Annotated in this window: 45 protein-coding genes and 4 tRNA genes; 23 read left to right on the top strand and 26 right to left on the bottom strand. The window is 50.3% G+C overall.

The features are described 5' to 3' along the window. Nucleotides 1-33 precede the first annotated feature (33 nt). From BZG77_RS10235 to BZG77_RS10215, 5 genes are all read right to left on the bottom strand, one after another. Nucleotides 34-867, bottom strand: a complete 834-nt coding sequence (locus tag BZG77_RS10235; RefSeq protein ID WP_077647160.1) for an AIPR family protein — start codon at nucleotides 865-867, stop codon at nucleotides 34-36. A 289-nt stretch (nucleotides 868-1,156) separates the two neighbouring features. Beyond that, nucleotides 1,157-1,579 (bottom strand): CBS domain-containing protein, encoded by a 423-nt coding sequence (locus tag BZG77_RS10230; RefSeq protein ID WP_077647159.1) that lies wholly within the window; start codon nucleotides 1,577-1,579, stop codon nucleotides 1,157-1,159. Next, nucleotides 1,576-1,926 (bottom strand): P-II family nitrogen regulator, encoded by a 351-nt coding sequence (locus tag BZG77_RS10225; RefSeq protein ID WP_077460082.1) that lies wholly within the window; start codon nucleotides 1,924-1,926, stop codon nucleotides 1,576-1,578. The genes BZG77_RS10230 and BZG77_RS10225 overlap by 4 nt, the downstream gene beginning before the upstream one ends. 9 nt (nucleotides 1,927-1,935) lie before the next feature. After that, the gene (locus BZG77_RS10220; RefSeq protein ID WP_077647158.1) at nucleotides 1,936-2,718 is read right to left on the bottom strand and encodes a DUF1538 domain-containing protein; all 783 of its coding nucleotides are present in this window, start codon (nucleotides 2,716-2,718) and stop codon (nucleotides 1,936-1,938) included. Next, a complete protein-coding gene (locus tag BZG77_RS10215) occupies nucleotides 2,715-3,440 on the bottom strand; it encodes a DUF1538 domain-containing protein (RefSeq protein WP_077647157.1) in 726 nt (241 codons plus the stop codon). The genes BZG77_RS10220 and BZG77_RS10215 overlap by 4 nt, the downstream gene beginning before the upstream one ends. A 225-nt stretch (nucleotides 3,441-3,665) precedes the next feature. Here BZG77_RS10215 and BZG77_RS10210 point away from each other — a divergent pair, with 225 nt between their 5' ends. Further along, a complete protein-coding gene (locus BZG77_RS10210) occupies nucleotides 3,666-4,562 on the top strand; it encodes a TIGR01777 family oxidoreductase (protein ID WP_077647156.1) in 897 nt (298 codons plus the stop codon). A 133-nt stretch (nucleotides 4,563-4,695) separates the two neighbouring features. Here the strand turns inward: BZG77_RS10210 and BZG77_RS10205 are convergent, their stop codons facing one another. Together BZG77_RS10205 and BZG77_RS10200 are read right to left on the bottom strand one after the other, a co-directional pair. Next, nucleotides 4,696-7,137 (bottom strand): ABC transporter permease, encoded by a 2,442-nt coding sequence (locus BZG77_RS10205; protein WP_077647155.1) that lies wholly within the window; start codon nucleotides 7,135-7,137, stop codon nucleotides 4,696-4,698. Next, nucleotides 7,127-7,813 carry an ABC transporter ATP-binding protein gene (locus tag BZG77_RS10200; RefSeq protein ID WP_077647154.1) on the bottom strand — a complete coding sequence of 229 codons (687 nt, stop codon included), beginning with the start codon at nucleotides 7,811-7,813 and terminating at the stop codon, nucleotides 7,127-7,129. The genes BZG77_RS10205 and BZG77_RS10200 overlap by 11 nt, the downstream gene beginning before the upstream one ends. Between BZG77_RS10200 and tesA the strand changes: the two genes are divergently transcribed. From tesA to BZG77_RS10185, 3 genes are all read left to right on the top strand, one after another. Next, complete coding sequence (gene tesA, locus BZG77_RS10195; protein WP_077647153.1) at nucleotides 7,812-8,423, top strand: multifunctional acyl-CoA thioesterase I/protease I/lysophospholipase L1; 612 nt, start codon at nucleotides 7,812-7,814, stop codon at nucleotides 8,421-8,423. The two genes, BZG77_RS10200 and tesA, sit on opposite strands and share 2 nt — an antisense overlap. A gap of 29 nt (nucleotides 8,424-8,452) precedes the next feature. Then, nucleotides 8,453-9,298, top strand: coding sequence for an SDR family oxidoreductase (locus tag BZG77_RS10190; RefSeq protein ID WP_077647152.1), 846 nt, complete (start codon nucleotides 8,453-8,455; stop codon nucleotides 9,296-9,298). A 436-nt stretch (nucleotides 9,299-9,734) separates the two neighbouring features. Further along, nucleotides 9,735-10,589 carry a co-chaperone YbbN gene (locus tag BZG77_RS10185; RefSeq protein WP_077460075.1) on the top strand — a complete coding sequence of 285 codons (855 nt, stop codon included), beginning with the start codon at nucleotides 9,735-9,737 and terminating at the stop codon, nucleotides 10,587-10,589. A 22-nt stretch (nucleotides 10,590-10,611) separates the two neighbouring features. On the opposite strand, the gene cueR is transcribed toward BZG77_RS10185, so the two are convergent. Then, the gene (gene cueR / locus BZG77_RS10180; RefSeq protein WP_077647151.1) at nucleotides 10,612-11,055 is read right to left on the bottom strand and encodes a Cu(I)-responsive transcriptional regulator; all 444 of its coding nucleotides are present in this window, start codon (nucleotides 11,053-11,055) and stop codon (nucleotides 10,612-10,614) included. A gap of 104 nt (nucleotides 11,056-11,159) precedes the next feature. Here cueR and BZG77_RS10175 point away from each other — a divergent pair, with 104 nt between their 5' ends. Together BZG77_RS10175 and BZG77_RS10170 are read left to right on the top strand one after the other, a co-directional pair. Further along, on the top strand, nucleotides 11,160-13,958 hold the full coding sequence (locus BZG77_RS10175) for a cation transporter (RefSeq protein ID WP_198532408.1): 2,799 nt from the start codon (nucleotides 11,160-11,162) through the stop codon (nucleotides 13,956-13,958). A gap of 12 nt (nucleotides 13,959-13,970) precedes the next feature. Continuing rightward, on the top strand, nucleotides 13,971-14,408 hold the full coding sequence (locus BZG77_RS10170; protein WP_077460072.1) for a DUF411 domain-containing protein: 438 nt from the start codon (nucleotides 13,971-13,973) through the stop codon (nucleotides 14,406-14,408). Nucleotides 14,409-14,594: 186 nt separating this feature from the next. On the opposite strand, the gene BZG77_RS10165 is transcribed toward BZG77_RS10170, so the two are convergent. Then, a tRNA-Pro gene (locus BZG77_RS10165) sits at nucleotides 14,595-14,671 on the bottom strand. A gap of 200 nt (nucleotides 14,672-14,871) precedes the next feature. Further along, nucleotides 14,872-14,948 (bottom strand) — tRNA-Pro (locus BZG77_RS10160). A 305-nt stretch (nucleotides 14,949-15,253) separates the two neighbouring features. On the opposite strand from BZG77_RS10160, the gene BZG77_RS10155 reads away from it, so the two are divergent. Together BZG77_RS10155 and smrA are read left to right on the top strand one after the other, a co-directional pair. Continuing rightward, a complete protein-coding gene (locus tag BZG77_RS10155) occupies nucleotides 15,254-15,391 on the top strand; it encodes a DUF3149 domain-containing protein (protein ID WP_025675231.1) in 138 nt (45 codons plus the stop codon). 144 nt (nucleotides 15,392-15,535) lie between these two features. After that, nucleotides 15,536-16,120, top strand: coding sequence for a DNA endonuclease SmrA (smrA, locus tag BZG77_RS10150; protein ID WP_025744495.1), 585 nt, complete (start codon nucleotides 15,536-15,538; stop codon nucleotides 16,118-16,120). Nucleotides 16,121-16,173: 53 nt separating this feature from the next. Here the strand turns inward: smrA and BZG77_RS10145 are convergent, their stop codons facing one another. The 11 genes from BZG77_RS10145 to hemA form a co-directional block, all read right to left on the bottom strand. Next, nucleotides 16,174-16,791, bottom strand: coding sequence for a LysE family translocator (locus tag BZG77_RS10145; protein WP_077460070.1), 618 nt, complete (start codon nucleotides 16,789-16,791; stop codon nucleotides 16,174-16,176). An 18-nt stretch (nucleotides 16,792-16,809) separates the two neighbouring features. Then, nucleotides 16,810-17,283 (bottom strand): Cys-tRNA(Pro) deacylase, encoded by a 474-nt coding sequence (gene ybaK, locus BZG77_RS10140; RefSeq protein ID WP_025744494.1) that lies wholly within the window; start codon nucleotides 17,281-17,283, stop codon nucleotides 16,810-16,812. A 96-nt stretch (nucleotides 17,284-17,379) separates the two neighbouring features. Next, nucleotides 17,380-19,053 (bottom strand): bifunctional UDP-sugar hydrolase/5'-nucleotidase UshA, encoded by a 1,674-nt coding sequence (gene ushA / locus BZG77_RS10135; protein ID WP_077647162.1) that lies wholly within the window; start codon nucleotides 19,051-19,053, stop codon nucleotides 17,380-17,382. A 271-nt stretch (nucleotides 19,054-19,324) separates the two neighbouring features. Beyond that, a complete protein-coding gene (locus BZG77_RS10130; protein WP_077647149.1) occupies nucleotides 19,325-20,671 on the bottom strand; it encodes a Na+/H+ antiporter NhaC family protein in 1,347 nt (448 codons plus the stop codon). A gap of 158 nt (nucleotides 20,672-20,829) precedes the next feature. Then, nucleotides 20,830-23,235, bottom strand: coding sequence for a patatin-like phospholipase family protein (locus BZG77_RS10125; RefSeq protein ID WP_077647148.1), 2,406 nt, complete (start codon nucleotides 23,233-23,235; stop codon nucleotides 20,830-20,832). Further along, nucleotides 23,195-24,046 carry a 3-deoxy-8-phosphooctulonate synthase gene (gene kdsA / locus BZG77_RS10120; protein ID WP_077647147.1) on the bottom strand — a complete coding sequence of 284 codons (852 nt, stop codon included), beginning with the start codon at nucleotides 24,044-24,046 and terminating at the stop codon, nucleotides 23,195-23,197. The genes BZG77_RS10125 and kdsA overlap by 41 nt, the downstream gene beginning before the upstream one ends. Nucleotides 24,047-24,077: 31 nt before the next feature. After that, nucleotides 24,078-24,887, bottom strand: a complete 810-nt coding sequence (locus BZG77_RS10115) for a SirB1 family protein (RefSeq protein WP_077647146.1) — start codon at nucleotides 24,885-24,887, stop codon at nucleotides 24,078-24,080. A gap of 2 nt (nucleotides 24,888-24,889) precedes the next feature. Further along, nucleotides 24,890-25,273, bottom strand: a complete 384-nt coding sequence (locus BZG77_RS10110; RefSeq protein WP_077647161.1) for a SirB2 family protein — start codon at nucleotides 25,271-25,273, stop codon at nucleotides 24,890-24,892. 31 nt (nucleotides 25,274-25,304) lie between these two features. Beyond that, on the bottom strand, nucleotides 25,305-26,150 hold the full coding sequence (gene prmC / locus BZG77_RS10105; protein WP_077575926.1) for a peptide chain release factor N(5)-glutamine methyltransferase: 846 nt from the start codon (nucleotides 26,148-26,150) through the stop codon (nucleotides 25,305-25,307). After that, the gene (gene prfA / locus BZG77_RS10100) at nucleotides 26,150-27,238 is read right to left on the bottom strand and encodes a peptide chain release factor 1 (RefSeq protein WP_077575927.1); all 1,089 of its coding nucleotides are present in this window, start codon (nucleotides 27,236-27,238) and stop codon (nucleotides 26,150-26,152) included. Before prfA ends, prmC begins: the two co-directional genes overlap by 1 nt. An 11-nt stretch (nucleotides 27,239-27,249) precedes the next feature. Continuing rightward, a complete protein-coding gene (gene hemA, locus BZG77_RS10095; RefSeq protein WP_077647145.1) occupies nucleotides 27,250-28,509 on the bottom strand; it encodes a glutamyl-tRNA reductase in 1,260 nt (419 codons plus the stop codon). 385 nt (nucleotides 28,510-28,894) lie between these two features. Between hemA and lolB the strand changes: the two genes are divergently transcribed. The 7 genes from lolB (at nucleotide 28,895) to BZG77_RS10060 (ending at nucleotide 33,642) form a co-directional block, all read left to right on the top strand. After that, on the top strand, nucleotides 28,895-29,461 hold the full coding sequence (lolB, locus tag BZG77_RS10090; protein ID WP_158011435.1) for a lipoprotein insertase outer membrane protein LolB: 567 nt from the start codon (nucleotides 28,895-28,897) through the stop codon (nucleotides 29,459-29,461). Next, nucleotides 29,454-30,311: a 4-(cytidine 5'-diphospho)-2-C-methyl-D-erythritol kinase gene (gene ispE / locus BZG77_RS10085; RefSeq protein WP_077647143.1), complete on the top strand. Its 858-nt coding sequence runs from the start codon at nucleotides 29,454-29,456 to the stop codon at nucleotides 30,309-30,311. The genes lolB and ispE overlap by 8 nt, the downstream gene beginning before the upstream one ends. A gap of 32 nt (nucleotides 30,312-30,343) precedes the next feature. Beyond that, complete coding sequence (locus tag BZG77_RS10080; protein WP_025673291.1) at nucleotides 30,344-31,291, top strand: ribose-phosphate pyrophosphokinase; 948 nt, start codon at nucleotides 30,344-30,346, stop codon at nucleotides 31,289-31,291. A 174-nt stretch (nucleotides 31,292-31,465) separates the two neighbouring features. After that, nucleotides 31,466-32,056, top strand: coding sequence for an aminoacyl-tRNA hydrolase (pth, locus tag BZG77_RS10075; protein WP_077460058.1), 591 nt, complete (start codon nucleotides 31,466-31,468; stop codon nucleotides 32,054-32,056). Between the two features lie 24 nt (nucleotides 32,057-32,080). Next, nucleotides 32,081-33,172: a redox-regulated ATPase YchF gene (ychF, locus tag BZG77_RS10070; protein WP_077647142.1), complete on the top strand. Its 1,092-nt coding sequence runs from the start codon at nucleotides 32,081-32,083 to the stop codon at nucleotides 33,170-33,172. Nucleotides 33,173-33,436: 264 nt separating this feature from the next. Beyond that, nucleotides 33,437-33,513, top strand: a tRNA-Met gene (locus BZG77_RS10065). Between the two features lie 54 nt (nucleotides 33,514-33,567). Further along, nucleotides 33,568-33,642 (top strand) — tRNA-Gln (locus BZG77_RS10060). Between the two features lie 40 nt (nucleotides 33,643-33,682). Here BZG77_RS10060 and BZG77_RS10055 read toward each other — a convergent pair. Then, nucleotides 33,683-34,843 (bottom strand): 2-octaprenyl-3-methyl-6-methoxy-1,4-benzoquinol hydroxylase, encoded by a 1,161-nt coding sequence (locus BZG77_RS10055; protein ID WP_077647141.1) that lies wholly within the window; start codon nucleotides 34,841-34,843, stop codon nucleotides 33,683-33,685. A 282-nt stretch (nucleotides 34,844-35,125) separates the two neighbouring features. Between BZG77_RS10055 and miaB the strand changes: the two genes are divergently transcribed. From miaB to lnt, 5 genes are read left to right on the top strand one after another with little or no spacing between them, the layout of a single operon-like run. Next, nucleotides 35,126-36,550 (top strand): tRNA (N6-isopentenyl adenosine(37)-C2)-methylthiotransferase MiaB, encoded by a 1,425-nt coding sequence (miaB, locus tag BZG77_RS10050; RefSeq protein ID WP_077647140.1) that lies wholly within the window; start codon nucleotides 35,126-35,128, stop codon nucleotides 36,548-36,550. A gap of 54 nt (nucleotides 36,551-36,604) precedes the next feature. Beyond that, complete coding sequence (locus BZG77_RS10045) at nucleotides 36,605-37,690, top strand: PhoH family protein (protein ID WP_077647139.1); 1,086 nt, start codon at nucleotides 36,605-36,607, stop codon at nucleotides 37,688-37,690. Further along, on the top strand, nucleotides 37,687-38,157 hold the full coding sequence (ybeY, locus tag BZG77_RS10040; RefSeq protein WP_077647138.1) for an rRNA maturation RNase YbeY: 471 nt from the start codon (nucleotides 37,687-37,689) through the stop codon (nucleotides 38,155-38,157). Before BZG77_RS10045 ends, ybeY begins: the two co-directional genes overlap by 4 nt. A gap of 18 nt (nucleotides 38,158-38,175) precedes the next feature. Continuing rightward, nucleotides 38,176-39,048 (top strand): CNNM family magnesium/cobalt transport protein CorC, encoded by an 873-nt coding sequence (corC, locus tag BZG77_RS10035; protein WP_025744481.1) that lies wholly within the window; start codon nucleotides 38,176-38,178, stop codon nucleotides 39,046-39,048. Beyond that, nucleotides 39,035-40,588 carry an apolipoprotein N-acyltransferase gene (lnt, locus tag BZG77_RS10030; RefSeq protein WP_077647137.1) on the top strand — a complete coding sequence of 518 codons (1,554 nt, stop codon included), beginning with the start codon at nucleotides 39,035-39,037 and terminating at the stop codon, nucleotides 40,586-40,588. The genes corC and lnt overlap by 14 nt, the downstream gene beginning before the upstream one ends. Nucleotides 40,589-40,634: 46 nt before the next feature. Here lnt and BZG77_RS10025 read toward each other — a convergent pair whose 3' ends face one another. After that, a complete protein-coding gene (locus BZG77_RS10025) occupies nucleotides 40,635-41,747 on the bottom strand; it encodes a DUF2066 domain-containing protein (protein ID WP_077647136.1) in 1,113 nt (370 codons plus the stop codon). Nucleotides 41,748-42,040: 293 nt separating this feature from the next. Between BZG77_RS10025 and BZG77_RS10020 the strand changes: the two genes are divergently transcribed. Continuing rightward, nucleotides 42,041-43,291, top strand: coding sequence for a uracil-xanthine permease family protein (locus BZG77_RS10020; protein WP_077647135.1), 1,251 nt, complete (start codon nucleotides 42,041-42,043; stop codon nucleotides 43,289-43,291). Nucleotides 43,292-43,386: 95 nt separating this feature from the next. On the opposite strand, the gene gltX is transcribed toward BZG77_RS10020, so the two are convergent. From gltX to zipA, 3 genes are all read right to left on the bottom strand, one after another. Beyond that, the gene (gene gltX, locus BZG77_RS10015; protein ID WP_077575935.1) at nucleotides 43,387-44,811 is read right to left on the bottom strand and encodes a glutamate--tRNA ligase; all 1,425 of its coding nucleotides are present in this window, start codon (nucleotides 44,809-44,811) and stop codon (nucleotides 43,387-43,389) included. A 106-nt stretch (nucleotides 44,812-44,917) separates the two neighbouring features. Further along, the gene (gene ligA, locus BZG77_RS10010) at nucleotides 44,918-46,927 is read right to left on the bottom strand and encodes an NAD-dependent DNA ligase LigA (protein ID WP_077647134.1); all 2,010 of its coding nucleotides are present in this window, start codon (nucleotides 46,925-46,927) and stop codon (nucleotides 44,918-44,920) included. Between the two features lie 112 nt (nucleotides 46,928-47,039). Further along, nucleotides 47,040-47,999 (bottom strand): cell division protein ZipA, encoded by a 960-nt coding sequence (zipA, locus tag BZG77_RS10005; RefSeq protein ID WP_077647133.1) that lies wholly within the window; start codon nucleotides 47,997-47,999, stop codon nucleotides 47,040-47,042. Between the two features lie 279 nt (nucleotides 48,000-48,278). Here zipA and cysZ point away from each other — a divergent pair, with 279 nt between their 5' ends. After that, complete coding sequence (cysZ, locus tag BZG77_RS10000) at nucleotides 48,279-49,037, top strand: sulfate transporter CysZ (protein ID WP_077647132.1); 759 nt, start codon at nucleotides 48,279-48,281, stop codon at nucleotides 49,035-49,037. 116 nt (nucleotides 49,038-49,153) lie between these two features. Continuing rightward, a complete protein-coding gene (gene cysK / locus BZG77_RS09995) occupies nucleotides 49,154-50,122 on the top strand; it encodes a cysteine synthase A (RefSeq protein ID WP_077461598.1) in 969 nt (322 codons plus the stop codon). Nucleotides 50,123-50,476 lie beyond the last annotated feature (354 nt).

Here is a 50,476-nt window from a genome sequence, read left to right as displayed (position 1 = left end):
GTCATGCTATGAGGCGTATCTTAACACCTCTAATCAGGTGGCCAAATTCACTATGCCACTACAGTTGTTATAAGCCCAAAAGTTCCCCACATCGTGTTCAACTGCTTTTTTAATACCATTATTTATGTTTGAATCAGCCTTTCTTGATCCCAAATAATCTCTAATATTAGCTGAAAATATCTTAGTTTTATGTTTTTTATAAAGACGAGCTAAATCTCGAGCTTGGATTGCGGTAGAGTAAGACGACCACCCTTCGCTTGAGATTTCATAACCACCAATTGTATTTAGCACAATAGTTTCATTGATCAAGATTGGAGTTTTGCAGTCTTCATACCACTCTTGAATTGTATTAGAACCTACTTCTTTGTGTGAAACGGTAATTTTTCCCCCGAACTCCTGCTCTAGGATGGTGTTAGCTGTATGTTGGACCGTAACTAGTTCGTTCTCAACGTGACCAGATTCTGGGAGGTTATGTACATACCAAATATGAATTGTATTGATCTTGCCATCCGATATCGCTTGTCTTAGATTTATCGCCGCAGACCTAATACGTTCTGGAACATCATTGATATCTCTTTGAAGTAACCAAGCTAAGCCTGTGTTTAGATCACTAGCTTTATTTGCGGGTGCCGTTTCTTTATCCTTACTACAGCAATAGCACTGACCAATTACTGCATAGCCTTCTTCTGAATTGATATAAACGATATCGAGTTTTTTGTCATCTGAACCATCGGTAATAGCGTCAACACCAATGCTAGCGAGGTCATCCAAACCGAACTTCAACCCTAGAGCAAACAAACCAAGAGCATTATCCTTATACTCTGAAAGATCATCCAAGGCTTCATAAGCCGATTTCCAAGTAGACATAAAATACCTTTATTTTTATATAGTTGTGTGAATACTATCACAGGCCCATATGAACACGTAGCATATTTAATAAGCTACATTGGTAAAAATTATTTTCGTAACAAACCGTTGAGGGATGATGAAATTTTCCCCGTAATACAACACAGGGATTCACAACGAAAAGCATTAGAAGAATGGATAACTTTTAGTAAGGTAAAACCCCATGAACAGGATATGAATGAGTAAAAGGTCTATCCAGCAATGGGGCACAAATCAGCTAGCCCCACTCCCCCCAAAACCACCTAGCCCCCTAATCCTTCCGATTCTGGCTCTCTACTTCTTCCGCGAGCATGCCGTAGATCACGATCAGGTTATAACTGACCATACCGAGGACTTGGCCGTTTTCGATCACGGGGGCGCGGCTGATGCCGAAGCGTTCGAATAAACGGGCGCAGTATTTCACATTCATATCGGGGGAGACGCTAAGCGCGGGTTTGGTCATAATTTCATAAACATTCACCCGTGATGGCGCGCGGTTTTTGGCGAGCACTTTTTTGGCAATGTCGTTCATTAACACCAAGCCGAACTCGTCGCTATCATCGCGTTTATTAATAATCAGTGCTTTGACATCTTCTTGGCGTGCAATGCGGATCGCTTCTTCGACCGTGGTGAGCCCATCAATACACACGGCATTGGCATGCATCACATCTCTGACCGTTTTATGTTGTTTCATAACTCGTCCTTCACCACTTCGGTTAATTCTTGCATTTGGTGGGCCACGCCCACGGCATCTTCCACATCAATTTGCACCGCGATGCCACTGCCAGGCGTGGCATCGAACTCGCCCACGTCATTAATGGTTTCGAGTATGGCGCGCGCCAGGTGCTCTTCCACCAGGAAGATAGCCACGTCTCGCTGTACATCCAGCGTGAGGCCTAAAAAGGTTTTTTTCTGAACCAAGCCTTCGCCACGTGCGTTGTTAATAATGGTCGCGCCGGTGGCGCCGGCTTTTCTTGCGGCATCGAGCACCGCATCGGTTTTGGCATCTTCAATAAACGCCATAATTAATTTGAACCGCATAGGCTCTCCTTACGATGAACGCTGTGCGTGCTTTTTTTGTAAATAGGCTGTGATTTGGGCATAGCCCATCACGGTAATCATCGGAAACAAACTGGCAAACGCAATTAAGCCAAACCCATCGAGCATCGGGTTTCTTCCCGGTACGGTAGAGGCTAGCCCCAGCCCCAGCGCCGTCACCAAGGGCACGGTCACGGTTGAGGTGGTGACCCCGCCAGAATCATAGGCCAAAGGCACGATAAACGGCGGGGCAAAATAGGTTTGGATCACCACCACCACATAACCGGTGATGATGTAATAATGGAGCGGATCGCCCACCACAATGCGATAGCACCCTAGGGCAATCCCCATCGACACGCCAAGCGCCACCGAGGCGCGTAAACCGTTTACCCGGATCGCCCCGCCCGAGACTTTGGCGGCTTTGATCGCCACCGCGATTAATGAGGGCTCGGCCACTGTGGTGCTAAAACCTATCGCCGCCGCAAACAGATACACCCAGTAATAAGCTTGCCAGTCGATCTCGCCGCCTGCTTTGAGCACTGCGCCGACAAAATCGGGAGCGGTCAGCTGCTCGGCCATCGACGATCCCAGCGGGAATAGCGCCAGCTCCAGCCCCATTAAAAACAGGCTCAAGCCCAAAATCACATAGAAAAAACCGAGAAAGATCCGTTTGGGGTTGTTGAGCGCTTTGCGTAATACAAACAGCTGAAAGCCAAAGATGATCACGATAATCGGGATCACATCGCGCACGGTGGAGAAAAAGGTGTCGAGAAACAAAGTGAGTGGATTGTTCATGCCACCACCATGCCGTAGGCCATCACGAAGATCATCGGTGACAGAGAAGCAAAAGCAATTAAGCCAAAACCATCCACCATGGGGTTACGCCCTTTGATCACGGTCGCCAGCCCCACGCCAAGCGCGGTGACCAATGGCACCGTGATGGTCGAGGTGGTCACCCCACCCGAGTCGTAGGCAATGCCGATAATGCTCGGCGGAGCGACCATGGTCATTGCCACCACCAGCAAGTAGCCGCCAATGATTAAACGGTGGATCGGCCAGCCTTTCATAATTCGCACCACGCCCAGCACAATCGCAAACCCAACCGAAAGCGCCACTGTGATCCTAAGGCCATTGGCGTAGTTGTCTTTGGCTGCCTCGCTGGTTTTTATCATGCCGCCATTGGCGGCGACATCTGCCGCTTCCGCCGCCACCGCAGTGAGCGCGGGTTCGGCAATGGTGGTGCCAAAGCCAAGTAGGAAGGCAAACGCAATTAACCATCCTAAACTGCCTTTGTGGGCCAGCGAATGTGCCATGGATTCGCCAATTGGAAATAGCCCCATGTCTAAGCCGTATACAAATAAGGTCAGCCCCACCACCACGAGCACCAAGCCAAAGGTAATTGAGATCCAGTTGGGCAGCGGTTGTTGCAGCACAATGACCTGAAAAAAGCCAATCACCAAGATAATGGGTAATAGGTCACGAAAGCTTCCCAGCAATGATTTGAATAACGCTTGCATGTAGGCGACATGACTCCTTGCGTATTAACGGTAAACACGGTGTTTATGTGCCTATTTATGTTAACACTCCCAAACCAGGGTGCGAGAAGCAGAGTAAAAAACTGCGCGATCCAACCGATTTTGGTTGCGGTACGTATCAGGATGCAAAGCAATCACTTGCGCTAAGTCTAAAACCCTCTTAGCGTTACAGTTAGGGATTACAACAACACGTTTAGGACATCAGGCATGAAGATTCTTATTACCGGCGGCACTGGCCTGATAGGTCAGGCGCTGATTCCGCGATTACTCTCTGAGCATCAAGTCACCGTGCTGTCTCGGTCGGTGCAAAAAGTGACGCAATGTTTTGCCAATAGTGTGACACCGCTGGAGCGGCTCGATGATTTGTCGCATCTGAATGATTTTGATGCCGTGATTAATTTGGCCGGTGAACCTATCGCCGATAAACGTTGGAGTGAGCAACAAAAAGGGATTATTTGTACCAGCCGCTGGGGGCTAACCGAAAAGCTGGTTGAAAAAATTYATGCCAGCAGCACGCCACCTCACACCTTTATTAGTGGCTCGGCGGTGGGCTATTACGGCGATCAGCAAGATCGCGCCTTTGATGAAACTTTGATGGTTCATGCCGATGACTTTGCCCAGCACGTGTGTCATCAGTGGGAGAAAATTGCACTGAAAGGCGCCTCAACCAACACCCGAGTGTGTTTGCTGCGCACCGGCGTGGTGTTAAGCGCCGAGGGGGGCGCGTTGAAGCGGATGATGCTGCCGTACAAGCTTGGGCTCGGTGGCCCGATCGGCAAAGGGCAGCAATATATGCCGTGGATTCATATTGATGACATGGTCGGTGCCATTATCTATCTATTGGCCAAGCCTGAGCTCAAAGGGCCGTTTAACTGCACCGCCCCGGAGCCGGCGACCAATAAACGGTTTAGCCAGGCGCTCGCCAGTGCCTTAAAACGCCCGCATGTGTTCTTTGTTCCCACACTCGCGATCAAAACCATGATGGGCGAAGCCTCGCACTTGTTGCTCGATAGCCAGCGCGCCTTGCCGCATGCGTTAGAAGATTCAGGCTTTGAGTTCCAGCACCCCAAGGTGGAAGAGGCGATGCAGTCACTGTTTAAATAGCACTTTTTGCCTTTCGCACAAGCGTGTTACTGGCCAGGTTTTGCTGGACGTTTGATACAAAAAAGCGGGTATCAATTTTCTTGATACCCGCTTTGTTATGTGTAAAACGAGGATGCTTTACACCCGCACCGTGTTAACGCCGTTGCGGGTCAATCAGTTTACCCAGCATTGAGGCGACGGTGACAAACACCAACCCCACTGCTAACACCGGTAGCACCGCCCAAAGCTCGGGATGCAAACGTACTTCCATTTCAAAGCCCCATTTGAGCAGCCCTGCCATCGCCGCTTCAGCGCCAAGCACCGCCATTAACCCCGACACCAAAGCCATCACCCCATACTCACTCCACAGAGTGCGTTGAATACGGGTGCGGCTGGCCCCCAAGGTACGGTAGAGGTTAATTTCCTGCTGGCGTTCGCTCAGGCTGATACGCAGCAAGGTCAGCAGCAGTAGCAAGCCGCTGATCACCGCCAGCCCTGCCAACACAGAGAGCGACAAGCCAATTTGACGCAAAATCGATTGAATACGACTGCTCATGGTGCGTAAATCGAGCAGCGTGACGGTTGGGTATTCCCGCGCCAACCGATTGAGCAATGACGTTTGTGATTCATCAAGCCGGAAGCTCACCAACCAGTTGGCCGGTTTGTCGGCGAGTGTGTCACGATCGAAAATAAAGTAGAAGTTAGGCCGCATGTTGCGCCATTCGACTTCACGAATCGAGTTGACCGTGGCGGTAAAGTCTTGGCCGGTGACGCTAAAGGTGAGGCTGTCGCCAATCTCAATCCCTAAACGCGCGGCAATATCCGCTTCCACCGAGACGCCATTTTCGGTTGGCCAGTCGCCCGCAAGCACCTCATTATGCGAAGGCAAGGTTTCACGCCAGGTAAAGTTAAGCTCTCGGCGCAGCGCTTCATCGGCTTCATCGCGCTCGGCTTCATCGGTGGAAACCTGGTAGCGCTCGCCATTTTTGCCCACTAACCGGCCGCGCACGATCGGATACGCATCGGATCGCATCAAGCTGGCTTGGTCGAGCTCTCCCACGTAGTCTTGTTGCGCACTTGGTGCAATATTCATGGCAAACACATTGGGCGCATCGGGCGGCAGCATCCGTCCCCAATCGGCGAGCAAATCGGTACGCAGCAGCCAGATGATCGCCAACAGCATAAAGGAAATGGCTAGCGCGCCAAGCTGAACACTGCTGGCGAGCTTGTTGCGGGTGATCCGGCTGAGGGCCAATTTCACCGACGGCGCGCGTACGCGCGATTTCACCAGCTTGAGCAGGCCCAAGCCAGCCAATGCGAGCAGCACGATCATCGCTGCCATCGCCGCTAACACACTCCATAATAAGGTGTTATCAAACGCCCACAGCGCAAGCGCGCCAACCGGAATCGCTATCAGGATAGCGGCGGTACCACGACGATGCCGCCCGCTGCCAGCCTGCGATTGCACGGCTGCCAACGCGGGCGCATCCAGTAATTTCAGCAATGGCACGCCCAGTGCAGGTAATGCCACCAGCAAGGCAACCCCTGGCGCGAGCACCCAGGGCACCCAGCCGTAACTGGGCAGCGGTGAGGGCAATACATCGGTTAGTGGTAAACGCAGGAGCACTTCCAACAGGTAGCCGGCGCCTAAGCCCACCACGGTCGCTAACACAAACAATAAGGTCAGCTGACGCGCTAACCAGCGCCGCACCCACTGCTGACTGGCGCCCAGACTTTTTAGCATCGCCACCAAATCGGCGCGACTTTTGGCATAGTGCTGACACGTGAGCGTTAAGGTGGCCGCGGCCATCACAATCACCAGCACCACGGTTAACGACAAGTACTGACGGCTGCGATCCAGCATATCGCCAGTACGATCAGAGGTGTTTTCATCCACCCAGCGCTCGCCGTCTTGCAGCGTATAGCTGTCCCTTGCGGCACTTAAACTTGGCTCATCACCGGTTAAGAAGTAGCGATAACGTACCCGGCTCCCTTCGCGTACCACGCCGGCGGCAGGCACATCATCACGGTGCATCATCACCGCAGGCATTTGGCTAAAAGGATTAAACGACAGCTCTGGCTCGGCGGCCAAGGTGCCACTGACGCTCAGATCAAGATTACCAATCGAGACCTTATCGCCCGGTTTAACATCGAGCAAACTAAACACCCGCTCAGACAGCCATAGCTCACCGGGCTGAATGCGTCGATCACCCGTTAGGGCTTGGCCATTTTGCTCCAACACCAGATCGCCACGCAACGGATAGAGGCTATCCACCGCTTTCACGCTCACCAGCTGCATGTTTTGTTCGCTGAACGCCATGGTGCCAAAGCGGGTTTGTGCTGATACCGTGGTGCCCGCTTGTTTAAAGGTCTCAATTTGCTCGGTGTTTATAGGCTGGCGCGTGCTTAGTACGGTATCAGCAGCAATCAGGTTGCGCCCTTGTTGGGTGAGGACGTTTTCAATCCGATCGGCCAATGCGGAAAGCGCGAACACGCAGGTGATAATCAGCGCCAGCGCCACCGCCACCGGCCATATCTGTCCATGCAAAAGCTCTCGCCACGCCCAGCGGTTAAGCAGTCCATTATTACTCGCCATTGACGTGCTCCTGTAGGTTGCCGCTGTCCATCATCAAGGTACGCTGACAGCGTTTGGCCAGCGCCGGATCGTGAGTGACCAACACCAAGGTAGTGCCATGCTTTTCATTCAGCTCAAACAGTAAATCAATAATGGTTGCGGCGGTTTTTTGGTCGAGGTTACCGGTTGGCTCATCGGCAAATAACACGTGCGGGCGGATAATAAAGGCGCGCGCGAGGGCAACACGCTGTTGTTCGCCGCCAGAGAGCTGTGAAGGTAAGTGTGTTTCCCGTCCTTGCAATCCTACCGAAGCCAGCAGTTGCTTGGCGCGGGTTTCGTCTTCGTTTTCGCCACGAATGGTCAGTGGTAGCATCACATTTTCTAATGCATTCAGTGATGGCACTAAAAGAAAGCTTTGGAACACAAACCCTACCGATTCCGCGCGCAGGGCGGCACGGGCATCTTCGTCCAAGGTGGAAAGCTTGTGCCCGAGCAGATCGACTTCGCCTTCACTGGGCGTATCTAACCCGGCAAGCAAGGTCATAAGGGTCGATTTTCCCGCGCCCGACACGCCCATTAATGCAATCGACTCACCCGCCTCGATTTGTAGCGAGACATCCTGCAAAATGGTAAGCGGCTGTTCGCGTGTCACGACATGTTTTGCAATTTTTTCGGCTCGAATAACAGGAGAGGCCATGTTACGCATCCTTACTTTGTTGTGTTTTTTGTGGGTGAGCAGTGCCAGTGCACAAACGCTCCTCGTCCTCGGTGATAGCCTAAGCGCTGGCTACCAAATGGCAGCTGAACAAGCCTGGCCTGCCAAGCTACCGCGCGCGCTGCAAGATCGCGACCTAGATGTTAAGGTGATCAATGCCAGTATATCGGGTGACACCACAGGCAATGGCCTACAACGTTTGCCGCAACTGCTTGAGCGCCACCAACCTGAGTGGGTGCTGATCGAGCTCGGCGGCAATGATGGCCTGCGGGGTTGGCCGTTCAACCGTATACGAGACAACCTTAAGCAATTGATCAATCAGGCACATACGGGCGATGCCAAGCCGCTGTTAGTACAAATCCAGATCCCGCCCAATTACGGCCAGCGCTATGCGCAAGGGTTTGCTGATATTTATCCTACACTGGCAGAGCAAACACAAACCCCCTTACTGCCCTTTTTTATGGAGTCTGTGATCCAAAAGCCTGAATGGATGCGTGATGATGGCATTCACCCGATGCCGGCCGCCCAAAAATGGATTGCCGAGTTTATGGCAGAGCAACTGGTACCGTATCTGTCACAGCCTGACAGTTAATCAACAATAATCAACCAATAGGGATAACGATGACAGCCACCACCCCTTTAAAAAACGCGATCCTTATCACCGGTTGTTCAACAGGGATCGGTTTTGCCTGTGCCAACGCCTTGCATGCTCAGGGCCACACGGTGATCGCAAGCTGCCGACAAGCGGAGGATGTCACACGGTTGCAGCAACAAGGATTAACCTGCATTCAGTTAGACGTCTCGGACAGCAACAGTATTGATCGCGCGGTGGCCACGATTGATGAAATGACCGGTGGGGTCTTGTTTGGCCTCTTTAATAATGGCGCTTACGGCCAACCTGGCGCGCTGGAAGATTTGCCCACCGACGCGCTGCGCGCTCAGTTTGAGACCAATGTATTTGGCTGGCACCATTTAACCCAAGCCTTATTGCCGATGCTGCTCAGTCATAGCGGGGGACGGATTGTGCAAAACAGCTCGGTGCTTGGCATTGTCGCGCTCAAATACCGTGGAGCCTACAATGCGAGTAAATTTGCGCTTGAAGGCTGGACCGATACCCTGCGTTTAGAGTTGAGCGATACGCCGATTAAGGTGAGCTTGATTGAGCCTGGCCCGATTGAAACAGCGTTTCGTGCCAATGCGCTCAGCGCCTTTAAACACTGGGTCGACCCGAATAAAAGTCGCCACCAGCAAGCCTATCAAAGCCAAATCAACCGTCTTGCTGCAGACGAAGGCGGCAACAAATATACCCTACCCGCCGACGCGCTGGTTGCGCCACTGACGCATGCCTTGTTCTCGCCTCGCCCCAAGGTGCGTTATCGCGTCACTCAACCCACCGTATGGATGGCGATTCTCAAGCGACTGCTCCCTAGCCGTTGGCTGGATCGGGTCTTGCTCAAAGGCAGTTAATGCAACAATAAGCCGTCGCGGTAAAAAATGTGCTGACTGCCTCATTTGTCATACTTTTGTCATAGAGGTGGGCTAATCTAATCGGTAATGACAACAAAGGCTTTGGGCAACGGGGCCTTCTTGTTAACAGGTAGCATTATAAAGAAAAACACAACAACAGGAGCCGGCGGATGACCTTACATCAGTTAAACTGGCTCTGCTTGAGCGTCGCATTGTGCGTGGTGCTCTTGTTCTAACCCGCACGTGTTATTGTTAAAGCGTCGCTTGTTTGCAGACCGACGAAATAGGCCACCAAAAGGTGGCTTTTTCGTTTCTCGCCCCCTTGTCGGCTTTGCACATTCCATCGAGTTTAAACACGCAATTACAGGGCCAGTTGCTTGAATTTCTGCGCGTTTGCCCCCACCCTTAGTGAAAATCCATATCGTCAGGATCCATGATGAACGCAAACTATATCGTCGAATTAACCGAGCATAATTTTCAGCAAATTCTCGAATCATCGTCACGTACGCCTGTGCTGATTTACTTTTGGGCCAATATGATGCCCGAAAGCGTGGAGCTAAAACCCACCGTCGAACAAATTGCTCACGACAGTCATGGCACCTTTACCCTTGCAACCATTGATTGTGAAGCGCAACAAATGATTGCCGCCCAATTCGGTGTCCGTGCGCTTCCAACGCTGGCATTGTTCAAAGATGGTCAGCCAGTGGACGGTTTAGCTGGCCCACAAAACTACGACACAGTGCGCGAAATGCTTGATAAGCACTTACCTAGTCAAGAGAGCCAAGCCTTTGATCAGGCGCGCCAGTTAATGGCAGAGGGCAATTATACCGATGCGCTTGTGATCATTAAGCCGCTGGAGTCCAGCCTTGGCGATAAAGCGGAATACAAGCTTGCCCTTGCAGAATGCTTGGTAGAAACCCACCAGTTTGATGCCGCACAAGCCATTCTTGAGACCATTTTGCTGCAAGATCAAGACGCGACTTATAAGTCATTGATCGCAAAAATTGAATTGCACCATCAAGCCGCAGATGGCCCCGAAATTCGACGCCTGCAAGCGGCGCTTGAAGAAAATCCAGGGGATGCAGGTGTCGCGTACGAACTGGCTTTGCAGTTTAATCACATTAACCGCAGTGAAGATGCGCTTGAACTCTTGATGGGTATTTTGCGTCGCGATCTTAATTACGCCGACGGTGAAGCCAAGAAAACCTTCATGGATATTTTGGCAGCACTCGGCCAAGGCAACGAGATCGCCTCACGCTATCGCCGCCAGCTCTATTCACTGCTTTACTGATCGTTTAATTGACTGCTGGCGATTAGGTCCCCGATGCACAACAACTTGTGGCATCGGCTTTTAAATCGCCTAGCTCACTGTCACCGCGCAGTGCTTCGATAATCGGACACTGCGCGTCACCATCGCCCGGACAAGCCTGAGTCAAGGCATGCAGTGTGGTTTTCATCGCCGCCAACTCTGCGATTTTTTCATCAATTTCAACCAGTTTACTCTCTGCTCGCGCTTTGACATCGGCACTACGCAAAGACGGATCGCGCGATAACGCCAATAAATCGCCACTCTCATCTAATGTAAAACCCACCAGCCGTGCACGGCGAATCATTTGTAGCTCACTGACATGCTGTTCGCCGTAATCCCGGTAACCATTATCGGCACGATGCGGCGGGGTGATCAGCCCTTTTTGTTCATAAAAACGGATGGTTTTGCTGGTTAAACCGGTTTTTTCGGCCACTTGTTGAATTTTCATATTCGTCGCTTGACCTTCCAGTAACTATAAGGTTTACAGTTTAGCTTAACTGAAATTGCGACAACCGCCAACATCTCACGATGAGAGGCTATCAAGGAGAGGCAATGACGACGACCGACACCAAGATCACCTATTACACACTGCCGTTAAGTGGCCTAAGCTGCCAAGGCTGTGTGAAAAAAGTGACGAAAGCGCTCGAGGATATCGACGGCGTTCGCATTGAGGACGTTGATACCCAATCACTCTCGCTTGAGACCTGGGGCGAAAGCGAACAATATTCTCTTCGCCAAGCCGTCTCAGCAATTGAATCGCTTGGCTATCATGTCGGCTACCGCCATCATTTCACGTTAAGTGGCTTAAACTGTGGCCGCTGTGTCGCTAAAGTAGAAGCAGCATTGGACGAGCAGCCCACCGTGTTTACACACGCCGTCAGTAAAACCCATGCCGAGGTGCACACGAGCTTGAGTGCTGATGCACTAATTGAGATTATCCACCAGCTGGGTTATCAAGCGGCACACGCATCTGATAATGACGCAAACGTGAGCACTGACAACGAATCACCAGCGCAGACAGACGCACGTAACGCGAATCCAGAAACCTCAGAAGCATCAGAAGCATCAGAAGCATCGGAAGCCAAGTCATCCTCGGTCGATAATCCTGCAGATTCAAGCAAGGCCAGCCGTCAGCAATACGTATTATCCGGTATGACCTGCGCAAGCTGCGTGCAAAGCGTAGAAAACGCGATTAGCGGTGTGGATGGCGTGGCGAACGTGAGCGTTAACCTAGCCGAGCGTAGCGCGATTGTTAAAGGCAGTGCATCGTCAGACGCCATTGTTGCGGCAGTAGCAAACGCTGGCTATGGCGCGGAAAAAGTCGAAGACGATAATGATCGACGTGAGCGCCAGCAAACCCAGCAAGCCAACGAGCTAAAAAACTTTAAACGCAGTACGTTCGCGGGCTTAGGCTTGGGGGCGCCACTAATGGCTTGGGGCGTGTTCGGTGGCAGTATGACCATTCAATCGAGCCAAGATCAGTGGGCGTGGGGCGCCATTGCGGTGGTAACCCTCTTACTTCTTGCAACCGGTGGCCGTCACTTCTTTGCCAATGCCTGGCAAGCGCTGATGCACAAACGTGCCACCATGGATACGTTGGTGGCGCTCGGTACCGGTGCCGCGTGGCTGTATTCCACCGCGGTGGTCATCGCGCCTGCATTATTCCCAGAGCAAGCCCGTCATGTGTATTTTGAAGCCTCAGCCATGATCATTGGTTTGATTAGCTTAGGCCATGCGATTGAAGCGCGCGCCCGTGCCAATACGTCTAAAGCACTCGACCAATTACTTGATTTACAGCCACCCACAGCCTTAGTCATTGAAAACGGACAAGAAACAGAGCGTCCACTTGATGAAGTGAAACAGGGAATGACACTGCGGGTTAAACCTGGCGCTAAGGTACCGGTTGATGGTGAAGTGGTTGATGGCAGCAGCTATATCGACGAATCCATGCTGACCGGTGAGCCTGTGCCTGTTCATAAAACAGCGGGGGACACGCTTCATGCCGGGACCGTAAACCAAAAAGGTGGCTTAACCTTTAAAGCTACCGGTGTGGGCAGCGATACCATGTTGGCACGTATTATTGATTTGGTGCGCGAAGCGCAAAGTAGTAAGCCTGAACTGGCGAAGCTTGCCGACCGTATTTCAGCGGTATTTGTGCCTATCGTGGTCGCCATTGCCATTGTTACCGCGGCTATCTGGTATTTTGTCGGTCCAGAGCCGTCGGTCAGCTACATGCTGGTCACCGCGACCACGGTGTTGATCATCGCCTGCCCCTGCGCGCTTGGCTTGGCGACCCCTCTATCCGTTACCGCTGCGGTGGGTCGCGCCGCCGAAGTCGGGGTCTTAATCCGTGATGCTGATGCGCTGCAAACCGCGGCAAAACTGCACACCTTGGTGTTTGATAAAACGGGCACACTGACCCGCGGCCAGCCCGAAGTCACGCATGTGAATGCTATTCACGGCGACCAAGAGCGTCTCATGGCAATTGCTGCCTCACTGGAGCAACACTCCGAGCATCCATTGGCCCAAGCGATTGTTGGCTATGCCAAGCAGCAGACACTGTCGTTGCCGACATCAAATGACTTTAACAATGAATCTGGCAAAGGGATCCAGGCCAAGATCGAGGGTGAACGTTACTACATCGGCAACCAAGCTTGGATGCAGGCACAAGGGATAGATACTGACGCCCACCAAACCGATATCGACGCCATGACTCAGCGTGGCGAAACCGCGATTTACCTTGCCAATGCGGACAGCGTACAAGCGCTGATTGGTGTCAGTGATCCGATTCGTGATGATGCCATAGACGCGATCGCTCGCCTGCAACAACAGGGGCTTGAGGTGATCATGCTCTCTGGCGACCACCCAGATACCGCCAATTCCATTGGCCGTCAGCTAGGTATTGATCACGTTATTGCCGGTGTGCTGCCTGATGGAAAATCGGAACAAATCCAGTCTCTCCAACAGCAAGGTAAATGCGTTGCCATGGTCGGTGATGGTATCAATGATGCGCCGGCACTTGCGCAAGCCGATGTCGGTGTGGCGATGGGCAGCGGCAGCGATATTGCGATAGAAAGCGCGCAAATTACGCTGATGCACCAACACCTTGGCGCCTTGGCAGACGCCATTGGGCTATCTCAAGCCGCGGTACGTAACATGAAACAAAATCTCTTTGGGGCTTTTATCTACAACACCTTGGGGATCCCGATCGCTGCCGGCATCCTTTACCCCTTTACCGGCATGTTGCTCAGTCCGGTGATCGCGGGTGGCGCAATGGCGCTCTCTTCGATCACGGTGGTGACTAATGCAAACCGATTACGTTTTTTCAAAATAAAATCAGACGATAAGTAACAAGGAGCGATAATGAAGCGTTTACAACTACTTGTAGCAACAGTGGGCCTAATGAGTGCCTCGGCGATGGCCGCGAGCGGTGTGGTGTATAAATCCCCCAGCTGTGGCTGCTGCGACGATTGGGTTGAGCATATGGAGCAAGCCGGCTTTGAGCTAGAGGTAAAACCGCATGACAACATGGCGTCAGTCAAGCAAGACATGGGCGTCCCAGCTGATATGCAGTCATGTCATACCGCACGTATTAATGGCTATGTGATTGAGGGACACGTTCCTGCCCAAGAGGTGAAAAAGCTCCTGGCCACCAATACGGGGTTAGAAGGACTGGCCGTTGCAGGCATGCCGATTGGCTCACCAGGTATGGAATACGGCGATCGTCAACAGCCTTATACGGTCATGGCGTTTGATAAGGCAGGCAATACCCAAGCATTCCAGCACTACCCTAAGCCTTAAGTGCTGGACCGAGAAAACGAAAAAACCCCAGCCAAAAGGCTGGGGTTTTGCGTTGGTCGGTGAAGAGGGATTTGATGGGGCGGCCCCCGCGGGACCGGGCTTCCGGACCCCGACCCTCTGCAAGCATAACTCCGATGCTCCATTTTGAAATGAAAAAACCCCAGCCAAAAGGCTGGGGTTTTGAGTTGGTCGGTGAAGAGGGATTCGAACCCCCGACCCTCTGGTCCCAAACCAGATGCGCTACCAAACTGCGCTATTCACCGTTAATACTTTTTACGTCAACCAAGTAACCTTAGATTACTCAGTTTTAAAATAGTGGTCGGTGAAGAGGGATTCGATTGGACCGGCTCCCGGCCCCCGACCAAATACGCTCTCCACTACCTGAATAGTGGTCGGTGAAGAGGGATTTGATGCGACCGGGCTCCCGGCCCCCGACCAAATACGCTCTCCACTACCTGAATAGTGGTCGGTGAAGAGGGATTCGAACCCCCGACCCTCTGGTCCCAAACCAGATGCGCTACCAAACTGCGCTATTCACCGACATATGACAAGTTTTACGAACTGATGTTCGTCTTGTCAAGCACAGAGCTATGCGATCAAATGCATCCCCGTGCTGAGGTCGCCTATCATACTCAAGCATCACGAAACCTCAAGCCCTAATCACGTATTTTTTCTCCCCTCTCAGTTAAACGGTGAAAGTCGCATCAGTTGCGAGCAAATTGTGATCGCATCGTTGTTAACAAGTGTTGATAAATTGTTCGACATTTCTATTGATCTTGATCAGTATTCAACACAGTTCCTATTGGCATTCTGACCCTACATTAACGGACACGAGGGTACAGACTATGGACTTTTGGCTTGATCTACTTTTCGGCAACGCCGTGGGCTTGTCATCCATGATTGTCATCATCTGTACATTTGCCCTGATCAGTTTCTTTGGCGGCTATTTTGTCTACAAAGTGATGACATCTAAACCTCAATAACCTGTTTTATTGCCTACCTATCTTTAAGCAAACTTGCTTAACCTAGTGTTACACGGTTGGTCACAGAGTGTGGCGCTAGGTTTCTTTTTTTATTTTCGTTTATACTGTCCCAAATGACTCCACGACGTAGATGGCCCTGTAGTGATGAGTGATAAAAACGAATTTGAGCTATTCCGAGAAATGATGTCTGACGTGGCGCCAATCGAACAGGACACGGTTGAGGACCAAGCCGGACCACACTCGCCGACTGAAGCGCAACTTGCCCGTCAGTACGCAGCGCAAAGGTTAGCTCACAGTGATCCTGAGTATCTATCACTGGATTATGCCACCATGGTTAAACCCGACGACGTCATGGCTTATAAGCGGGATGGCGTGCAAGACGGGGTCTTTCGCAAGCTACGCTTGGGTAAATATGACATTAATGCTCGGCTTGATCTGCACAAGATGTCGTTGGAAAAAGCCCGTGATGAAATTCTCCGCTTCCTAAAGCAGTGCCAACGAATGGACGTGCGTACCGTGATTATCGTTCACGGTAAAGGCGAAAGGAGCAACCCACCGGCAATGATGAAAAGCTATGTCTGCCAGTGGCTGCAACAAATTTCTGACGTGCTCTGCTTTCATTCTGCTCTGCGGCATCAAGGCGGCTCGGGTGCGCTGTATGTGATGCTCAAAAAGAGCCAAGAGAAAAAGTTAGAAACCCGCGAACGGCATCTCAGTCACCGTGCCTGAACAACAAAAAGACTGGCGAGTTGCCAGTCTTTTTGCTTTATTGCTTTACTGCTTTACTGCAGCGTAAATACCACGCGTATTGCCAGCGCGATTAAAACCACCCCTGACAGCTTGTCAATCCAAGCGCCACGATGACGGATTTTGTCAACAATGGTGGGGCTTGAGAGCAAAAATGCCACCAATGTATACCAAAGCCCGTCAATCAATAACGGGGTTAGCACAATCACACTGCGACTGAATAAGTCAGACCCTACTGCGACGAATTGACTGAATAAGGCAATAAAAAAGAGCGCCAGTTTAGGGTTTAGCATGGAAATCATCGCGCCATCACGCGCCGCTTCGCTAAGGCTTGCGGTTTTGCCCGCCTCTAGCTTTGCCGCGACGCCGCCTTTGCTCAGGAGTGATTTGATCCCTAACCAACCGAGATATGCCGCCCCTGCGTAGGCGATAATCGTGAACAAGATAGGCGATTGTTTAAAGATAACCGCTAACCCTAACATGGTAATTAACGCATACAGGCCAACACCAAACGCATGGGCCCATGAGGCGACAATGCCATGTAGGCGGCTGTTAGCGAGGCTATGTTTTGCCATCACCACCAAGCTGGGCCCTGGTGACATCGCTCCCAGCATACAAACTAAGGCTAACGATGCCCAAATGGTCAATGTCATGCTTGTTTATCCTCTTTTTTACTCGCCAATCGCGGCATACTGCCCCGCGGTTAACGTCATCAGATCGTCCGGGGACAGTTCAATTTCTAAACCGCGACGGCCCGCGCTAACGCACAGGGTTGAAAACTGTTTTGCTGAGGCATCTAAAAACGTCGGTAGACGCTTTTTCTGTCCGAGCGGACTGATGCCACCGACAAGGTATCCGGTTGCGCGTTGTGCCACCTGAGGGTCGGCCATGGTTGCTTTTTTCCCGCCCGCGGCTTTTGCGGCGGCTTTAAGGTTTAAGCTTCCTTTTACCGGCACAATAGCAACGGCCAGCTGTTTACTGTCACCATTGATACAAAACAATAAGGTTTTAAAGACTCGGGCCGGATCCTGCCCCAACGCTTGAACCGCTTCATCGCCAAAATTTGGATTATTTGGATCATGCGCATATTGATGAACCGAGAAGGCAATTCCCTGTTTTTCTGCCAATTTTATTGCTGGCGTCATAATGTTTCTCTACTACTCCAACACCGCATTATCATTACATAAAAAAAGCGGCACTGCATCGGTGCCGCTTTATCTTTATCGCCATTTTATCCGGTTTTATTTGTAAACAATCTCACCTTGTGGCGCATAATCGTTGACGTCGATGGGGCTGTTTGCTTCAAGGTAGTCTTTAAGCACCTCCGCATCGACAAAACCTGTGTTGACGTTACCTGGGTGGTTAGTCAGTTTTGGATAACCGTCACCGCCGGCCGCATTAAAGCTTGGCACGGTAAAGCGATAGGTTTTTTCCATATCAATCGGTTCGCCGCCAATTTTCACATCGTGAACGCTGCCGTTTTCAACCACCATTGAAACGCCGGCAAATTGGACATACGCGCCAGAGTCTGCGGGTTTGGTGCCAACCACATTGAGGTAATCCATCACTTCTTTACCGCTCATGTCGGTGTAAGTGACCATGTTGCCAAATGGCTGTACTTTAAGCACGTCTTTGTAAGTGATATCACCGGCGATAATAGAGTCACGCACACCGCCTGAATTCATCACCGCAAAGTCAGCGTTAGCGCGTTCCATATGCGACTTAGCAATTAAGCGGCCTAGGTTGGTTTGCTGGAAGCGCACCACATCACGATCGCCTTCTAGCTTGCCGTTACTCTCAGCAATCTTAACGTTGAGCTTCTCTTGACCTTTGTCTTGGTATGGCTTCAAGAAGTCGTACAAAGCTTGGTCTTTTGCGATTTCATCTTGAATAAAGACGCGCTGGCTCTCACCATCAACCTTGATTTTCTTTTTCAGGTTCACAGGAATAAGATCGTAGCTGACAAGATTTAAATCGCCATTCTGGAATTCAAACTCGGCTTTACCGACGTATTTACCCCATTCATGGGCTTGCATGATCCACGCGCCGTTTTGCTGGTCTGGGGTACATGCATCACCGGGCTCGAAACTCTCGTTATACGTGTTCGGTCCTTCCATACAAACCGGCTCTTGTGAATGGCCGCCGATGATAAGGTCAAGGTCGCCATCATCCATATAGCGCGCCAACGCCACATCACCTGGGGCGTTTACACCGCTTTTGCCATCGGCATAGTGGCCCATATGGGTTGCCGCAATAATGATATCCGGCTTTTCGGTTTCTTTGAGCTTGGCGATCACTTTTTTCGCTTCTGCTTTCGGATCACGGAAATCAAGCGAGCCGATGTACTCAGGGTTACCAATTTTCGCGGTATCTTCTGTGGTCAGACCGACAACCGCAATTTTTAGGCCATTGCGCTCAAACATCTCGTAGGCCTGGAATTTACGCTCGCCCGTTTCTTTATCGTAAATGTTGGCAGACAGCATTGGGAAGTCGGCCCATTGCATTTGCTTTTCAAGCACGCTCAATGGGTTATCAAACTCGTGGTTACCAATCGCCATGGCGTCGTAACCGATGCGCGTCATCCCTTTAAAATCCGGCTCCGCGTGGAGTAGATCAGACTCTGGGACACCGGTATTGATGTCACCGCCTGATAGCAGTAGCACTTCACTGCCTTCTGCTTGTGCTTCTGTACGCAGCTCATCGATCAGCGTTTTGCGCGCGGCCATGCCGTATTCGCCATAGCGGTTGTGCCAGAAACGACCGTGATTGTCGTTGGTATGAAGAATGGTGAGTTTATAAGTGGTATCTGGCGCCCAACCTTGCTCTGGTGTCTCAGAGCCTGAGTTGGCACACCCTGCCAATGATGCAATTAACGCAGCACTAACCGCTGCCTTTAAACAAAGACGTTCCTTCATGATCATAGACCTTTTTAGCGAGGGATAAACCACCATCGACATCATTGTCGGTGGTTAGAAAACGCTGTCTAGTCTAAAAGAATTGTTGCTACAGCGCTGAGCCATTTCATATTTTTGTTGCAATGATCACTATACGATATCCAAAATTACTGACTTTGGTGATCGGGGCAAAATTTCTAGAGCCAAGACTCTAAGCCATTACATTACGACGCAGCCTTTGCTTATCGAATGAGACAAGCGAAGACGGCGCCGTGGTTTTATTCAATGGCGGTTACGCGCGGCGCGCTTGCCTCCAGTGCCGACTGCTGACAGCAATTAAGGCAGACGCGGCTAAAAAGAAACAGTAGTAAGAATGGCTGACAATCACTAAAGGAGACAGCCCAAAGCTTGCGCCGACTAACAGGATTTGTGCGCCATAAGGGATCAAGCCCTGCACCACGCATGAAAAGATATCCAACAAGCTCGCACTTCGCTTAGCCGGTACCGAATGCTCAGTCGCAATGTTTTTAGCGACTTGGCCCGATACGACAATGGCCACGGTATTATTGGCGGTACACAAGTTGGCGAAAGACACTAACAGGGCGATGCCAAACTCGCTCGCACGAGAATGATGCTGACCTTGGTTTTTCTGAAAACGGGCAATCATTTTATTCACCGTTTGAGTCAGAAAGCTCAATCCCCCCTGGCTACGCATTAACTCAGCAATACCACCAATCATTAACGAGAGTACGAAGATTTCTTGCATGCTGGCAAAGCCGTCTTTGACCTCCTGGCTAAAGGTCATCAAGGTAAAGTCAGGCGTACTCATCAGACCCACGCCCATCGCCAGCAAAATACCTGAAGTCAGGACAACAAACACGTTTAGTCCCGCCAGTGCCAATACAATGATCGAAAGGTAAGGCACAACCGCCAGATAGTTAATGCTCTCAGGTGCCTCAACTGGCGCACTTTGATTATTGAATACAAACAAAATAATCGCAGCGATGGCAGCAGGAATGGCAATGCCAACGTTCTCTTTAAACTTGTCACGCATGCTACAGCCTTGTGAGCGCGTGGCCGCGATTGTGGTATCAGAGATAAACGATAAGTTATCGCCAAACATCGCGCCGCTCAGCAATACACCTGCCATGACAGCGGGCGATTGACCGGTTGCAGTGGCCATGTTCAATGCAAAAGGTGCAAGCGCGGCAATGGTGCCCATCGAGGTGCCCATTGCAGTGGAAATAAACGCCGCAATCACAAACAAGCCCGGCAGAATAAGGCTTTCGGGGATCAGCGCTAACCCGAGATTAACCGTGGCTTCCACGCCCCCGGTTGCATCTGCCACCGAAGAAAACGCACCAGCCAGCAAATAGATTAAACACATGGCAATAATATCACCATGTCCCATGCCACGAATGAGCTGCTCAATGGCCGTATTCAGGCGCTCACGGCTTAGGCCAATGGCCAAGATTACCGCGGGTAAAATCGCGACGTGTGCAGGCAATTGATAAAAGGCGTAGTCGACGCCTTCTAAGGTAAAATACACGCCCGATCCAATAAAAAGGATTAAAAATAAAATCAGGGGAAGCAGTGCAAGCGCAGAAGGCTTCGGTGTGGTGTTTGCTGATGTTGTCATGGCAGTTTTGTTATACCTCTTATAAAACTGTCAACAAGATTACAGCCCTCTAGCCGTCCAGTCAACAAATAGACGTCTAAACATCCATATAAAAGAACACTTCACATGACATCGCTGAAGGAGGCTCTCATCTCCGATAACAGTTACGCTTCGTAAGCTTAAAAAGACGCACCAACTGTGAAGTAAAACTGCTGATCTCCATGACTTGTTTTTCCGAATGCAATCGCAGCCGGGCCGACCGGTGTTTCGATACCAACAAAAGCACTCCCCGCGTGGATCAGTGGCGCATCCCATACTTCTACATCATTGTCTGACCATACACCGCCATACTCCCACGAAGCCCCAAGATAAACAGGCGTGGAAAACAAACCAAAATCATTTTCGAACCAAGTGTACCGATAATTGATCATACTCAGTAGTTTGTTTTGCCCTACTTGCTCATCTTTAGGTAACCCGGAGAGATTTAAAAAACCACCGATACTTTTCAGCTCTATCGGCGTGGTGGCATTATCGCTTTCTAAAGATTCATACAATAATTTATACACCGCTGTATGTTTTTTAAAGCTGTGTGCCATACGCCCATCAAGAGTAATATCTTTCACCGCATCAAACGTTTGCCGATTCTGTTGCTGTATACTATCCTGCGAAAAAAATATTTCCGCATCAAGATACATACCGGAAGAGGGAAAGGTGTAGCTATCTAGTGTATCAATTCGATAGTTGGCAAATACCCCATACCTTTCATAATGTATATCTTTTTTACCTACATAGCTCGGAAGGTTAATTCCTCCATCAATAAATCGCCCCCCTAACTCTATATTTTTATCCCTGCTAAAATGAGCACCTAAAGAAAAATCCCAGCGCCAGCGTGAAATATCAACAGGGATGTATTCATAAACTTCACTGATACCATATTGACTCATGATTTCATCAGAAGATATATTCCTTTTTTGAGTCTCATAATAACCACCAGCCCTTGTATAAATAGATGGCATCAAAGTAATAGGCCATTCAAACTGTGAGTCAATACGCGTATCAGAGCCTAACTCCATGTTGAATTTAACATTTGCTCTCGGATCTGAGAATGGAGCGGACACACTCGACACCCCTAACATATATTTGTTATTAAGAGAGAAATCATCTTCAAAAAATATGTTAAAATTAACGTAGTTAGGGCCCCATGCTTTTTCTTCAACCGTATAGCTGGCGAGTACATCATCTTGGCGTTCAACTAATCGATAATCAACACTAGAAAACCGATCGAGTGCATAAAGGTTTTCTACATTCTCTTCAATATTTCTTATTGTTTCAGATGCATGCTTATCGGGCATAATCAAAGATTTAATAACATCATCATTGTATCGAGTTTGATTATGCACTTCATAGGCGTAAGCCTTGTCTTCTAGCCCGTAGTTTAGTCGCTTACTCTTGTCTTCGATGCTTAATTTATATTGCTCGAATTCTTTTTCGGTAATGGAAAAACGGGCCAAAGCATCCTTGTTTTGTTGGGTTATTAGTATTCCTTTATCATACGCCTCCTCCATACGATAAAACTCGTTTGTTTCCATATCACCTATGTCTGGACGTAGAACAATATCATGTTCACTCATGGCCTCACGCTGTTCTTTTGTCGATTGCCTCACTAAATAGTTAGTGAGCTGACTGGCAACATTAATATAGGATTTAAGTTCATCTTTACTCGCATAGTCCGTACTAATGTCAACGGCTATAATAATGTCTGCGCCTAAGTCTTTTGCAACATTGACAGGGAGATTGTTAATAACTCCACCATCGACTAATAGCCTATCTTGGTAAAAAAAAGGAGGAAGCACACCCGGTACTGCCATGCTAGCCATCATGGCATCAGCCATATGACCGTGTTTCAGTATAACGGGCTCAAAGCTGACAATATCAGTCGCCACCGCACGATATGGGATAGGTAGTTGATCAAAATGCTCAAGTCTGTGGAGATGATTGGTCGACTGACGTAATATTTCACGTAACCGATGCCCTTGTAGTATGCCAGCAGACGCACTAAAACCTGACCCATCTAAGCCGAGGTTTGGGTTAATATTAAACCGGTCATAATATGCTTTATCTTGATTGAATCGCTGGTAGCGTTCTACCTTATCTCTATACCCCTTTGACCAATCTATACCTAATACTTTTGCTTTTAGCTGATCCAGCGGTAAGCCCATCGCATAAAGCCCACCTACGTATGCGCCCATACTCGTTCCAGTGACGATATCTACGGGGACACGCAGTTGTTCTAATGCCTCAAGAACCCCAACATGTGCCGCACCTTTTGCCCCGCCGCCACCTAAGACTAAAGCGATTTTAGGCCTTGGCTCACTTACTGTATCTTGAGCCCAGACCATAGTGCTACCAAGTAGGTACAGCAGAGATAAAAGTACATACCTTCGTATTGTTGTTCTGTACATTACGCGAAAAGTGCCACAGTCCATTGCGTTGTATCTAGCCCTTGTTCTATGCAAAAAACGCTGCCCATTGGCAGCGTCTTCGTTAGCGAATATCGATATCTTCAAAGCTTTTAATGACGTCATCCAGGGCTTTCATTTGCGCGAGGAAAGGCTCGAGTTTATTCAGCGGCAGGGCTGAGGGGCCATCACAACGGGCATTATCTGGGTCTGGGTGCGCTTCGATAAACAAGCCAGCAATTTTAGTGCCTAGACCTGCACGTGCTAAATCAACGGTTTGCTGACGACGGCCGCCGGATGCAGCGCCTTGCGGATCGCGACACTGGAGCGCATGGGTCACATCAAAAATAATTGGGCTACCGTTTGAGGCTTTTTTCATCACATCAAAACCCAGCATATCAACGACCAGGTTATCGTAACCATGGCAGCTACCACGCTCACACAAAATCACCTTCTCGTTGCCGCACTCAGCAAATTTATCAACAATGTTGCCCACTTGCCCCGGGCTCATAAATTGAGGCTTTTTCACGTTAATCACCGCATCAGTTTTGGCCATGGTTTCGACCAAATCGGTCTGGCGAGCCAAAAACGCCGGTAACTGAATCACGTCGGCGACTTCCGCCACGGGCGCAGCTTGGTATTGCTCATGAATATCGGTGATTACTTTGACACCAAAGGTACGCTTGAGCTCTTCAAAAATCTTTAACCCTTCTTCCATCCCTGGGCCACGGTAAGAGTGCACCGAGGAGCGATTCGCCTTATCAAACGATGCTTTAAAGACGTAAGGAATGCCAAGTTTGTCAGTCACTTTGACGTAATGCTCACAAATTTGCATCGCTAAATCACGTGACTCCAGCACATTCATGCCAGCAAACAAGGTGAACGGGCGATCATTCGCAACAGGTGTATCGCCAATATGGACGGTTTTTTGCGTCATAGGGGTATCCTTTATCATGCGTTAACACGCATTAATGTAACGTCGGTTGCTCTTCGTTAAGCGCTTTCACTTGCATTTTTAACAGCTCAGCGGCCGGATCGTCCGGGCACTGCTCAATAAAATATTCATAGTCGGTCGCCGCTACGCGATCGCAATCCAACTGCTGAAAAATATAACCACGATCACGAATTTCGTAAGGATCGTCTGGGCTAAAGGTCAACGCAAGCTCACTACAACGCAGTGCCAGGGCGTACTTTTCTTCGCGTAATAAAGCACTTTTGGCCACCGTCAGCCAACGACCAATAATGGTTGGATTGTCGCTCGGCAATAAGTGTGAATCTTCAAGCTCCGCCAGCGGCCCTTGGCTCCCTTTTAACCAGCCGCGTAAAGTACGTTGGCTCACACGTTCGCCATTGAAGGGGTTAATAAACACAGGAGCGTTATCCAGTTGATCAATTCTCAACACTAATTGACTAGGAAAAGCGATGGGTTGAACGGGTAAAGATAAGCGCTCACAGAGGTATAAAAACACTGCCCCCAGTGAAGCGGGGATCCCGGTTTTACGCGCTAAGACTTTATCCAAAAAGACATTATCGGAAGAAAAGTACTGCTCGATATCGCCTTTAAACTGCCATTGGCGATAAAAAAGACGGCATAATCCCTCAAGACGCAGCGCCATATCGGGCTCGGCGCCGAGCTGATGCTCCGCTTCATCCGCGAGACGATCGAGAGAGGCCTTCACTTGATGAGCGTCGATCGACGCGTCAATGGCATGGTTGAGGCTGATAGCCCCTTCTGCCAGTGTTAGCGAATCTAATTGTTGATCGGTTAATGGCATCATATTTATCCCATTAGGTGTGGAACTTTAATCAGTGCTAAGTTAGCGGCGGCATAGGCCCACCCTAATGCACCAAAAAACGCCAGTGTCCGGAACAGTTCGCCGCGGCTGTAGTGTAAAGCAACAAAGCCTAATGCAATGTAGGCCAGTACACAGGTCAGCTTTTCGGTTAACCACGCACCAGACTCTGTAAACGGTATAAAGCCGGTGACAAAAATCAATGCGACACCGGTGGTCAATAACAAGGTGTCGACCACGTGCGGCGTGACCTTGACCCATTTTTTGTTCATCATCTCGCTATCACGCATCACCCAGACGAAACGGATCACGAATAAAGAGAGGCTTAATACCACGGTCAGTAAGTGGGTGTGCTTGAGGGCCATGTAGATCATAATGATTCCTGCTTCCTGTCAGTCTCAATTAACGTCGCTGTGCCAAGGTGATTCTATCGAGCCCAGCGTAATCTTGTTGGGTTTGGAGATTGTGCCAACCCGCTTCTTTCCATACACGACGCACCGCTTCTCCCTGGTTGTAGCCGTGTTCGACCATCAACCAGCCAGAGGCGGCTAAGTAATCGGGGGCGGATTGACCAATATAACGAATATCTGCCAACCCACTGTCTTCAGCCACCAGCGCACTCATGGGCTCAAAACGAACATCCCCTTGTTGCAGATGCGGATCCGTCTCATCGATGTAAGGCGGATTACTGACAATCAGATCAAACCGATGCATGTCGCTTAACGCCTTAAACCAGTCACTTTGAATAAAGTGGACGTTGTTAATTTGATGCGCATCCGCGTTTCGGCTTGCCAGCATCACTGCTTCTGGCATCAAATCAACGCCCACAACGGTGATATCGGGGCGCTCACTGGCAATAGCTAATGCCACCGCTCCCGTGCCGGTGCCTAAGTCTAACACCCGACAAGGGGTCGCTGGCAGAAGCGCTAACGCCTGTTCTACCAAGAGTTCGGTTTCTGGACGCGGGATCAACGTCGCTGGCGATACATTCAGTCTCAGGGTCCAAAAGTCACGGTAGCCGAGAATGTATGCAATCGGCTCTCCTTGCAGTCGGCGGGCAAACAGCTGACGAAATTGCGCCAGTTGTGCCGCGGTGAGTTTGCGCTCGGGCCAGGTGTAGAGATAGCTGGTAGGTTGCGCTAACACATGGCAGAGCAAGGCTTTGACATCAATGCCCGCTGAGCCACCGGATAATGCGGTGAGCTCAGTGGTGCTATCGGCCAGCAACGCGCCTATCGTGACTGTCATTATGGATGCTCAGACAAGGCCGCTAATTGATCCGCTTGATGCTCTTGAATCACAGGATCCACCAAGCTATCGAGATCCCCTTGCATCACATCGTCTAAACGATACAAGGTTAAGTTAATGCGATGATCGGAGACGCGACCTTGCGGATAGTTATAAGTCCGAATCCGATCGGAACGATCGCCCGAGCCAAGCAGGTTACGACGGGTTGAGGCTTCCTCGGCAGCGCGTTTTTCTTCTTCCGCTTTAATCAAACGTGCTGCCAGTACTGACATGGCTTTGGCGCGGTTTTTATGTTGTGAACGCTCATCTTGGCATTCCACCACAGTGCCGGTCGGCAAGTGAGTAATGCGAATCGCAGAGTCCGTGGTGTTGACGTGCTGCCCGCCCGCTCCTGAGGCTCGGAAGGTGTCAACTTTCAAGTCGGCCGGATTAATTTCAGGGGCTTCCGTTTCTGGCACTTCAGGCAAAATCGCCACAGTACACGCTGACGTATGGACGCGACCTTGCGACTCGGTGGCAGGTACGCGTTGTACACGGTGACCGCCGGATTCAAATTTCAGCACACCGTAGGCGCCTTCGCCAGCCACACGTGCAATGACTTCTTTAAAGCCGCCGTGCTCTCCTCCACTGGCACTGATCATTTCCAGCTTCCAACCGCGTTGCTCGGCATAACGGCTATACATGCGGAACAAGTCACCCGCAAAAATCCCGGCTTCGTCGCCACCGGCCCCAGCACGGATTTCCAAAAAGCAGTTACGGTCATCGTTCGGGTCTTTCGGCAACAATAAGATTTGCAGCTGATCGGTCAACGCAACAATGCTTTGCTCGGCTTGCGCGACTTCTTCTTGCGCCATCTCGCGCATGTCAGGATCATCTTCGTTGGCCATTTCTTGCGCTGCCGCGAGGTCTTCTTTGGCTTGCTTAAACGCCGTAAAACATTTGATCACTTCTTCCAGCTGCGCGTACTCTTTCGACAGCGCACGAAATTTGTTCTGCTCACTAATGATTTCAGGCGTTCCGAGCAGGTGTTGTACTTCCTCGTAGCGCTCCGCCAGCGATTCTAGCTTCGCTAATATTGATGCTTTCATAAATCTCTTCGTTAGTTGTCGCTGTCCAGCCCCAAGCACGTACGCATCACGGCCAGTTTATCGGGCTCACCATTTTGGGCAGCCTGCTGCATCGCTTGTGTAGGAGGGTGGATCAGTTTATTGGTCAGGCGGTTACTAAGCTGGCGTAATACGCTTTCTGCGTCAGCCCCATTGGCAAGGGCTTGAATACTCTGCGCCAGCTCCGCCTGTTTAATGTGTTCGGACTGTGTCCGGTATTGCTTGATGCTATCTACCGCTTCGCGTGAACGTAACCAGCGCATAAAGTCGGCGCTTTCTTCGGTGACAATGGCTTCTGCTTGGATCGCGGCCAACTTTCGTTGTTCTCGATTGTGCTCTACGATGGATTGTAAGTCATCCACACTGTACAAATAAGCATCCGATAAGTTGCCCACTTTCTCGTCTATGTCTCGTGGTACCGCGATATCGATTAACAGCATGGGTTGGTGGCGTCGCTGTTTCAAGGCTTTTTCAACCATCGCTTTTTCAATCAAAGGCATGGGCGCCGCCGTTGAACTGATCACGATATCGGCGTGGCAAAGCTGCTCGGGTAACGCGTCTAAGCCAATCACTTTGGCATCAAACTGTTCAGCTAAACATTGAGCGCGCGATTGCGTACGGTTCGCAAAGATAATTTGGCTGCATTGATGCTCATGCAAATGTCTCGCAACCAGTTCAATCGTTTCTCCCGCGCCAACCAACAATGTGGTGACGTCCGCTAAGGATTCAAAAATCTGGCGGGCCAACGTACAGGCCGCAAATGCAACAGATACCGCGTTGCCACCAATTTCGGTCTCGGTTCGTACCCGTTTTGCCACCGCAAAGGTTTTGTGGAACAATTTTTCCAACGAGCCGGAAATCATATCGGCATCACTGGCACTCGCGTACGCTTGTTTAACTTGACCTAATATCTGCGGCTCACCCAACACCAAAGAATCTAATCCACAGGCAACACGCATCAGATGCTTCACCGCAGATTGTTCCTCGTGATAATAAATGCTTGTCATCAAACTTTCGCCACTGAGTTGATGAAAGCGTGTGAGCCATTCAACCAAGATCCCGACACCAGGTTGATTTAACTCGGCGTAGATTTCGGTGCGATTGCAGGTTGAGACAATCACACAGCTGCGCACCTGCGGATGCTCGGAAAGCTGCCCTAACGCCTGCTCCAGTTGTTGCGGCGAAAAGGCGACCTTTTCCCGCAGCTCGACGGGGGCCGTTTTGTGATTGATTCCGAGAACTAACAGGCTCATGAAGCGTTGTTACCGACAGCACCAGTAAGGATAGGAGCGGGGGATTTTACTTGATGCCCCCCGTGAATTAAAGCGAACATTGTATCGCAGTATTTTCGTGGTGCGGAAATGTGAAGCCTCACGAGATTGATGACAGACTGGCCAACAACAACTATACCCATTCTTTCCTCCCGCACGGCTAAGTACCTAACTGACTTCTCTCACCTCGGCGCTTATGGCAAAGTAATGCCAAATGCTGATCACTGTCTGTTGACGTTATAAAAGGATACTCGCTTTCATGTTCTCCTGTATACGTACTGTTTTCTATTGTATACGCGCTGGTTTCTCTTTTATGCGCACTGGCTTCCCTGGTATACGCGCTGGTTTCTCTTGTATACGAGTCAGTATGTTGACGGTCGTCTTTGCGGTGCTCTCTGGCTGTGCAACGGCGCCGGCTCCTACCACAGAATGGCAAACGCATCGCGCATCGCTTGAGACAATAGATAGTTATACCGCACGCGGTAAGGTGGCTTTTATCGCACCAGATACGCGCTTTTCTGCCAACCTTTACTGGCGCCATTCTCCGACTGAATCGACACTGCGGCTAACGAATTTTTTGGGAACCACCCTGTTGTCTCTAACCATGAATGCGCAAGGTGCGACCTTGGTTGATGATCAGGGCAAGCAATATCAAGACCCTAATCCAGCCCGTTTGATCGCCTATTTGACCGGCGCCCATTTACCCGTTGATGCGCTTGCCCCTTGGTTGATTGGCCTACCACGCGCACAAGACCGCTTCTCACTCGGCCCCGATAACCGCTTGGCCGCCCTCGACGACACACAAGGTTGGGATATCGATTATCAAGACTACAGCGCCGAGACCCAGCCTGCGCTTCCAACTCGAATCACGCTCAGTAACGACCAGCAAACGATCAAACTGATGATTTCTACTTGGACACTCGATAATGACTGAAACAACCTACTGGCCAGCGCCAGCGAAACTTAACTTATTTCTTTATATCAATGGACGCCAAGCCAATGGTTACCACGAACTGCAAACCTTGTTTCAGTTTTTAGATCACGGCGACACCTTGGCTATTACGCCCAATCACAGCGGCACGATCAACCTTAGCCCCGCCATTGACGGCGTCGATGAGGAAGACAATCTGATTATCAAAGCCGCCAAGGCGCTGCAAAATCATACCGGATGCTCACAAGGCGCAGATATTCATCTGGAAAAACATTTGCCCATGGGCGGCGGGCTGGGCGGAGGCTCATCAGATGCAGCCACGACCTTGGTGGCGTTGAATCATTTATGGCAAACCCAGGTGAGCCAGACTAAACTAGCGGACATTGGCCTAGGCTTGGGGGCTGACGTGCCTATTTTCATTCACGGTCATGCGGCGTTGGCGGAAGGCGTTGGCGAAAAATTGACGTCTGTATGCCCTGATGAGAAATATTACTTGGTGGTTAAGCCTGACGTGTCTATTTCCACCGCTGCAATTTTTACACATCCAGATTTGCAAAGAAGTACGCCAAAGCGCACAGTTTCTGAGCTAATGACACAAAAACACGAAAACGATTGCGAAAAGATAGCCCGTAAACAATTCCCCGAGGTTGATAAGGCTGTTTCGTGGCTGCTAGAATATGCGCCGTCTAGGATGACTGGGACAGGCGCGTGCGTGTTTGCCGAGTTTGACACCGCACATGATGCCCAGAAAACACTCGACACTATGCCTAACTGGCTGACAGGGTTTGTTGCACGAGGGTTGAACCGATCGCCCCTACTCGATGCGCTACAGCAACACACTGTGAGCCAGTGACTATTAAATGGATGCAACCCGAGGTTTCCACCGTGCCTGATATGAAGCTGTTCGCTGGTAACGCGACACCCGTTCTCGCTCAACGTATCGCAAACCGTCTTTACATGTCACTGGGTGACGCCACTGTTGGCCGTTTTTCTGACGGTGAAGTGTGTGTTCAGATTAACGAGAACGTGCGCGGTAGTGACGTGTTCGTCATCCAATCTACCTGTGCACCGACCAATGACAACTTAATGGAATTGGTCGTGATGATAGATGCGTTCCGACGTGCGTCGGCTGGCCGCATAACCGCAGTTATCCCCTACTTTGGTTATGCCCGTCAAGACCGCCGCGTACGCTCCTCCCGTGTTCCTATCACCGCAAAAGTTATTGCAGATTTCCTTTCTAACGTTGGCGTTGACCGCGTACTCACTGTGGACCTCCACGCAGAACAAATCCAAGGCTTTTTCGACGTCCCTGTTGATAATATCTTCGGTACCCCTGTGCTGCTTGAAGACATGCTGGCGAAAAATTTAGAAGATCCTGTGGTTGTTTCTCCTGATATTGGCGGCGTTGTGCGAGCGCGTGCGACGGCCAAACTATTGGATGACACCGACATTGCCATCATTGATAAGCGCCGTCCGCGTGCTAACGTGTCGCAAGTCATGCACTTGATTGGCGACGTTGAAGGGCGAGACTGCATCATTGTTGATGACATGATTGATACCGGTGGCACTCTGTGTAAAGCCGCCGAAGCCCTGAAGAACCGTGGCGCTAAGCGTGTATTCGCCTATGCAACGCACCCGGTATTCTCGGGGGATGCAGCGAAGAATATCGCTGAGTCTGTCATTGATGAAATTGTGGTCACTGACTCCACACCATTGAGCGCCGAAATTCAAGCAACCGGGCGAGTGTCTCAATTGACACTGTCGGGCATGCTGGCAGAAGCGATTCGCCGTATCAGTAATGAAGAGTCGATCTCTGCAATGTTTAATTCTTAACGCATTGTCATAGACCGACAAGAAACACCCTGCCCTTGTGCGGGGTGTTTTTTTATTGCCCATTTTGAATGGCTGACTCGATCCTTTAGCCATATCAATGGTAGGATATGGCGCCTTTTTGCGTGGGCTCGATGCTCACCGGCTACGATAAGTAGATAGATAGCGAGAAACGTCGTGAGTAATCAAATCCGCTTACTAGTGGGATTGGCCAATCCAGGCCCTGAATACAGCCAAACGCGCCATAATGCCGGTGCTTGGGTCGTTCAGGAGCTAGCACGTATTCACAACGTGCCGCTAAAAGAAGAGAAAAAGTTCTTCGGCTTAACCGGCCGTATCAATGTACATGGACACGATCTCCGTGTGTTGATCCCGACCACGTACATGAACTTGTCGGGTAAAGCGGTGCAAGCCATGGCCAACTTTTACAATATTCCCGTCGACGCCATCATGGTGGCGCATGACGAGCTAGACTTACCACCCGGTGTGGCCAAGTTTAAGCAAGGTGGTGGACACGGTGGCCATAATGGCCTGCGTGATACCATTAGCAAACTTGCAAATGACAAATCGTTTTATCGGCTTCGGATAGGCATCGGTCATCCGGGTCACAAGGATAAGGTAGCGGGATACGTGCTTACCAAAGCCCCCGCTAATGAGCAGAGCCTGCTAGAGCAGGCCACTGACGAGGCAGTACGCAGCCTCGAGATCCTGCTCAAAGATGATCTCGCCAAGGCGCAAAATCGTCTACATACCTTCAAAGCACAGTAATTTTGATTAAAGGGTTACCATCTCATGGGTTTTAAATGTGGCATCGTGGGTCTACCAAACGTAGGCAAATCCACTCTGTTTAATGCACTGACCAAGGCCGGCATTGATGCGGCTAACTTTCCATTTTGTACGATTGAACCCAATACGGGCGTGGTCCCTGTTCCTGATCTACGCTTGGATGCGCTGGCGAAAATTGTCAATCCACAGAAAGTGCTCCCCACCACGATGGAGTTCGTTGACATCGCCGGCTTAGTTGCCGGCGCATCGCGCGGTGAAGGTTTAGGGAACAAGTTCCTAGCGAACATCCGTGAAACCGATGCGATTGGTCATGTGGTACGTTGCTTTGAGAATGACAATATCGTTCACGTGGCTGGTAAAGTGGATCCGGCTGATGATATCGACGTGATTAACACCGAGCTTGCGCTGGCTGATCTTGAAAGCTGTGAGCGTGCGATGCAGCGCAACGCCAAAAAAGCCAAAGGTGGCGATAAAGATGCCAAATTTGAGCTCACCGTGCTTGAAAAACTGCTCCCTGTCCTAGAAGAAGGCAAGATGTTGCGCTCGGTCGAACTGAGCAAAGAAGAAGCCGCAGCAGTACAATACCTTAACTTTTTGACGCTTAAGCCGACCATGTACATTGCCAACGTCAATGATGATGGTTTTGAAAACAACCCGTACCTCGACAAAGTGCGTGAAATTGCCGCTAAAGAAGACGCAACCGTGGTGGCCGTGTGTGCGGAAATCGAAGGCGAGATTGCCGAGCTAGATGCCGAAGAAGCGGCGGCTTTCTTAGATGAGATGGGCCTTGAAGAGCCAGGCCTAAACCGCGTGATTCGCGCCGGTTACGAGCTACTCACTCTGCACACCTATTTTACCGCAGGCGTGAAAGAAGTACGTGCTTGGACAGTGCCGATTGGCTCGACCGCGCCACAGGCGGCGGGTAAAATCCACACCGACTTTGAAAAAGGCTTTATTCGTGCCGAAGTGGTTGGCTATGATGATTATATCGCTAACAATGGTGAAAACGGCGCCAAAGATGCCGGTAAATGGCGCTTGGAAGGGAAAGAATATATCGTTAAAGATGGCGATGTGATCCACTTCCGTTTCAACGTTTAATACGCACATACGTTATGCTTTAGGGTGCGTTGTCGAGACCCCATCCTATTGATATTTAGACCAGCCTCCGGGCTGGTTTTTTTATTCCCATCATTCAACGTTCTCCGCCACCTACTCGGTAGGCTTTGCCGTTAAATTGTTCAAAATGGCGATTATTGCAGCCAATGAATGCAAAATCGCAAAAAAAACAATAACCAGACCTTGACGACTTTCGCCCGGATCCGCATAATTCGCAGCGTCTTAAGGCACTATGCCTGACAGAGTGGCTACGTAGCTCAGTTGGTTAGAGCACATCACTCATAATGATGGGGTCACAGGTTCGAATCCCGTCGTAGCCACCATTTATTTTTGTAATTCGGCATGATGTTTAAATGGCCGGGTTAGGTAACACCTACTGGGGTATCGCCAAGCGGTAAGGCAACGGGTTTTGATCTCGTCATTCCCAGGTTCGAATCCTGGTACCCCAGCCATATTAAAAAGCCCACACCATGTGGGCTTTTTTGCGTTTATCTACAAGCCTAACGCATACTTCAATACATGTTTTTTCACCGGGCCGCTGTGTTCAGCCAGTTTAAACACCGCATTACGTGCCAGTTTTAAAGGCGTGATTCGGTTACTAAACGCGGCATAAAACACATCCATCCCGGTTTGCATCATCATGTTATCCGTACGGCGTGCTTTTTCGTACGCCGCTAACGTTGACTCTGCTTGCCATTGTGCGCCTGCATCGGCACAGGCATCCAGCAACGCGCTCACGTCTTTGAAGCCTAAGTTCACCCCTTGCCCCGCGAGCGGGTTAATGGTGTGGGCGGCATCACCAATCACTGCTACCCCATTGCGATGGTACTGCTGGGCATGACGACGCGTTAGCGGAAATGCGCCCCAGTTGATGGGGGTGACATCACCCACTTGTGGTGGGAAATGGCTCACTATCTCGGCTTTAAGCTGCTCAGCATTGAGCTGACACAACTGTTGAACTCGCGCCGGGCTGTCATACCACACTAATGAGGCATTGTTGCCGCACAATGGCAGTAATGACCGCGGCCCTGAGGGAAAGAATTGCTGCCAGGTAATATCTTGTTGGGGCGCGGCCGTTTCGACATGAATTAACATGCAATGCTGACGATAATCCCAGCTGGTAAGACCGATTTGCGCGTAATCTCGCACTTTCGAGTGGGCACCGTCGGCACCAATCAACCAGGGCGCTTCTAGTGTTTCGCCACTGTCTAATTGGAGTTGATGCAGACCGCCCGCCTGCGCCATACCCGTGATCGAGGCCGGTGAGACAAGGTGCAAATTGTCAAAACGAGCAAACTGTTGCCACAAGCCGAGTTGAATCAAGCGGTTCTCGACCATATACCCTAACTGTGGTAATTCGAGTTGGTCGGCACTGAAACACACACGGCTGTCTTCTGCTTCCCAGGTTTCTAATCGTCGATAGGGACAGACTCGCATGGCTTCAATGTCGGCCCATGCGCCTAAGTCTTGAAGCAAACTGACAGACGCATGAGATATCGCAGACACCCGTAAATCCATCGGTTGTGACGCATGGAAAGGATCCGGTTCTTGGCGTTCTATCAATGCCACCTGCCGACCTTGGCGGGCAAGTCCTAATGCGGCAGCGGCACCGACCATGCCACCGCCGACAATAATAATTTCAAATTGATTCATGACTGTCTCTTTGTCCCGTTAATGCCAGCATTCTACTGAAGGTAAACGAGAATTCGATATCAATCCGATCAAAGTGGGGGCTAATTCGCTTTTCCGATCTCGTTTTGCGGCGTCGGCTCAATCACTTAACCAGATTGACACGATTTCTCCCAGCCTGTGATCTGGTCAGCGATATAGGAAAGCAGTACAATACGCGGCTTGCCAAGCTGATTGACTGATTAAAAACCATACAGCTTGAAAGGGTAATGTCGACCATAAGATTAATAATGAGCGTGAAGTTACATGGCTAAGAAACTGCTGATCAAAACCTGGGGTTGCCAAATGAATGAGTATGACTCATCCAAGATGGCAGATCTGCTAAATTCTGCCGGTGGCTATGAGCTGACCGAACAACCAGAAGACGCAGATGTTCTCCTCCTCAATACCTGTTCAATTCGTGAAAAAGCACAAGAAAAGGTATTCCACCAACTGGGGCGTTGGAAAACACTCAAAGACAAGAATCCAGAGCTGGTGATCGGCGTTGGTGGTTGTGTGGCAACCCAAGAAGGCGATCACATCCGCGAGCGGGCGCCTTATGTGGACGTCATTTTTGGCCCCCAAACGCTACATCGCCTGCCTGAAATGATAAAACAATCACGTGGCGATAGCGGCACAGTGATGGACATTACCTTCCCAGAAATTGAGAAGTTTGACAGTCTGCCTGAGCCGCGTGCCGATGGCGCAACAGCGTTTGTCTCCATTATGGAAGGCTGCTCGAAATACTGTACGTTCTGTGTTGTGCCGTATACGCGCGGCGAAGAAGTGAGCCGTCCGCTCGACGATGTGCTGTTCGAAATTGCCCAGCTTGCCGAGCAAGGTGTGCGTGAGGTAAACCTACTAGGCCAGAATGTGAATGCCTATCGCGGTGAGACCCATGATGGCGATATCTGTACCTTTGCTGACTTACTGCGCTATGTCGCCGCTATCGATGGCATTGATCGCATTCGCTACACCACCAGTCATCCGGTTGAGTTTACCGATGATATCATTGAGGTGTATCGTGATACGCCAGAGGTGGTGAGCTTTTTGCACTTGCCGGTACAAAGTGGCTCTGATCGAATCTTGACCATGATGAAACGCCCGCACACGGCGATTGAGTACAAATCCAAGATCCGTAAGTTACGTCAGGCACGTCCCAATATCACCATCAGCTCAGACTTTATCGTCGGCTTCCCGGGAGAAACCGAGCAAGACTTTGAAGCGACCATGAAGCTGATTACCGATATCGACTTTGATATGAGCTTCAGCTTTGTGTATTCACCTCGCCCAGGGACGCCAGCGGCAGATATGCCTGACGACACACCAGAGCAAGTGAAAAAAGAACGCCTGTACCGTTTGCAGCAGCAAGTGAACAGCCAAGCGATGCGCTATTCACGTATGATGCTAGAAACCGAACAACGTATCTTAGTCGAAGGACCATCGCGTAAGAATCTTATGGAGCTGCGCGGCCGTACTGAGAATAACCGAGTGGTCAACTTTGAAGGCTCTGTCGATTTGATTGGCCAATTTGTTGACGTAAAAATTACTGAAGTGATGCCAAACTCGCTCCGCGGTGAGCTGGTTCGTACCGAAAAAGATATGGACTTGCGTGTCGCCGTCTCGCCAACCGAAATCATGGCGAAGACGCGCAACGAAAACGAGCTTGGTGTTGGTGTATACACGCCATAACGCGTTCATCAATTCAACGGCGTCGGGTGACCGGCGCCGAAAGCGAGGATAATCTTGTCTAAAATCATCTCTCTTGACCTTACATTAGAACCTGCCGACAACACCCGTCTTGTCAACTTATGTGGCCCGTTTGACGATAATATCAAACAACTAGAGCGCCGCTTGGGTGTTGAAATTAGCCACCGCCATAATGCCTTTACGGTGATGGGCAAACCTCACACCGCCAACGCCGCCGTCGACATCTTAAAGCGGCTGTATGTGGATACGGCCCCCGTGCGTGGCAGTTCGCCCGACATTGAGCCCGAAGCCATTCATTTGGCGATCAAAGAGTCTGGCGTGTTAGAACAGAACACCGAATCGAGCATCCCTTACGGTAAAGAGATTAACATCAAGACCAAAAAAGGGGTGATTAAACCGCGCACGCCAAATCAGGCGCAATACATCGCCAATATGGTCAATCATGACATTACTTTTGGCATTGGTCCGGCGGGCACAGGTAAAACCTACCTCGCCGTCGCAGCCGCGGTAGACGCGCTGGAACGCCAAGAGATTCGTCGGATTTTGTTAACACGCCCAGCGGTTGAGGCGGGTGAAAAGTTAGGCTTTTTACCTGGCGATCTCAGCCAGAAGGTCGATCCTTACTTGCGTCCACTCTACGATGCCTTGTTTGAGATGCTCGGTTTCGAGCGGGTCGAAAAACTGATTGATCGTAATGTGATCGAGGTAGCGCCGCTGGCTTATATGCGTGGCCGAACCTTGAATGATGCTTTTATCATCCTAGATGAAAGCCAAAACACCACGGTCGAGCAGATGAAAATGTTCCTGACTCGGATTGGTTTTAATTCACGGGCCGTCATCACCGGTGACGTTACCCAAGTCGATTTACCGCGCAATGCCCGCTCAGGGCTACGCCATGCGATTGAAGTGCTGTCTGACGTGAATGAAATTAGCTTTCACTTCTTCCAAGCCGACGATGTGGTGCGCCACCAAGTGGTTACCCGTATTGTTCAGGCCTATGATAAGTGGGAAGCAGAAGATGCGAAGGCACGCAAAGAGGCTGAAGCACGTCGCCGAGAAGCGCGTGAAGCACAGCAAGTCGCGGTGCAACCAACCTCTATCCCACCACAGGACCCATCATGAGCTATTACGTCGATGTCCAGGTCGCCTGTGATGACGAACAGGGGCTGCCCAGTGATGACCAGCTTCAAGCTTGGTTTGAACATGCAATACGCGACGCCAAGCCTCAAGCGGAAGTGACGATCCGGATTGTGGATGAAGGTGAGAGCCAGAGCTTAAATCGCGACTATCGTGGCAAAGATAAACCGACGAATGTGTTATCTTTCCCCTTTGAAGCACCTCCTGGGGTAGACATAGATTTACTCGGTGATCTGGTGGTATGTCGCCAAGTTGTTGAGCAAGAGGCACAGCAGCAAGGCAAAACGCTGATGGATCACTGGGCACATATGGTCGTCCATGGTAGCTTACACTTATTGGGCTACGACCATATTGAGGATGATGAAGCCGAGCAAATGGAAGCCTTGGAACGAAAGATCCTGGCAACCATGGGGGTCAGTGACCCTTATGCGAATGACTTCATTGAGCGTTAACTAACTGAATGAAATTGAATGAACGACGATAATTCGCAAAACGCAGACGGTCCGAGTAGGAAGACCTTCTTCGAACGGCTGGGTCAGTTTTTCCAAGCTGATCCAAAAGACAGACAAGAACTGGTGGACGTATTTCGCGACTCAGAGCAAAACGCCCTGATCGATCAGGACACCCGGGATATGCTGGAAGGTGTGATGCAAATCTCTGACATGCGTGTGAGAGATATCATGATACCCCGTTCGCAGATGGTAATCGTTGAACGATCGCAGTCATTGGAAGCGATCATTAATATTATTATTGATGCCCAACACTCACGTTATCCTGTGATCAGTGATGACAAAGACCATGTTGAAGGCATCTTGCTTGCGAAAGATTTGTTGCGCTATCTGCGCCCCGATGCTGAAGATTTCGACATTGAAAAGGTCTTACGCCCTGTTGTGGTGGTACCAGAGAGTAAGCGGGTTGACCGTCTACTTAAAGAGTTCCAAGAAGAACGCTACCACATGGCGATCGTCATCGATGAATTCGGTGGGGTATCAGGTGTTGTCACCATTGAAGATATTCTCGAAGAAATTGTAGGCGAGATCGAAGACGAGTATGACGATGAGGAAGAGCAAGAGATTCGCCAACTCAGTCGCCATACCTTCTCGATGAAAGCACTGACCACCTTAGAAGACTTTAACGAGCATTTTGGCGCCCAGTTCCAAGATGACGTGGTAGACACTATCGGTGGGTTGGTTATGACTAGTTTTGGTCATCTTCCTGATCGTGGTGAAGAAGTCGACATTGGTGACTACCATTTTAAAGTGACGGCCGCTGATAGTCGTCGTATCATTCAGCTACAAGTCACCATTCCAGACAGTAGCGAATCGAACAGTGAAAACGCCTAACCGTTTACGCCCATTGGGGCAGCCATTATTGGCTGCCCTTTTTGGTGCGCTTGCCACCCTCGCCTTTTCCCCTTTTTCCTATTGGCCCTTTATGTTGGTCGCGCTCTGGGGCTTGTTGCTTCTTCTGCAAGTTGCTTCCTCGCCCAAACGCGCGGCTTGGATAGGTTTTAGCTGGGGGCTCGGCCAGTTTACAACTGGGGTAAGCTGGGTGTATGTCAGTATTGACCATTTTGGCGGGATGCCTGTGATCGCAGGCCTGTTTTTGATGGCACTGCTTATCGTCTATTTATCGCTTTACCCCGCGCTATTCGGCTGGCTGATACATAAATCACCCATCAAGCAAGCGGGCATAAAATGGACGATGCTGGCACCTGCCTTGTGGTTAGTGGTTGATTGGCTAAGAGGCTGGGTATTTACCGGTTTTCCCTGGTTATGGCCAGGTTATAGCCAAATAGACAGCCCGTTTGCGGGTATCGCCCCGGTACTGGGTGTTCAAGGGATCACGCTCGTCTTGGTGTCGCTTGCGGGCTTAGCCGCCTTAGTGACCCCCCATTGGGGACAATGGCAGGGGCGTGCTCGCCTCTTCGGTATGATCGCTATCATAGGGCTTTTTGCCGTCAGTGAAGGGCTCGGGTCGGTCAAGTGGACAACCAAAACCGATCAGCAGCAAACGGTCTCACTGATCCAAGGCAACGTCCCTCAAGCACTCAAGTGGCGCGCCGACCAACGCTGGCCAACCTTGATGAAGTATCTGGATTTAACCCGTCAACATTGGGACAGTGACGTGGTGATTTGGCCAGAAGCCGCCATTCCCGCATTAGAGCGAGATCTCCCCCGCTTTTTTTCGCAGTTAGACCAAGCGGGCAAGCACAATCAAACCACGGTGATCACGGGGGCGCTCGATCAGCGTGAGGATGGCACCTATTTTAATAATGTGCTCGCGCTCGGTGCAAAAACGCCGCGCTATCAGTATCCAGCACCCGCCCAGTACAGCAAACATCACTTACTCCCCTTTGGCGAGTTTGTGCCGTTTGAGTCACTGCTTCGTCCTTTGGCGCCGATTTTTAATCTGCCCATGTCGTCATTTTCTCCAGGCGAAGCGATTCAACCGGCTTTGCCTGCGAACGGCTGGGAATACATTACCGCCCTGTGTTATGAAATTGCGTTTCCCGCGCAAATCCGTGAAAACCTCACCGCCAGTAGCGACGCCATTATTACCCTCTCGAATGACGCCTGGTTTGGCCGCTCTATTGGGCCTTGGCAACATCTAGAAATTGCGCGTATGCGCGCGCTCGAGTTCGGATTACCCGTGATCCGAGCCACCAATAACGGGGTGACGGCTTTAGTCGATGAACGCGGCCAGATTGACGCCTCATTGCCACAATTTGAGACGCAAGTTTTAACCACACAAATTACTCAAACACAGGGGCTGACACCCTATCGTCAATGGGGAAACGGACCGCTTTGGGTGTGGATTGTTATCAGTGGCCTGGTGAGCCTGATTGCTTGGCGTCGTACTATTTATCCACAAAAAGGCTAGCGGTCGTCGCTAGCCTTTATATTTGACTATTGCTTTACAGGTCAGATTAAGACGTCCACACAAACCACAGGCGTTGATTGTCGGTTGAATCGGCATCGCGGCTATCCGTCAGTGCTGGGGTAGCAATTGTGCTATCTTGCTCTTCAGCGGGTGCCATCGTACGTGCCTCACGCTCTTGAGGCGTCATCAAGCGAACATGTCGATTGGCGGTGAGCTCGTTGATTAGTGCTTGTTGAGAGGCCGCTAAACGTACATCGAAAATCAGGGTATCATCGTTTAATTCTGCTAAGTGCACTTGTTGTAGCGCATTTAACCCCGCTAATGTGCGCTCAAGATCGACATAGTCATCGCCGTTATCCATGCCTGCCATGGCAATTTGAAGCGATGCACGCTCATCATCGTTATCGAGTACTACACCAGTTTGCTCGGCATAGTAATCAGCAATAGTATCAATCATGGCTTGGGCATTATTGGCTTGCCCGCGAGTTTGATCTGATTGCATGTCACTGGTATCGGGGAAGAATTGCCAACGGATCCCTTGCTCAGTCAACTTTCCGATCACAATGCCATCGGGCTGGTAGCGCTGACTGGCTTGCTCAACAGGATCAATAAAGCCGCCCCACAGATCACTGCTAGAGATCGCCATCAAATCATCAAAGTCACCCACCGGAATTAACACCGGCAGGCCGCGTATGGCCGCTGCATCACGTAGTTGGTCAATCACAGGACGCCCACTTTGCTCCCAAATAATTTGCCGGTCGCCATCACGGTCATCGACAAGCCACACTAATACCGCTGGGCGAGGACTCCCCCATAAGGGCAACCCTGCCTGGCGCAGCACGGCACGAATTTTTTGACTATCAAAGCCGACTTCGAGTGTGCGTTGTGCGGCACCATCAGATTGATCCTTGCTTTCTCCATATCCGAGTTGAGAGATGAAACCATCAACGTCTTGCTGCGCTTGCTCGACCGCAGGATTATCCGATACCTCGCGTTGTCCCGAAACTTTAGTCAGTACCGCGATCAGCGCTTGTTTTTTTGCCGCTTGTTGTGAGGTTTGCGCGCCATTATCCAGCGGGATACTGGCATGATAAAGGGGGCTTGCCATCGCACTTGGCAACCAAACACAGGCAATAAGGGCCAACAAAAATCGATTCATAGTTTTTCCACATGGATAAATAGGCGTCCAGCGATCATAAGCGGATAGCGCTAGGTTCAGCAATCCTCAATTGTAAAAAAGAGAGGACAAAGGGGGTCGCACCACCCGCAAACAGCATTGATTCGATGCCATCAAGGCGAGCAAGCGATCATGAGGCTGACTATGTTTGCATATGGATTAAAATGAAATGCGTTACATCATTTATTTGCTACCGATCTCACATTTAAAAACATGATAGGGATCACATAAATGCTTTGTGCTAGCATTGCGCGATTTTTTTTGGAGGTGAGATTATGTTGCAAGTTTTACAAGGGGCACAAATGCTGTTCGTCGCATTTGGTGCCTTGGTGTTAGTGCCACTGTTAACCGGGCTCGACCCGAACGTCGCACTCTTTGGGGCCGGGATCGGTACCCTGATATTCCAAGTCATCACCCGCCGCTCCGTCCCTATCTTCCTTGCCTCTTCCTTCGCTTTTATTGCTCCCATTTTGTACGGCGTCAACAATTTTGGTATTCCCGCCACCATGGGTGGCCTCATGGCAGCCGGTGTGATCTATTTATTGATGGGCGCCATCATTCGGATTAAAGGCGTGGATATTATTCACAAGCTCCTGCCACCGGTTGTAGTTGGCCCTGTGATTATGGTTATCGGCCTTGGGTTGGCTCCCACCGCCGTGAATATGGCACTCGGTAAAACTGGCGATGGGAGTGAGCAGTTAATTGCGGGGGACATGGCTATCTGGATCTCTTTGCTGTCATTGCTCACGACCATTGCAGTGAGTGTCTTTGCGAAAGGCTTTTTCAAATTAGTCCCGATTATGGCAGGGATTGTGGTGGGCTATGTTGCCAGCCTCGTCGTTGGTATTGTTGACTTTACTCAAGTTGCGAATGCGAGCTGGTTGATGATGCCTGCTTTTACCCTCCCAGAGTTTAACATCAATGCCATCTTATTTATGATCCCTGTCGCCATCGCGCCTGCCGTTGAGCACGTAGGCGATATGCTGGCCATTTCTAATGTCACCCGTAAAGACTACCTGAAAAAGCCAGGCCTACACCGCACGATGGCCGGTGATGGTGCCGCAACCATTGCCGCTTCACTGTTCGGCGCGCCACCCAATACCACGTATAGTGAAGTGACGGGCGCGGTAATGCTGACCAAAGCGTTTAACCCCAAAATCATGACCTATGCGGCGGTCACTGCCATCGTACTCGCCTTTGTGGGTAAGCTCGGGGCAATGCTGCTTACCATTCCTTTACCAGTGATGGGCGGGATTATGATCTTGCTGTTTGGCTCTATTGCGACCGTCGGGCTCAATACGTTAATTCGTAATCAAGTCGACCTACATGATTCGCGTAACCTTGCCATTGTTGGTGTCACCTTGGTATTTGGTATCGGCGGCATGGCGTTTGGCATTGGCGATTTTAGCCTGCAAGGTATTAGCCTGTGTGGTGTGGTAGCGATTGTGCTCAACTTGGTACTCCCGCGCCAAATGGGCGAAAACCATATTGTTGACAGTGCGCAAATGGAAGAAGAAAAGCACTAATCCCCCAACCTTCATCCATTAAAAAGGGCGCTGACATTCAGCGCCCTTATCTTTTGTCATCAGACTAACGTACTTAGTCTTCAAGATAACCGGATTTAGCTTTGTGCTGCGCGCGCTTCAACCAGCTTGATCGCTTGGTCGATGCGGGCAACTACCCGATCTTTACCAATCAGGTGCATCACCGCATCAACAGATGGGGATTGACCGCCACCCGTGACTGCAACACGCAATGGCATGCCGACTTTACCCATACCAACGTCTAGCTCTGCACACGTATCGGCAATCACCGCTTTCAGGGCATCAACCGTCCAATCATCCAGCGCTTCAATCTTGCCTTTTGCCACTTGCAACGGCTCTAAAGCGACGGGACGCAGATGTTTTTTCGCGGCGGTCGCGTCTATTTCATCAAAGTCTTGGTAGAAGTAACGGCTTTGTGCGGCTAATTCCACCAGGGTGTTGCAGCGCTCGCCAACCAATCCAATGACGTCTGTCAAGGCAGGGCCTTGGCTAGCGTCAATCTGTTGTTGATCAAGATGCCATTGCAAGTGCTTAGCGACCTCGTCCGGATCACCATGCTTAATGTAATGGTTGTTCAACCAATGCAGTTTCTCCGTATTGAACGCTGACGCCGACTTGCTGATCGCTCCCAATGAGAAAAATTCAATCATTTCTTCCATTGAAAATATCTCTTGGTCACCGTGCGACCAACCAAGACGCACAAGGTAGTTACGCAACGCTTGCGGCAAGAAGCCTTGATCACGGTACTGCATGACGCTGACCGCACCGTGGCGTTTAGACAATTTGGCGCCATCGTCGCCTAGAATCATCGAGCAATGAGCAAACTCAGGAACGGGCGCGCCCAGTGCCTCGTAGATATTAATCTGGCGCGGCGTGTTGTTAATGTGATCTTCACCGCGGACAACTTGGGTGATCCCCATGTCCCAATCATCCACGACGACGCAGAAGTTGTAAGTTGGGCTGCCATCCGTTCGACGAATAATCAGATCGTCAAGCTCGCTGTTGGCAATCTCAATACGGCCGCGAATTTTATCGTCAAAAACAACCTTACCCTCTTTCGGGTTGCGGAAACGGATCACATGCGGGTCATCCGCCTTGGCTTGGCTGTTTGCTTCAACCACTTTGGGGTGATTAGCATCGTAACGTGCCTTTAAGCCATTCGCTTTTTGCTCTTCACGAATGGTGTCCAAAAGATCTTTGGGCGCATAACATTTGTAGGCTTTGTCTTCGGCCAGCAACTGATCGACTAATTCGTTATAACGATCAAAGCGCTTGGTTTGGTAGTACGGCCCTTCATCCCAATCAAGACCTAACCATTCCATGCCGGTTAAAATAGCATCAACCGCTTCTTGGGTTGAACGTTCGATATCAGTATCTTCAATTCGCAAGACAAATTGACCGCCTTGGCTGCGTGCTGCTAACCAAGAATACAGTGCGGTACGTGCACCGCCCACGTGCAAAAAGCCGGTTGGGCTGGGGGCAAAGCGGGTTTTGATAGTCATTAGGATCCCTATCCCAGTGCTGAGAATGATGAGTAACGGTTAGTTTACCAGTCCAGGTAAATTCCACAATCAGGCCATGCGCAGAGGCTGCACATGGCCATGTAAACTACTGGTTGATTAAGGCGATCATCGCGTCTTCGTCGAGGACTGTTACGCCAAGATCTTGTGCTTTCGTCAGTTTAGAGCCAGCCGCTTCACCGGCGATCAACATATCAGTTTTTGCCGAGACACTGCCGGTCACTTTCGCGCCCAGTGCCTGTAACGCCGTTTTGGCATCGGTGCGTGACATTTGCGATAGCGTACCGGTCAGCACAATGGTTTTCCCCGCCAGCGGTTGTGCCTGTTCGTCTGATGGCGCACTCACCGCTGGCCAGTGAATGCCGGTGTTGAGCAGCGCATCTAAAACCGCTTGGTTATGTGGCTCAGCAAAAAAGCGAACGATATGGCCCGCGACAATGGCGCCCACATCAGGCACCGCAATCAGTGCTTCTTCATCCGCTGCTCGCAGAGCGTCTAAGGTTTTAAAATGCAGGGCAAGATTTTGCGCAGTGGCTTCACCGACTTCTCGGATCCCAAGCGCATAGATAAAGCGTGATAACGTCGTCGCTTTGGCTTTATCCAACGCATCAACCAAATTTTGCGCCGATTTCGGCCCCATTCGATCTAGTTGAGTCACACGCCCTGGGGTTAAAGTGAAGAGATCGGCAGGCGTTTCAATCAGCTCTTTTTCAATTAACTGCTCGACAATTTTATCGCCTAGGCCGTCAATATCCATTGCCTTGCGTGAGGCAAAGTGTTTGATCGCTTCTTTACGCTGAGCCAGACAAATAAGCCCGCCGGTGCAGCGTGCGACCGCTTCACCCTCAATGCGGGTCACGACCGACTCACAGACCGGACAGGCGTCGGGAAACACAATCGGTTTCGCCTGCGCCGGACGACGGCTTTCCACGACGCCAACCACTTGTGGGATCACATCACCCGCACGGCGAATGACCACAGTATCGCCAATGTGCACGCCTAAACGTTCTATTTCATCACCGTTATGTAAGGTCGCGTTGCTCACCGTCACGCCCCCGACAAAAACAGGTTCAAGCTTCGCCACTGGGGTGATAGCGCCCGTGCGGCCAACTTGAAATTCAACATCGTTGAGGCGGGTGATTTCTTCTTGTGCCGGAAATTTATAGGCAATCGCCCAGCGTGGTGCCCGTGCAACAAATCCGAGCGTTTCTTGGCTGGCTATCTTGTCCACTTTGATCACCACCCCATCAATTTCATAGGGCAGATCATCACGGCGGGCCAAAATATCTTGGTAGTAGGCTTTAACGCCCTCAAGCCCCGACACTTGTTTTACTTCTGGGCTCAGGGCAAGCCCCCATTTTTTAAGCCTATTTAAGCGCTCGCTTTGCCCTTCTCCGAACGGTGTCGACATCATGCCCACCGCATAGGCATAAAAGCTCAGCGGTCGATTGGCGGCAACTTTCGAGTCAAGTTGACGCAGGCTACCCGCCGCAGCGTTCCGAGGGTTAGCGAAGGTTTTATCGCCACGCTTTAACGCTGCCTCATTAAGCGCTTCAAAACCTGCTTTCGGCATAAACACTTCGCCACGCACTTCTAAACGCTCAGGCCAATCCCCTGCTTGCAAGGTCAATGGGACATTGCGAATCGTTTTTACATTGTGAGTAATGTTCTCGCCCGTGGTCCCATCGCCTCGCGTCGCGGCCTGCACCAATACGCCGTTTTCATAAATCAGGCTGACAGCCAAGCCATCAAGCTTTGGTTCACAGGTATAGGTGACGGGTTCAGTGTTACCGAGTCTGTCTTTGACTCGGCGCTCAAAATCGACGAGATCATCATCACTGAACGCGTTACCAAGCGACAACATCGCCAGCTCATGGGTAACGGTTTCAAAAGCGCTCAGTGGCGCGCCGCCTACACGCTGGCTAGGCGAATCTGACGTCACCCATTCAGGATGCTCAGCTTCAATGGCCAGCAACGTTTGCATCAAACGATCGTATTCGGCATCGGGCAGCTCAGGACTGTCTTCAACGTAATAACGGTAGGCGTGATAGTTGAGCTGATGCTTAATGTCATCAAGTTGTTGTTTACTGTAAGCCATGGTTTGGTTCGTCGTATCAGCAGAGTTGCAGACAAGTATATCGATAAATCGCCAACAGCGGGAGCCATGTCCCGCTGTCCGTCTAAGCAATCATCAATCGGTGTTAAGCACGTTACGAGGCGTTGAAGGCTTTCACTCGCTCGCGGTATTCATCAAGGCGTGATGGTGTCATCATTGAGCGGGCATCATCTAATACCAATCCACCCAACTCATCCGCAATTTGTTGTGCCGTTTGCAGCATCAATTTAAAGTTTTGCTCTGGCTCACCGTAGCAAGGTAGCGTCATAAAAAAGCTGATCCCTGGCGTTTCAAAGCTCTCTGAGTGACTCACATCAAAGGTGCCGGGCTTGACCATATTCGCGACGCTGAATAGAACCTTATCACTGCCAGATAAGTCTGAATGACGATGATAAATCCCCATATCACCAAAGCGCAGTCCATATTGCTCAAGGGTCGGAATTAAGTCCAAACCACTAAATACCGCATTATTATTGGCATGCACGTGTAAGACTAAAACTTCGGTCTCGTCGGGCTCATCGCTTTGGGTTGCCGTTTTTTCTGACCCACGTTCGTGGCTTTCATGCTCATCAACCTCAGCTTGAGTCGCCTCGTCGGTATGCATTGTTTCCGCTTCTGGTTGCGCGGAGGCGATATTGGCAGCTTCTGTCTCTCCTGTCTCGTCGCCATCATTGGAGGCAACCGACGCAGAGGCAAAGCTAGGATCATCATCAGTTGCCGACATTGACGGGTAAAGCGCTTGTTCTGAGTCAGACGCCACCTGAGTGTCACCGGCAAATAGAGGATCAACATCAGGCTTGTCGCCGAAGCTGACAGCAGGCTCCTGACGCGCGGGCTTTTCATTGCCATGCTTAGTATTGCTGACCACTCTCACCGCACCAATACCGTGTTGGTCAAACTTTTGCACGTCGTTATCGTCTTCCAGTTTTCCCAAGGGCTTTTCGCCGAACTTGGTCGTCTTTTCTTTCTTGTTTGTCCAGAGACCATGCAAAAGCAAAGCTGCAATTGCTAATGCTCCCAAAACAATCAGTACAAGGCGCAATTCCTGCATCATTGATTCTCAAATCTATCTATGTTCAGCGTTTTGATTAGCTTATGTCACAACGCCGACAGCTTTGCAAACGTTAGTGGAATCATAAGCGGGGCCCGATGGCTGACGCAATGCGTTAATGGTCAACTTAGTTAACTGTATCAAAAGTTGGGAAGAATTTAACGAATCGAGACACACAAATCCGTAAACTTTCCCATTATGGAGTCATTGTCATCGCCATGGCTCCCCCCATACTATAACCGCAAACCGTCAGTCGATACCGTAAACCATCAAGGAGAAACAATGAACAACGCGACACGTCCTCGTCCTCAAAGCGGCGCGGGCTACCTTTTTCAGGGGTTTTCATTAATGATGACACCCGGATTACGCCGCTTTGTGATCATTCCGATCCTCGTGAATGTGCTGCTACTCGGCGGGGCGTTTATCTATTTACTCTCACAATTTAGTGAATGGCTCGATCACTGGATGGCTATGCTACCTGAGTGGTTATCCTGGCTCTCGTTTGTGATTTGGCCTTTGGTCGTGATTGCGATTTTAGTGGTGTTCTCCTACGCATTCAGTACTCTCGCTAACTGGATTGCGGCGCCATTCAACGGCTTATTGTCTGAGCATCTGGAAGCGAAACTCACCGGCGCCCCCGCGCCCGACGATGGGATCACGGGACTTATCAAGGATGTACCGCGTGTCATGAAGCGCGAGTGGCAAAAGCTAACCTATTACATACCCAAAGCACTCGGATTATTGTTATTGCTTTGGATCCCCGCCATTGGCCAAACCTTAGGCCCTGTGCTTTGGTTTTTATTTAGCGCTTGGATGATGGCCATTCAGTATTGCGACTACCCGTTCGATAACCATAAGGTCGCTTTCCCAACCATGCGCGATACTCTCAAACAACAGCGAGGCACTTCGTTGAGCTTTGGCGCAGTCGTCATGTTGTTTACTATAACACCTTTACTGAATCTCATCGTCATGCCTGCCGCAGTATGTGGTGCAACCGCCATGTGGGTCGATCGCCATAAAAAGCAGTTGGGGCGTAATTAGCGCCCTTTACGCTTTCACACTCACAATAAGATATAACCAACCGATCCTTTCAAAAACAGGCATTAGCGATATGCTTGGAGCAGTGATTTAAATCGGTGTCATGAAGGAACGATACAATGGGCAAGATTTACGAAGACAATACGCAAACAATTGGCCATACCCCACTGGTACGCCTAAACCGTGTTGCTAAGCCGAATGTGTTAGCAAAAGTAGAAGCACGTAACCCAAGCTTTAGTGTGAAGTGCCGCATCGGTGCCAACATGATCTGGGATGCGGAAAAAAAAGGCACCCTGAAACCAGGCATTGAGCTGATTGAGCCTACGAGTGGTAATACCGGGGTTGCGCTGGCTTATGTTGCCGCAGCGCGCGGGTATAAATTGACGCTTACTATGCCAGAGTCGATGAGCCTTGAGCGTCGTAAGCTACTTAAAGCGATGGGCGCGACATTGGTGCTCACCGAAGCGCCTAAAGGGATGAAAGGCGCAATTGCGAAAGCAGAGGAAATCATGGCGCAAGCGCCTGGTAAATATCTTATGCTCCAGCAGTTCGACAACCCAGCCAACCCAGAAATTCACGAAAAGACCACAGGCCCTGAGATCTGGGAAGATACTGACGGTGAAATCGATGTATTCGTTGCCGGTGTCGGCACCGGGGGTACACTGACCGGTGTGAGCCGCTATATCAAAAACACGCAAGGGAAAGCCATTACCACCGTCGCAGTGGAGCCTGCGGAGTCACCCGTGATTGCTCAAACTATTGCTGGCCAAGACGTACAACCGGCCCCCCATAAAATTCAGGGCATCGGCGCCGGCTTTGTCCCAAAAAACTTGGATATTAAGTTAGTTGATCAGGTCGTTTCTGTGAGCTCAGATGAAGCGATTGCCATGGCACGCCGCTTGATGGAAGAAGAAGGTATCCTAGGTGGGATCTCATCAGGCGCAGCCGTTGTCGCCGCGAACAAAATTGCCGAGCTCCCCGAGTTTGCGAATAAGACGATTGTCACAATTTTACCAAGTGCCGCCGAGCGTTATCTCAGTTCGCCACTATTTGCTGGCATGTTCACTGAGCTGGAAACAGAGCAGTAACAGCAGGTTAGCAATCTTCAACTGGTTTTTTCCCACAATAAAGGCCCAAATTGGGCCTTTTTTGTTTGATTTTTATATTAAGCTTTAGTAAAACACGGCAACATTTTTATTTTCCGCATCAAAATAAAAGCCCTTGAGGCGAGTGAGTGGAAAGCCAAAAATGAGAGAAAGATGACATGAAATTGACATGGATTAAGCTATCTGGTCGATTTCTTGGTTAGGTTAGCGTCAACGGATAGCGAAATCGCCCGTTAGCGGTTAAGCTAATCTTATATTTAATACATTGGTTAGGTTAGCGTCAACGGATAGCGAAATCGCCCGTTAGCGGTTAAGCTAATCTTATATTTAATACAT

This window comes from Salinivibrio sp. IB643 (assembly GCF_001996105.1).
Classification (GTDB): domain Bacteria; phylum Pseudomonadota; class Gammaproteobacteria; order Enterobacterales; family Vibrionaceae; genus Salinivibrio; species Salinivibrio costicola.
The sequence above is the reverse complement of the archived record's forward strand: the minus strand, read 5'-3'. Positions and strand labels throughout refer to the sequence as shown.

Bases quoted from the DNA above. Each gene is read 5' to 3' on its own strand.
- BZG77_RS10235 (WP_077647160.1), bottom strand. From the start codon at position 867: ATGTCTACTTGGAAATCGGCTTATGAAGCCTTGGATGATCTTTCAGAG.
- BZG77_RS10230 (WP_077647159.1), bottom strand. From the start codon at position 1,579: ATGAAACAACATAAAACGGTCAGAGATGTGATGCATGCCAATGCCGTG.
- BZG77_RS10225 (WP_077460082.1), bottom strand. From the start codon at position 1,926: ATGCGGTTCAAATTAATTATGGCGTTTATTGAAGATGCCAAAACCGAT.
- BZG77_RS10220 (WP_077647158.1), bottom strand. From the start codon at position 2,718: ATGAACAATCCACTCACTTTGTTTCTCGACACCTTTTTCTCCACCGTG.
- BZG77_RS10215 (WP_077647157.1), bottom strand. From the start codon at position 3,440: ATGCAAGCGTTATTCAAATCATTGCTGGGAAGCTTTCGTGACCTATTA.
- BZG77_RS10205 (WP_077647155.1), bottom strand. From the start codon at position 7,137: ATGGCGAGTAATAATGGACTGCTTAACCGCTGGGCGTGGCGAGAGCTT.
- tesA (WP_077647153.1), top strand. From the start codon at position 7,812: ATGTTACGCATCCTTACTTTGTTGTGTTTTTTGTGGGTGAGCAGTGCC.
- BZG77_RS10200 (WP_077647154.1), bottom strand. From the start codon at position 7,813: ATGGCCTCTCCTGTTATTCGAGCCGAAAAAATTGCAAAACATGTCGTG.
- BZG77_RS10190 (WP_077647152.1), top strand. From the start codon at position 8,453: ATGACAGCCACCACCCCTTTAAAAAACGCGATCCTTATCACCGGTTGT.
- BZG77_RS10185 (WP_077460075.1), top strand. From the start codon at position 9,735: ATGAACGCAAACTATATCGTCGAATTAACCGAGCATAATTTTCAGCAA.
- cueR (WP_077647151.1), bottom strand. From the start codon at position 11,055: ATGAAAATTCAACAAGTGGCCGAAAAAACCGGTTTAACCAGCAAAACC.
- BZG77_RS10175 (WP_198532408.1), top strand. From the start codon at position 11,160: ATGACGACGACCGACACCAAGATCACCTATTACACACTGCCGTTAAGT.
- BZG77_RS10170 (WP_077460072.1), top strand. From the start codon at position 13,971: ATGAAGCGTTTACAACTACTTGTAGCAACAGTGGGCCTAATGAGTGCC.
- BZG77_RS10155 (WP_025675231.1), top strand. From the start codon at position 15,254: ATGGACTTTTGGCTTGATCTACTTTTCGGCAACGCCGTGGGCTTGTCA.
- smrA (WP_025744495.1), top strand. From the start codon at position 15,536: ATGAGTGATAAAAACGAATTTGAGCTATTCCGAGAAATGATGTCTGAC.
- BZG77_RS10145 (WP_077460070.1), bottom strand. From the start codon at position 16,791: ATGACATTGACCATTTGGGCATCGTTAGCCTTAGTTTGTATGCTGGGA.
- ybaK (WP_025744494.1), bottom strand. From the start codon at position 17,283: ATGACGCCAGCAATAAAATTGGCAGAAAAACAGGGAATTGCCTTCTCG.
- ushA (WP_077647162.1), bottom strand. From the start codon at position 19,053: ATGAAGGAACGTCTTTGTTTAAAGGCAGCGGTTAGTGCTGCGTTAATT.
- BZG77_RS10130 (WP_077647149.1), bottom strand. From the start codon at position 20,671: ATGACAACATCAGCAAACACCACACCGAAGCCTTCTGCGCTTGCACTG.
- BZG77_RS10125 (WP_077647148.1), bottom strand. From the start codon at position 23,235: ATGACGTCATTAAAAGCTTTGAAGATATCGATATTCGCTAACGAAGAC.
- kdsA (WP_077647147.1), bottom strand. From the start codon at position 24,046: ATGACGCAAAAAACCGTCCATATTGGCGATACACCTGTTGCGAATGAT.
- BZG77_RS10115 (WP_077647146.1), bottom strand. From the start codon at position 24,887: ATGATGCCATTAACCGATCAACAATTAGATTCGCTAACACTGGCAGAA.
- prmC (WP_077575926.1), bottom strand. From the start codon at position 26,150: ATGACAGTCACGATAGGCGCGTTGCTGGCCGATAGCACCACTGAGCTC.
- prfA (WP_077575927.1), bottom strand. From the start codon at position 27,238: ATGAAAGCATCAATATTAGCGAAGCTAGAATCGCTGGCGGAGCGCTAC.
- hemA (WP_077647145.1), bottom strand. From the start codon at position 28,509: ATGAGCCTGTTAGTTCTCGGAATCAATCACAAAACGGCCCCCGTCGAG.
- lolB (WP_158011435.1), top strand. From the start codon at position 28,895: ATGTTGACGGTCGTCTTTGCGGTGCTCTCTGGCTGTGCAACGGCGCCG.
- ispE (WP_077647143.1), top strand. From the start codon at position 29,454: ATGACTGAAACAACCTACTGGCCAGCGCCAGCGAAACTTAACTTATTT.
- ychF (WP_077647142.1), top strand. From the start codon at position 32,081: ATGGGTTTTAAATGTGGCATCGTGGGTCTACCAAACGTAGGCAAATCC.
- BZG77_RS10055 (WP_077647141.1), bottom strand. From the start codon at position 34,843: ATGAATCAATTTGAAATTATTATTGTCGGCGGTGGCATGGTCGGTGCC.
- miaB (WP_077647140.1), top strand. From the start codon at position 35,126: ATGGCTAAGAAACTGCTGATCAAAACCTGGGGTTGCCAAATGAATGAG.
- ybeY (WP_077647138.1), top strand. From the start codon at position 37,687: ATGAGCTATTACGTCGATGTCCAGGTCGCCTGTGATGACGAACAGGGG.
- corC (WP_025744481.1), top strand. From the start codon at position 38,176: ATGAACGACGATAATTCGCAAAACGCAGACGGTCCGAGTAGGAAGACC.
- BZG77_RS10025 (WP_077647136.1), bottom strand. From the start codon at position 41,747: ATGAATCGATTTTTGTTGGCCCTTATTGCCTGTGTTTGGTTGCCAAGT.
- BZG77_RS10020 (WP_077647135.1), top strand. From the start codon at position 42,041: ATGTTGCAAGTTTTACAAGGGGCACAAATGCTGTTCGTCGCATTTGGT.
- gltX (WP_077575935.1), bottom strand. From the start codon at position 44,811: ATGACTATCAAAACCCGCTTTGCCCCCAGCCCAACCGGCTTTTTGCAC.
- ligA (WP_077647134.1), bottom strand. From the start codon at position 46,927: ATGGCTTACAGTAAACAACAACTTGATGACATTAAGCATCAGCTCAAC.
- zipA (WP_077647133.1), bottom strand. From the start codon at position 47,999: ATGATGCAGGAATTGCGCCTTGTACTGATTGTTTTGGGAGCATTAGCA.
- cysZ (WP_077647132.1), top strand. From the start codon at position 48,279: ATGAACAACGCGACACGTCCTCGTCCTCAAAGCGGCGCGGGCTACCTT.
- cysK (WP_077461598.1), top strand. From the start codon at position 49,154: ATGGGCAAGATTTACGAAGACAATACGCAAACAATTGGCCATACCCCA.